The organism is Nocardioides aestuarii, assembly GCF_039527245.1.
GTDB classification, from domain to species: Bacteria; Actinomycetota; Actinomycetes; order Propionibacteriales; family Nocardioidaceae; genus Nocardioides; species Nocardioides aestuarii.
This window is the reverse complement of the sequence record NZ_BAAAJT010000003.1, coordinates 409867-466621: the sequence shown is the minus strand read 5'-3', so window position 1 is coordinate 466621 and position 56755 is coordinate 409867. Positions and strand designations below refer to the sequence as shown.

Genomic DNA, 56755 nt, shown 5'->3' with positions numbered 1-56755 from the left:
CGTGAACTTCCTCGGGTTCGACCTGCTGCCCGGCTCGCTGCCGGCCCTGGTCGTGCCGATCTCCACGGTGATCTCGGCCTTCCTGCTTCCCGTGCTGGGTGCCGTGGCCGACCGCACGGAGCGCAAGAAGGACCTGCTGGCCGGCTTCGGCTGGGCCGGCGCCTTCTTCACCGCGCTGCTGTTCTTCATGTCGGGCAGCAACTGGCAGCTCGGCATCGTCTCGTTCATCCTCGCCAACCTGTGCTTCGGCGCCTCCGCGGTCTTCAACGACGCGATCCTGCCGCTGATCTCCACCGAGGAGGAGCGCGACCGGGTGTCCAGCCGCGGCTGGGCCTACGGCTACGCCGGCGGCGGTCTGCTGCTGGCGATCAACTTCGTCGTGGTCAGCGCCCCGGAGACCTTCGGGCTCGACACCGGCATGGCCGTGCGGCTGAGCCTGTTGTCGGCGGCCATCTGGTGGGCCGGGTTCACCTTCATCCCGTGGCGCGGCATCCGGAACCGTCCGCCCGCCGACGTCGAGCCGGTGCAGGGCGGCGTGCTGCAGCGCAGCTTCGGCCAGCTGTGGGTCACCCTGAAGGACCTGCGCAACTACCCGGTGGCGCTGACCTTCCTCCTGGCCTACCTGTTCTTCAACGACGGGATCCAGACCGTGATCGGCCAGGCGTCGGTCTACGGGACGGAGGAGCTGGGCTTCGACACCGGGTTCGTCCTGGGCACCTACCTCCTCGTGCAGTTCGTGGCCGTCGGCGGCGCGATCGCCTTCGGGCGGCTGGCGGCGCAGATCGGTGCCAAGCGCACGATCCTGGCGGGGCTGGTGGTGTGGATGCTGATCGTCACGACGGCGCTGTTCCTTCCCGAGAAGTCGCCCTACCCGTTCCTCGCGCTCGGCGCGGCGATCGGCGTGGTCCTCGGCGGCACCCAGGCGCTGGCGCGGTCCTACTTCTCGCTGTTCATCCCCCGTGGGAAGGAAGCGGAGTACTTCAGCCTCTACCACGCGATGGACCGCGGGACCTCGTGGTTCGGCAGCATCGTGTTCTTCCTCGTCTACAACGCGACCGAGTCCTACCGGCCCGCGCTCTTCGCGCTGGTCGTCTTCTTCGTCCTCGGCGCCGTCCTGCTCGCCCGGGTCGACACCGCCCGGGGTATCCGCGAGGCCGGCAACGAGGCCCCGTCCGTGGTGTGACCAAGCCCACGTCCCACGGCGGCGTGGGCCGACGGGAGCGATTCGGGGGAATCTTGGGGCCCCCCGTACCGTTGTACTCATCGACGGCGCAGGTCGCCGTCACCGGTGGCCGCGGTCACTCGCCGCTTGCGCTGCCGGTCCGACGGGGGTAACACAGACTTTCAGGAGGTGGGGTCATGGCGGAGCGCACGTTGCGTGGTGCCCGACTCGGTGGCCAGAGCTTCGAGGACGAGCGCGGGATCGAGTTCGCCGCGCGTCAGCAGGTCGGCTACCGCTGCGAGCGGGGTCACGAGTTCGAGATCACGATGTCGGTCGAGGCCGAGGTCCCTGCGACGTGGGAGTGCCCGCGGTGCGGTGCCCCGTCCCTCTCGACCTCCGGGATCAAGCCCGAGGAGAAGGCCGAGAAGCCGGCCCGGACCCACTGGGACATGCTGCTCGAGCGTCGCTCGGAGAAGGAGCTCGAGGACATCCTCAAGGAGCGGCTCGAGCTGCTCCGTGGTGGCGAGATCGGCCCCGCCCACCTCCACCGCGCCTCGGCCCGGAAGAAGAAGGCCGGCTGAGCCGCTACGGATCGTCCACGACCTCGCCCCGGACCACGTCACCCGTGGGGCCGGGGCGTCGTCCATTTCCGGGACCGTACGCCGGGCCGGTGACCAGCAGGCGACGACTGACCACGCCCGTGAGGAGCCGGCGAGCGGCTGGCCGCGTGAACGGCAGGATCAGCAGCACCCCGACGGCGTCGGTGACGAACCCCGGCGTCAGCATCAGCGTCCCGCCGATGAGGATGAGGGCGCCGTCGGCCAGCTCGCGGGCCGGCATCCGGCCGGTGCGCAGCGCCTCGGTCAGCGCCCGCCAGGCACGACCCCCCTCGCGCCTGATGAGCAGCGTGCCGATCACGCTCATCACGACCAGCAACAGGATCGTCCACCAGGCGCCGATCACCTGGCCGACCTGTACGAGCACGTAGATCTCGACGAGCGGCACGACGACGAACGCCACGACCAGCGCCAGCCGGAGGCCGCGGCCCCTCATCGGGACACCCCCACCGGCCGACGGCGCCCGGGCACGGCCCGGCCCACCTGCGCCAGGCGCTCGCGCAGCCCCCAGGCGGTGATCCGCCGCAGCGACTCGATCGCGACCTGCCCGCTCATCTTCGAGTCGCCGCGCACGCGTTCGACGAACTCGATCGGCACCTCGCGCACCGTCAACCCGGCGCGGACGGTCCGGGTGGCGAGGTCGGTCTGGAAGACGTAGCCGGTCGAGCGCACCGAGGCGAGGTCGATCTTGTCGAGGGTGGCGCGGTGGAAGAGCCGGTAGCCCGCCGTGGCGTCGCGCACGCCGATCCCGAGCAGCGCGCGGACGTAGAGGTTGCCGCCCCGGGAGAGGGCCTTGCGGTGCCAGGGCCAGTTCACGACCGAGCCTCCCGGCACCCACCGGGACCCGATCACCAGGTCGGCCGACGGCAGGGCGTCGAGCAGGGACCGGAGCTGCTCGGGCTGGTGGGAGCCGTCGGCGTCCATCTCCCCGACCACGTCGTAGCCGGCCTCCAGCGCCCACGCGAAGCCGGCGAGGTAGGCCGCTCCCAGCCCGCCCTTTGCGGTGCGGTGGAGCACGTGGACCCGGGCGTCGCGGGCGGCCAGGTCGTCGGCCAGCGCCCCGGTGCCGTCGGGCGAGGAGTCGTCGACCACGAGGACCTCGACGTCCGGCTCTGCGGTGAGCAGGCGCCCGAGGATCCAGTCGAGGTTGTCACGCTCGTTGTAGGTCGGGACGACCATCAGCACCCGTCCGAGGCCGGGCACCGTCGTCCTCGTCGGGTCCTCGTCGCGGTCGTTCGTCACGACGACGACGATACGGGAGCAGCACCAGCCCGAGGGCGGTGACCGCCACCGCGGCGTACCCCGGCCACGGCCCCATCCGGACCGCCGGCGTGAGCCCTGTCGTCAGCGCCACCCGGTCCTCGAGCACGGCCTGGGTGCGCGTCCCGGCGCGCTGCTCCACGGTGCCGTCCGGTGCGATGATGCCGGACACGCCGTTGGTCGCGGCCACCAGCACCGTGCGACCGGTCTCGAGCGCACGCAGCCGCGTGATCTCGAACTGCTGCTCGATCTGGTGGGTGTGGATGAACATCGCGTTGCTGGTCTGCACCACGACCATCTCCCCGCCGGCCAGCACCTGCGCGTGGATGCCGTCGTCGTAGGCGACGTCGAAGCAGATCGCGGCGGCGACCCGGGTGTCGGCGACCTCCAGCGGCTGCACGCGGGTGCCGCTCATCATGTCCCGCGGGATCAGGGCGAGCTTGCCGAAGTTGGAGCCGAAGAGGCCCCGCCAGGGGATGTACTCGCCGAACGGAACGGGGTGCCGCTTGGTGTAGCGGTCGCCCGCGCCGGTCTCGGGGTCCCAGACGATCCCCTGGTTGAGGACGTGCTCCTCCCCCGCGTCGACCATCGCGCCCACGAGGATCGGGACGTCGATGGCGTCGCTGGCGTCGAGGATCCCGGCGTTGACCGGCCCGGGGACGAAGGGGTCCGAGGCGGTGGAGTTCTCCGGCCAGACCACGAAGTCCGGTCGTTCGGCCTCGCCCGCCTCGACGCGACGCGCGAGCTCCTCGGTGGCGTCGACGTGGTTGACCGTGACCTGGAGCGGGTCGAGCAGGATGTTGCTGCCGTCGCCGGGGACGTCGCCCTGCACGACAGCCACCGTGCGCTCCCCCACCGGGTCGACGCGGTACGGCGCCAGCGCGGGGACGAGCGAGACGGCCGTGACCGCGACGACCCCGAGCAGGGCCGGGAGCCGGCGGCCACCCCCGGGAACGACCACGCGGGCGAGCAGCACGCCGAGGAGGGCGAGCACGAAGGAGACCCCCGTCATCCCGACCCAGGGAAGCCCCTCGGCCCACGGCGTGCCGCCGATCGCGTAGGAGAGCCGTCCCCACGGCATCCCCGAGAACGGCCAGGACGACCGGATCGTCTCGACCGCGACCCAGGCCGCGGCCACCCAGGCCGGGCCGCCGCGCAGCCGCAGCAGACCGGGGGTGACGGCTCCGAGCGGCGCCAGGAACACCGCTTCCATGGCGGCGAGGGCCAGCCAGGCGTCGGGACCGACCACCCGCATCCAGAACAGCAGGGTGAACTGGAAGCCGATGCCGAAGGCCAGTCCAGGGACCCACGCCCGACGTGCGGGGAGGTCCGCGACGCACAGCACGAAGGCCGCGACGCCGACCGGCAGCAGCACGGCGAGCCCGACGGGCTCGAACGCCTGGGCCAGTACGGCACCGGCGAGCAGCGCGCAGAGGGACCGGAGGAGCACGACGCCACGGTATCCGGCACCGGGGAACCCACGGAGGACGTCCGGGGTTCGTGCAGGAGCGGGAGGGTCCGCAGGTCCTTCGGGCCGACGCGAGTCCGACTGGCTGCCGAGATCGAGAAGTTGTCTAGGGAACGCAGGGACCCTCCCGCGTCCACCCTCACGAGGTGGACCGACCTGCGCGGATCGCCTCCGACGGGTGCTGGGCTGGCACCTCGGACGCGACCACTCGCACGTCGGTCCGCCTGACGCGAACTGCACGGGCGGACAAGCGGCACCCTCGTTCGCCGAACCGTCTCTGTCAACCCGCCGCTGACCTGCGGGGACGCGCAAACTCGCAGGTCAGCGCGGGGTGGTGGAGAAGGCAACGGGACGGCAAAAATCGCGGCTGCCCGGCGTGTCGGGCCACGACACACCGGCCCTGCGACGCGGTCGGTCCAGACGGGTGGGACGCCGTCGCTCAGGGGACGACGACGGTCCCGGTGGCCGTGGTGGCCACCAGCGGCTCGGCCAGGACCCGGGCCGCTCCGGGCTGCTCGGCGGTGGCGGTCCCTCGCGCGACGACCCGGACCTCGAACGTGAGGTCGCGGGACCGGGTGCCGACCCGGGTGACCTCGCAGCTGATCTCGAGGACGTCGCCGGCGCGGACCGGCTCGCGGAACTGGACGTCGGCGTAGGACGCGAAGAGCCCTTCGTCGCCGTCGGTGACGATGCACATCTCCGTGGCCACGTCGCCGAACAGCCCGAGGCTGTAGGCACCGTCCACCAGGTTGCCGGCGTAGTGGGCGTGGCTGTAGGGGACGTAGCGACGGTGGACGACGCGCAGTCCCACCTCGGCACGGCTCTGGCTCATGAGGCCTTCCTGTCCTGGATCCGGTGGACGAGATAGCTCGCGACCTCGCCCGGGGTGGTTCCTCGTGCGAAGACCCGGTCGACCCCGAGGTCGCCGGCCATCGCCTCGTCGAAGCGGGGACCGCCGACGACGAGGAGGGGCCGCTTCTTCTCGGGATAGGCCTCGCGGAACGCCGCGGACATCTCCCGCGTGTTGAGGAGGTGGGCGTCGCGCTGGGTCACGACCTGGGAGACGAGCACGGCGTCGGCCTTCTCGGCCAGCGAGCGCTCGACGAGCTGGGGCACCGAGACCTGGGCGCCGAGGTTCACGACCTTGACCTCCCGGTAGTACTCCAGGCCCTTCTCCCCCGCGAAGCCCTTGATGTTCAAGATGGCGTCGATGCCGACGGTGTGGGCGTCGGTGCCGATGCAGGCGCCGACGACGACCAGGCGGCGACGCAGGGACCGCTTGATCTCGGCGTTGGCCTCCTTCGGGGTCAGCAGCGGGTAGTCGCGCTCGACGACCTCGACGACGCTGGGGTCGACGAGGTGGTTGACGCGGCCGTAGACGACGAAGAACGTGAAGCCCTCCCCCATCGGCTTGCTGTGCACCACCAGGGCGGGGTCCATGCCCATCTTGTTGGCGAGCTGGAGCGCTGCGCCGTCGGCCACCTTGGAGTGGGCGATCGGCAAGGTGAACGACAGCTGCACCATGCCGTCGCCGGTGGTGTCGCCGTACGGCCGGATGGGGCTCGTCACTTCTCCTCCAGGATCTCGGTCGCGGGGTTGTAGTAGTCGCGGGCCTTCTTCGCCACGCCGTCGAGGCCCTTGCCGCCGTCGGCCGGCCGCTTCATCAGGCCGAAGGTGCCGTCGGCGATCGCGTCGAGCAGGCCGTGGTCGTGGCCCTTGATGTCCTCGAGCAGCCCGATGCTGTCGCCGAGGACCTCGCGGGCACGGGTCTCGATGAAGCCGCCCGGGGCGGGCCGGAAGTCCTCGTGGAGGTTGCCGGCGGCGTTCATGACGTAGCGCACGTTCTGGAGCGCGAGGTCGCGGTCGGAGAGCCACGGGGTGACCACGGCCTCCGTCATCATCCCGACCAGCAGGATGCCCTGGTCGGTCAGGGCCCCGACGAGGTTGAAGAACCCGTCGAGCAGGTAGCCACGGAACACGTCGCCGGTCATGTGGCGGGTCGGCGGCATCCACTTCAGCGGCGCCTTCGGGAAGAGGTCGCGCGCCAGCATGGCGTGGGCCAGCTCCATGCGGAAGGAGTCGGGCACGTCGGGGTCGATCTCGAACGCGTGGCCCAGGCCGAGCTGCCAGTCCTCGAGCCCCGCCTCCTTGGCGAAGTACTCGTTGAGCAGCTGGCTGGTCGTGACCGTGTGGGCCGCCTCGACCGCGTCGGCGGTCGTGAGGTAGTTGTCCTCGCCCGTGTTGATGATGATCCCGGCGCGGGCGTGGATCTGGCGGCTGAAGCGCTGGTCGACGAAGGTCCGCACGGGATTGATGTCGCGGAAGAGGATCCCGTACATCGAGTCGTTGAGCATCATGTCGAGCCGCTCGAGTCCGGCCAGCGTCGCGATCTCCGGCATGCAGAGCCCGGAGGCGTAGTTGGTCAGCCGGACGTAGCGGCCGAGCTCGCGGCTCGTCTCGTCGAGCGCGGCCCGCATCAGGCGGAAGTTCTCCTGGGTGGCGTAGGTGCCCGCGAACCCCTCCCGCGTCGCGCCCTCGGGGACGAAGTCGAGGAGCGACTGGCCGGTCGAGCGGATGACCGCGATCACGTCGGCACCCTCACGGGCGGCCGCCTGCGCCTGCGGGATGTCCTCGTAGATGTCGCCGGTCGCGACGATGAGATAGATCCACGGCTTGCGCGGGGCGTCGCCGACCTTGCTGATCAGGCGCTCGCGCTCGGTCCGACGCCGGTCGATCTGCTTGATGCCCGCTCCGACGGCCTTGCGGGCCGCACTGCCGGCCCGGGTTGCCTCGCGCCCCTCGGGGAGGGCGAACCGCACCGAGCCCGCGCCGGACTTCTGGGCCAGCGTGAGCAGGTCGTCGGCCTCGCCCCGACGCAGCGCGTCCCACACGGGCAGCGCGACACCGTGCTCCAGGCCGACGTCGGCGCGGACGGCGTCGACGAGCCGGTTGACCCACGGCGTGCCGTCGGGGTCGGCCCCGGAGAGCCCGGCGAGGCGGAGCATGGCCCGCTCGACCGAGACGGTGGTGTGCTTCCTGGCCATCGAGACGACCGGGCGGCCGACCTGGCGGGCGAGGGCGCGTGCCTGCTTGACGTCGGCGGCGGCCAGCTCGAGGCGGCCGACGGTCCGGGCGCTCACAGACGCCCCTCGAACAGCTCGCGCACGCCGGCGTTGTCGCGCAGCAGCTCGAGGGCGAAGGCCGCGTGGCCCGGCACGTAGCCGTTGCCGACGAGCATCGTGACGTCGGCGGCGAGACCCTCGGCACCGAGCGCGGCAGCGGAGAAGGAGGTGGCCATGGAGAAGAAGATGACCGTGCCGCCCTCGGCTGTCGAGAGGATGGCGCCGCCCTCGCAGCCCGGCACGTCGACGCACACCACGGTGACGTCGGCGGGACCGCCGGCCGCGGTCACCGCGTCCCGCAGGGCGATCGGGTCCCGGGCGTCGGCGAGCACCACCTCGTCGGCCAGCCCGGCGCCCGTCAGGAGGTCCGCCTCGCGCTCGACGGGGATCACGCCGATCGTGCGGCCGGCGCCGGCCGCACGTGCGGCGGCGAGGCTCAACGAGCCCGACTTGCCGGCGCCACCGATCACGGCGACCGTCGGGGCGTCGTACCGACCCACGACGCGGGCGGTGAGGGCGGGGGCGCCGCACACGTCCATGACGGCGAGGCTGAGCTCGGGGGCGAGGTCGTCGGGCAGCACCGCAGCGATCGACCGGCCGAAGAGCACGGCGTAGCCGTCGCACGGGACCTGCTCGCTGCGGCCGTCCCAGCGCGCGAGATCGTCCTCGACGACCAGCGGCGTGAGCGTGAGGCTGACCAGGGTCGCGACCCGGTCGCCGACCCGGAGACCGAGCGGCGACTCCTCGCCGACCTCCTCGACGACCCCCACGAGCATTCCGCCGGAGCCGGTCTCGGGGTTCTGCATCTTCCCGCGCTCGGCGACGATCGAGAGGACCTCGTCGCGGACGGCCGCGCCGTCGCCCCCGTGCTTGCGCTCGAGCTGGCGGAAGGACGCCGCGTCGAGGTTGAGCCGCTCGACCCGCACGCGCACCTCGTCGGGCCACAGCTCGCGGCGGGTGTCGAGGCGTCGCGCCGCCTGCGGCAGGACGGTCGCGTCGTCCAGGACTCGGTGCAGACCCGTCGGGTCGCTGGAAACTTCTACTCGCACCGGGCCACTGTAACGAAAGATATTTCGGCGAGTCATTCGACAGGCCGGATTATTCCCGCCTACCCTGTCGTCATGAGCATCGAGACGGCGATCGGTCTGGAGACCGGGCAGCCCTACCCGTACTCCCGCGTGGAGCTCGTCGAGCCCGACTGGACCCGGTTCCCGGGCTGGAAGGACGTCACGGCCGCCGAGTGGGAGTCGGTCCAGTGGCAGCGCGCCCACTGCATCAAGAGCGTCAAGCAGCTGCGCGAGCTCATGGGCGACCTCCTCGACGAGCGGTTCTACGCCGACCTCGAGCGCGACCAGGCCGAGCGCGCCACCATGTCGATGCTCGTGCCACCGCAGATGATGAACACGATGGCGCCGTCGGTCGAGCCTGCCGGCGCCGGGTCGCTGACCGACGCGTTCTACGCCGACCCGATCCGCCACTACATGATCCCGGTCTTCAGCGACCGGCGGACGGACTGGTCGTCCCACCCCCACGCCACGCGCGACTCGCTCCACGAGCACGACATGTGGGCGACGGAGGGACTCACCCACCGCTACCCCACCAAGGTCCTCGCCGAGCTCCTGCCGACGTGCCCGCAGTACTGCGGCCACTGCACCCGCATGGACCTCGTCGGCAACTCGACGCCGACGATCGAGAAGCTGAAGTTCGGCGGCAAGCCGAACGACCGGATCGGCGACATGCTCGACTACCTGCGGCGTACGCCGTCGGTGCGCGACGTCGTGGTCTCCGGCGGCGACGTGGCGAACATGCCGTGGCCCCGCCTCGAGGACTTCCTGACCAAGGTCATGGAGGTCGACAACATCCGCGACATCCGGCTCGCGACCAAGGCGCTGATCGGTCTTCCCCAGCACTGGCTGCAGTCCGACGTGGTCGACGGCATGGGCCGGGTCGCCACGATCGCCCGCGAGCGCGGGGTCTCGATCGCGATCCACACCCACACCAACCACGCCAACTCGGTCACGCCGATCGTCGCGAAGGCGACGCGGGCGATGCTCGACACCGGCATCCGCGACGTCCGCAACCAGGGCGTGCTGCTCAACGGCGTCAACGCGGACCCGGAGGCGCTGCTCGACCTCTGCTTCCGGCTCCTCGACGGCGCGCAGATCATGCCCTACTACTTCTACATGTGCGACATGATCCCCTACTCCGAGCACTGGCGGGTCTCGGTCGCCGACGCGCAGCGTCTCCAGCACCACATCATGGGCTACCTGCCCGGGTTCGCGACGCCGCGCATCGTCTGTGACGTGCCGTTCGTGGGGAAGCGCTGGGTCCATCAGCTCGCCGACTACGACACCGAGCGCGGCATCTCCTACTGGACCAAGAACTACCGCACCTCGATCGAGGCCGACGACGCCTCGGCGCTGGAGCGCACCTACCAGTACTACGACCCGATCCACACCCTCCCGGCCGCCGGCCAGGCGTGGTGGCAGGAGCACGGCCGCCTCGACGAGTCCGCCCTCAAGGCGGCCGAGGTCGCCGAGGCCTCGCGGCGCCTCGCCGCCCTCCAGGCCTACTGAGCCGATTCAATATGGCTGGTTCCCCGGATCTCCGGGGAACCAGCCATATTGCGTGACTGGATCCCTCCGGAAGTGCACGACTCGCTCAAGATGTTCTGAGCCGGTATCCATCCACAACCGATCCCTCGCACCAGTCTTCACAGCCGTGCGTTCGCCGACCCGGCCGGCTGCCTGAGCGGGCCATGGTTCTGGTCATGCACGTGGAGCCTGAGATTCTGAATGCGGCGGTCACGCTCCGCCGTGAGTACCTGGCAGAAGGGATCACGGACGCGCAGATCAGGCGTCTGGTGCGTCGTCGGCAGATCACGCGGATCCGGCACGGTAGCTACGTGCAGACGGCGCTGTGGGAGTCCCTGAGTCGAGAGGACCGGCACCGATTGCTCATCAGGGCGGTGCTCAAGCGCGGCCACCCGAGCATGGTGATCACCCACGTGTCCGCAGCGGTCGAACGTGGCTGCTCGATCTGGGGAGTCGCGCTGGATGACGTCGACGTCACTCGGGTGGACGGCAGGGCCGGCCGGAGCGAAGCCGGAGTCCGCCACCACGCCGGTTCCTTCACGGATGAGGAGATCGAGGTCGTGAATGGGGTAGCACTCAGCGTCGCTCCCCGCACAGTGGTGGAGGTGACGACGCGGTGCGACGTCGAGTCGTCGCTCGTGCTCGTCAACCAGCTCCTGCACAACGGCCAACTGGACAAGCGCCAGCTGAGGAATGCGGCCGAGTACTTCAAGTACTGGCCGGGGACCTTGACGACGACCCTGGTCGAGCGGCTTGCCAACCCCCGCCTGACGTCCGTGGCGGAGTCGCGGACGTGGTACCTGTGCTGGGCCCAGCACCTCCCATGCCCAGAGCCGCAGGTCGCCGTCCATGACGAGAATGGCGTGGTCGTGGCATACGCCGATTTCGCGTGGAGGCAGCACGGCGTCTTCCTCGAGTTCGACGGGCGCATCAAGTACGAGCGATACCGACGAAAGGGCGAGACGCTCGAGGACTACCTGATGCGCGAGAAGCGGCGGGAAGAGCTGATCTGTCTCCTGACGGGATGGGTCTGCATCCGCATCCAATGGGCCGACCTCGCCCACCCCGAGCGCACCGCCGCGCGGATCCAGCGCATTCTCGACTCCCGCCGAAGCCCGATACCGGCATGACTTCCTGAGCGAGTCGTGCTCTTCCAGAGGGATCCAGCCATGCGAAATGACTGGTTCCCCGGATATCCGGGGAATCCGTTCGCCTTACGTCACCGGGCGGTTCTCGTAGGGCGTTGAGAGCACGATGGTGGTGCGCGTGGAGACGTTGGCGGCGGACCTGATCCGCGCGAGCAGGTCCTCGAGGGCCGCGGGGGTCGGCACGCGCACCTTCAGGATGTAGGACTCGTCGCCGGCCACCGACCAGCACGACTCGATCTCGGGGACCCCACGGACGCGTTCGGGGTAGTCGTCCGGCTGCGCCGGGTCGATCGGCGTGATCGAGATGAACGCGGTCAGCGGGAGGCCGATGCCGTCGTGGTTGACGGTCGCGCCATACCCGGTGATCAGGCCACGCTGCTCCAGGCGCTTGACGCGCTGGTGGACCGCCGACGTCGACAGGCCGGTCTGCTTGCCGAGGTCGGTGTAGGACATCCGGCCGTCGACCGCCAGCAGCTCGAGGATGCGGCGGTCGGTGGTCTCCAGCGGGGTGCTCGTCACGCGCGTCAGCGTAGTGGGTCGCGCGTGGCAGGATGCGCGACGTGACCCATCACGGGACCGCCGCACCGCAGCGGCTGATGCTGCTCGACACCGCCTCGATGTACTTCCGCGCCTTCTACGGCGTCCCCGACATCACCGCCGACAACGGCACCCCCGTCAACGCCGTGCGCGGGCTGCTCGACTTCATCAGCCGGATGGTCGGCGAGTACTCCCCCACCCACCTGGTCTGCTGCTGGGACAACGACTGGCGCCCGCAATGGCGGGTCGACCTGATCCCCTCCTACAAGTCCCACCGGGTCGTCGCGACCCGTGCCGACGCACCCGACGTCGAGGAGGTGCCCGACCCGCTCGAGCAGCAGGTCCCCCTGATCCGGGCGGTCCTCGATGCCTTCGGCATCACCGTCGTCGGCGCCGACCACTACGAGGCCGACGACGTCATCGGCACCCTCGCCACCGACGCCGGCATGCCCGTCGACGTCGTGACCGGTGACCGCGACCTCTTCCAGCTCGTCGACGACGAGCTGGAGGTCCGCGTGCTCTACATCGCCCGTGGGGTCAGCAAGCACGAGCGCATCACCAACGAGGTGGTGCGCGAGAAGTACGGCGTCGACGCCCACCAGTACGCCGACCTCGCGACCCTGAGAGGAGACGCGTCCGACGGGCTCCCCGGCGTGAAGGGTGTCGGCGACAAGACAGCGGCCACCCTGCTCGGTCGGTTCGGCGACATGCCGACGCTGCTCGCCGCGGTCGACGACCCCGACTCCGACCTCGGGCCCAACCCGCGCTCCAAGCTGCGTGACGCCGCCGACTACCTCGCGGTCGCCCCGCGGGTCGTCGCCGTCGCCCGCGACATCGACCTCGGCGACGTCGACGCGACGCTCCCCCACGAGCCACGCGACGCTGACCTGGTGGCCGCCATCGCCGAGGAGTTCAACCTCAGCGGCCCGGTCGAGCGGCTGACGGAGACGCTGCGCTCGCGGTGAGCTGTCGTTGACCGTGCCCGTAGCGTGGGGACCATGACTCGCATCGCCGTCGTCGGAGGACATGGACAGATCGCCCGCCTGCTCCACCCGCAGCTGCTCGCCGCGGGTCACGAGCCGGTCGCGCTCGTACGCCGTGAGGAGCAGGCCGAGGCCCTCCGGGCGGAGGGGGTGACCACGCGCCACCTCGACATCGAGGCGGACGACGAGGCCGGGTTCGCGGCCGCGTTCGAGGGCTGCGGGGCCGTCGTCTTCGCCGCCGGGGGCGGCGCCGACGGCGACATCGAGCGCAAGCGCACGGTGGACCTGCAGGGCTCGACCAAGTCGATCGTGGGCGCCCGCGACGCCGGGGTACGCCGCTTCGTCCAGATCTCGGCCATCGGGGTCGACGACCCCCTGCCCGCCGACACGCAGGACGTGTGGCGCGCCTACGTCGAGGCCAAGCGCGACGCCGACCTGGCGCTGCGCGAGAGTGGCCTCGACTGGACGATCCTGCGGCCGGGCCGGCTCACGGACGACCCGGCGACCGGACGGGTCGCCCTCGGCGTCGACGTGGAGCGTGGCGAGGTGACCAGGGCCGACGTGGCCGCCGTGGTCGCGGCCGCCCTCGACGACGACCGCACCATCGGCAGGCAGTGGAACCTCGTCGGCGGTGAGCTGGACGTGCCCGCGGCGATCGACGAGGCGCTGTCCTCGGAGCGCTGACCGCCCTCGCCGACCGCTGGCAGACCGGTCACTCGGCGAGCGACGAGTAGGCGACGACTCCCCGCTTGAGGAGCTTCACCGCCTCTCGGGCCGTGTCGCGCAGGGGACCCGCACCGGCCGCGTCCGCGACCTGCCCGGTGAGGTCGAGCAGCTGCTTCATCCAGCGCACGAAGTCGCCGGCGGCGAGGTCGGTCACGGTGAGCACGTCGTCGAGATCGGCGCCCCGGGCCCACTGCTGCGCCGCCCAGGCGAAGCCGAGGTCGGGCTGCCGCAGGAAGTCGAGGCGGTGGTCGCGCTCGAGCTGGTCGAGCTCGCCCCAGACCTTGACCATCTGACCGATCACCTCGCGCACCTCCCCGCCCGGCAGGCGCGGCGCCGAGGCGTCGTCGGGACGGCGTGCCTCGAAGACCAGGATCGACAGCACGCTGGCGAGCCCGGCGGCGTCGAGGCCGTCCCAGAGCCCACGGCGCAGCGACTCCGCAGCGACGAGGTCGGCGTCGGAGTAGAGCCGGCGCAGGTGCGCTCCCTCGTCGGTCACGCGGTCACCGTCGAGGTAGCCGAGTGCGCTGAGGACGTCGCAGACGCGGTCGAACTGGCGGGCGACCGTGTTGGTGCGCCGCTCGATGCGGCCGCGGAGGGTGGAGGCGTCGCGGTTGAGCTTGTGCCACCGCTCCGCCCAGCGTGCGTGGTCCTCCCGGTCGGGGCAGTCGTGGCAGGGATGGTCGCGCAGGCGCCGGCGCAGCAGGTCGACCTCGTCGTTGCGGGCCGCGGGCGACCGGTCGCGGCTCCGGCTCGGCGGTGGGGGTGCGAGGTCGTGGGTGCGGCTCCTGAGGGCGTTGGCCAGGTCGCGCCGCGACTGCGCGTTGCGAGGATTGAACGACTTGGGCACCTTCAGCCGGGCCAGCGCCGCCACGGGCGTGGGGAAGTCAGGGGGTGCCAGCCGCTTGGCCTGGCGGTGCGCGGTGACCACGAACGGCCGAGGCTCGGCCTGGGGGCCGGCGCCGGTGCCGGGGTCGAGCACCACGGCGTAGCCCGAGAACTTGCCCGCCGGCACCATGATGACGTCGCCCGGCTTGAGGGCGTGGAGCGACGCGAGCGCCTCGGACCGCTGGTCGGCCTTGCGCCGCCTCGACGCCGACTTCTCGAGGTCCGACACCTCGCGACGCAGGCGGGCGTACTCCATGAAGTCGCCGCGGTCGCAGGTCGCGGCGTCCGCGTAGCCGGCGAGCGCCTCGTCGCTCTTGCGCAGCTGGCGGGCCAGTCCGACGACGGCCTTGTCGGCCTGGAACTGGGCGAAGGACTGCTCGAGGAGCTCGCGTGAACGGTCGCGACCGAACTGGTGGACCAGGTTGACGGCCATGTTGTAGGACGGGCGGAAGCTCGAGCGGAGCGGATAGGTCCGCGTCGAGGCGAGGCCGGCCAGCTCGCGGGGGTTGAGGCCCGGCTGCCAGAGCACGACGCCGTGACCCTCGACGTCGAGGCCCCGCCGGCCCGCGCGACCGGTCAGCTGGGTGTACTCACCCGGCGACAGGTCGGCGTGGGTCTCGCCGTTCCACTTCGTCAGCTTCTCGATGACCACCGTGCGCGCCGGCATGTTGATGCCGAGCGCGAGGGTCTCGGTCGCGAAGACGACCTTGCAGAGGCCGCGGACGTAGAGCTGCTCGACGACCTCCTTGAAGGTCGGCAGCATGCCGGCGTGGTGGGCCGCGACGCCGCGCGTGAGTCCGTCGAGGAAGTCGTGGTAGCCCAGGACGTGCCGGTCCTCGTCGGGGAGGTGACGGCACGCCGTCTCGACGTACTCGTAGACCTCGTCACGCTCCTCCGGCGTGGTGAGCCGGACGTTGGCGTTGAGGCACTGGGTGACGGCGGCGTCGCAGCCCACGCGGCTGAAGACGAAGACGATCGCGGGCAGCAGCCCTTCGCGCTCGAGGCGGTGCACCACGTCGACCCGGCTGGGGATCCAGACCCGCCGGCCGTTGCCGACCTGTTTGGGTCCGCCCTGCCCGCCGCGGGTCTGGGACCGGTTACGGGGCGACCGCCGGTCGCGCATCCGGCCGCTGGCCCAGTCGTCGCGGGCGACGCGCTCGAGCTCGCGGTTGACCGGCGTCCCCTCCTTGACGAACCCGGCAGCCGCGTCGACGTCGGCCTCCTCGAAGAGGTCGAGCAGCCGTTTGCCGACCATGACGTGCTGGTAGAGCGGGACCGGTCGGCGCTCCTCGACGATCGTCGTGACGCCTCCCCCGCGGACGGTCTCGAGCCACTCGCCGAACTCCTCCGCGTTGGACACGGTGGCCGACAGCGAGACCAGCGAGACCGACTCGGGGAGGTGGATGATGATCTCCTCCCACACCGCCCCCCGGTCGCGGTCGGCGAGGTAGTGGACCTCGTCCATGACCACGAAGCCGAGGCCGAGCAGGGTCCGGGACCCGGCGTAGAGCATGTTGCGCAGCACCTCGGTGGTCATCACCACCACCGGCGCCTCGCCGTTGACGGTGTTGTCGCCGGTCAGGAGCCCGACCTGCCGCTCGCCGTAGCGCTCGACGAGGTCGTGGTACTTCTGGTTGGAGAGGGCCTTGATGGGGGTCGTGTAGAAGGCCTTGCGACCGGTCGCGAGCGCGAGGTGGATCGCGAACTCGCCGACGATCGTCTTGCCCGAGCCCGTCGGCGCCGCGACCAGCACGCCGCGTCCGTCCTCGACCTCGCGGCACGCGCGCAGCTGGAAGTCGTCGAGCGGGAACGGGTAGTGACCGGTGAAGTCCGCGAGCACCGGGTGTCGTCGCCGGGCGCGGTCCGCGGCGTACGCCGTGGCGGGGCTCGGCGCGTCGTGGTCGGTCTGGTCGTGGTCAGGCAAGGATGCTCAGCGCTCCAGGGTCGCTCTCGACGGTCAGGGGCAGGGGGCCGAAGCGCTCCCCGTCGGCGTAGGCCACGATCCCGGGGGCGGCGACCGTCACGGACCGCACCCGGTGGTGCTCGTACTGCGGGTGGGTGACGTGGGTGCCCTTGAACAGCTTGGGGTAGGTCCGGACCAGGCCCATCTTGCTCATCGGTTTGATGACCACGACGTCCAGCATGCCGTCGTCGAGCAAGGCGCCCTCGGTGATCCGCAGCCCGCCGCCGAAGGAGGGGCCGTTGCCGACCGCCACCAGCATCGCGTCGAGCTGGCGCGTCTCGCCGTCGAGCTCGAGGGTGTAGGGCAGCGGCTCGAAGGTCCGCAGCTCGGCCAGGGTCGCCAGGTTGTAGCGCATCTGGCCCTTCGGCCAGGTCATGGCGTTGGCGCGCTCGTTGACGATCGCGTCGAAGCCGGCGGCGAGCACGGTGACGAACCACCGGCTGCCGGAGCGGGCGAGGTCGAGGCGGCGTGGTGTGGAGGCCACCACCCGGTCCGCGGCGGCCCCGGGGTCCTTGCGGGGCAGGTCGACGTAGCGGGCGACGTCGTTGCCGGTGCCGGCCGGGATGATGCCGAGATGGGTGCCGGTGCCGGCGACCGCCTGGACGCCGAGGTGGACCATCCCGTCGCCGCCGCAGACCACCAGCGCCCACACTCCGTCCGCGACGGCCGCCCGGGCCAGGTCTAGCGACTCGTCGGCGTCCGCACCGGCCAGGTCGCGGACCACGAACCCGGCGTCGCGCAGCCGCGGCAGCGCCGCCGCGCGGGCCGCCGCTCCCCGGCCCTTGCCCGACGTGGGGTTGGTCAGGAGGGCGATCTCGCGGGGCACGCCGCGAGCCTAGCGGCGGGCCGACCCGATGGTGAGCAGCGCCGCGTAGTCGTCCGGACTGGCTCCCACGGCCTTGGCCAGCCGGGCCAGCGACTCGAGCACCAGCTCGGCGTCGAACCGCTGGCCGGGGACCGCCAGGGTCAGCGTGCCGGCCTCCTCGACGAGCAGCACCTGACGGTGGTGCCACGCCTGGTGGGCACGGGTCCGGACGTCGTCACCGGCGACCGGGGCCGGATAGGCCTCGTCGACGGCGAGCAGGGAGCAGGGCAGCTGCTCACCGCCCTCCCCCGTCACCGTGCCCGTCACGTGGTGGCTCGCGCGCAGGCCACCGTCGGACTCCCACACCACCGGTCCGGCGCTGAGCCAGTCGGGCAGGTCGAACGGGTCGACGTCGTGGAGCTCGGGGCGGGAAGTCACAGGGGCGACACCTCGTCGGGGGACAGACCGGCGTTGATGCCCTTGGCCGCACGGCGCCGGTCGTTGTAGCGGGCGATGATCTCGGAGACGAAGAACAGCAGCACCATCGGGACGGCCATGAAGGTCATGGTGAAGGGGTCGGCCGACGGGGTCGCGACGGCCGCGAACACGAAGATGCCGACGATGATCCAGGGCCGGTGGGCGCCCAGCTGCTTGCCGGACACGACGCCGGCGAGGTTGAGCAGGACCACGAACAACGGGATCTCGAACGCCAGGCCGAACACGAGGATGGTGCGGGAGAAGAACTGGAGGTACTCGGTGAACTCCACGAGGTTGGTGACGCCGTCGGGGTTGAGACCGATGAGGATCTCCAGGCCCTTGGGCAGGGTGACGTAGCCCAGCACGACGCCGACCACGAACAAGGGGCCCGCGATCGCCGCGAACACGCGCGACCACTTCCGCTCCTGGGGGTGGAGCCCCGGGAGGATGAAGGCCCAGATCTGGTAGAGCCAGTAGGGGCTGGTCCCGATGACCGCGGCGAAGCCGCAGAGCTTGAGGTAGAGCATCAGGCCGCCACCGGCACCGTTGGTGGTCGCGATGCTGGCGCCGTCGGGAAGCGTCTTCTGCGCCTCGATGTAGGGGCCGTAGACGAGGTCGAAGAGGGTGTCGAAGAAGAACAAAGACGCGACGAGGACCACCAGCATCAGCGCGACGACCCGCAGGATGCGGGCGCGGAGCTCCCGGAGGTGGTCCGAGAGCGCCATCCGGCCGTCGTCACCGACCGGGTGGTGGGGCTTGCCGCGGAAGAGCCCGAAGAGGCGTGAGATCACCAGCGTGAGGGAGAGCTGAGCCGGTCCGGACCCCCGCGCTCAGGCGCGGTGGTCGTCGGTGGAGCGGTCCTGCACCGTCGGGCTGGTGGCGCCGTCGGTGCTCGAGGACGGCGGGAGCTCGGTCGGCCTCGTCGGGGGCGTCTCCTCGTCCTCGTCGTCGCGCAGCCCCTTCGTCTCGGCCTTGAAGATCCGCAGCGCCTGACCCGTCCCGCGCGCGAGGTCGGGCAGCTTGGCTGCGCCGAAGACGAGCACGACGATCGCCAGGATCACGAGCCACTCGGCGCCCTGGGGCATTCCGATCATTGCTTCCATCAGGATCCTCATTCACTCATCGGTCGAGGTGGGGAACGGCGTGATCCATCGTACGCCGCGGGGCTAGTAGTTGCTGAGGGCGGCCTGTGCGCGCGCCGTGACCCCGTCGGCCCAGGCGCGCGGCGACACCACGCTGGCGTGGGGAGCGAGCCTCATGATCAGGCGCTCCAGCCAGCGGCGGTCGGCGACCAGCAGGTCCGCCTCGACCACGCCGTCGTCGAGCACGCGCGTCTCGGTCACCTGGTAGTACTCGGTCACCCAGAACGCGGCCCGGTCCAACCGGAGCGTGACCCGCTCGGCGCGGTCGTCGAACCCGAACAGGTCCTCGTCCAGGCCCGTCGGCGGCTCTCGGTGGACCGCGGCCTCGTCGAGGACCGTCGCCTCGTGGATCCGGTCGAGCCGGAACATGCGGTCGTCCTCCGCGCTGTGGCACCACGCCGAGAGGTAGGACGCACCCTGCACCGAGACCACCCCGCGGGGGTCGACGACCCGGATGGTCTCCTCGTCGCGCGCGGGGACCCAGTAGACGAGGCGGACCTGCCGGCCCTCCCGGACGGCCCGCTCGAGCTCGGAGCGCAGCGAGAGCAGCCCCGGGGGCTGCGTGTCGGTGCCGGGGTCGATCGGCACGCTGCCCGACGTCGCCGCCTGGAGCTTGGCGAGGACCCGGTCGACGATCTCGCGGGTCTCCTCCCCCGCCCCGTTGCGCAGCGCCAGCAGGGCCACCATGACCGCGGTCGCCTCCGTCGCGGTGAGCCGCAGCGGGCGGGCGAGGTAGTCGGCGTTGGAGACGCGGATGACGCCGTCGGACTCGAGGGAGTCGAGGTCGACGTCGATCAGGTCGTCGGGGTAGCCGCCCGGCAGGCCGCACATGAAGAGCACCTTGAGGTCGCGCACCACCTGGGCAGGAGCGACCCCGAGCAGCGTGGCGGCCTCGTCGACGCCGACCTGGCCCCGCGCGTGGAGATAGGGCACCAGGGTCAGCAGCCGGGCGACCTGCTCCCGCGCCCCGCCGCTCATGCCGCACCCCCGGCGAGGCCGCGCAGGCGGCGTACGACCTCGTCGCGGAGGTCGGCCGGCGACTCCACGACGACGTCGGAACCGTGGCCGAGCACGTCGGAGGCGAGGTCGGGGCCGGCGGCGTCGAAGCCGAGCCGGTCCCAGCCGGTGGTGCCGTCGGGTCCGGCGACGCCGGCCTCCACGCGGTCGGCTGCCCGGCGGAGCCGGTGGCCGGTGCCGGTGCGGGCCAGGAGCGTGGCGCGCAGCGTCGGTGCAGGAGCCGGTGCGAGTCGCCGGGCGACCTCACGGATGTCGACGTCGGGCGGTACGTCGTACGCACCGGCCTCGCCGACCCGCTCGGCGGCCCCCTGCACGCGGGAGAGCCGGAAGACGCGCTCGGCGTCACGGTCGCGGTCGCGGCCCACGGCGTACCAGCGGCCGGAGTAGCGCACGACCCCCCACGGCTCGAGCACCCGTCGGGCCACCGCGGCTCCGGGCCGCCGGTAGTCGAAGGCCACGACCTGGCGGTCGCGCGCCGCCTCCCAGAACACGTCGAACGCCGGCTCCTCCGCGCCGAGGCGGGGCTCGACGAGGTCGAGGGCCTCGACGTCGACCGCGACGCCCGCGGCGCTGAGCTTGCGGGCGGCGTCGCTGGTCGCCTCGGCGAGGCGGGCGTGCTCCCAGACCTTGGTCGCGAGGGCGACGACCTGGGCCTCCTCGGCCGTCAGGTCGACCTCGGGGAGCTGCAGCTCGTCGGGCACCACGCGGTAGCCCGGCTCGTCGTCGAAGTAGGCGTCGAGCTGGCCGACCTCGATCGGGACGCCGAGCGACCTCAGGTCGTCCTTGTCCCGCTCGAACATCCTCTCGAACGCCTCGTCGGAGGAGCCCGGGTAGAGGATCTCGCGGACCCGGTCCTTCGCGATGTAGCGCTGCTGCATCAGCAGCATGATGAGGAGGTTGAGGAGCCGCTCGCTCTTCTCCGCCGCCATGGCCCCGACGCTACCGGGCGTCGGTCAGGCTGCGCCGAGGATGTCCACCACGAAGTAGAGCGTGTCGTCGCCCTTGATGCCGGCCTGCTCGTTGCCGCCCTTGCCGTAGCCGAGGGCCGGCGGGATCGCGAGCACGACGCGGCTGCCGACGGTCTGGCCGACCAGCGCCTGGTCCCAGCCCTTCACGACCTGGCCGACGCCGATCGGGAAGGACGTCGACTGGGAGGAGTAACTCTCGTCGAACGGCTTCTTGCCGCCGTAGACCTGACCGAGGTAGTCGACCGCGATGGTCTGGCCCTTCTCCACGGCGGCGCCGTCGCCCTTGACGAGCACGGCGGTCTGGAGCTTGCCGGTCGGCTTCGGGGTGCCGGCGAAGTCGAGACCGGTCGGCGCCTCGTCGCCGCCGACCAGCGACGGCACCCAGCTCGGCGCCTTCTCGTCCGTGCCCTGGGGACCGTCCTCGACGGTGCCGAGCAGGTCGATGACGGTGAGGACGGTGTCCTTGTTGCCGATGCCGATCTGGGGGTTGCCGGCCTCGCCGAAGGCGGTCTCCGCCGACGCCGCGACCGCGACCCGCGAGCCCACGGTCTGGCCCTGGAGGCCCTCGAGGAACAGCTCGGACAGCGTGTCCTTGCCGACGGTCAGCAGCTGCGGCTGGTCCGCGTCGTAGGTGCTGTAGGCCTGCTCCTGCGTGGTGCCGTTGCCCAGCCAGATCTGCGCGAAGACCTGGTCGCCCTCGCCGATCTCCGCGCCGTCACCCTCGGCGACGACCTTCGACTCGACCTCGTCGGCGCTCATCTCGCCGTCCCAGGTCACCTCGGGGGCCTCGCCGACCTCACCCTCGATCGACACGCTCTCGAGCGAGGCACCACCGCCACCGCTCGATCCCTCCTCCGACGAGTCGTCGCCGCAGGCGACGAGGACCGACCCGAGCAGCAGGGTCAGAAGCAGGGCAGCAGGACGACGGATCACAGGGGAAGCACCTTCGGGGTGGATGACTCGGACAGCGCCGATCACCCTAGCCCGCTCCCCCAAGCACCCCGACCCCACCCGAGTGCCGTGGCACGCAGGCGTGCCGATTGGTCACCAACGACGTCGAACACCCGGATCTGTGGTCGATTGGTCCCCAACGGCAACAGCCGCGGGTCACATCCCGTCGATCAGTCGCTGGACGCGCTCGTCGTACGCCCGGAACGGGTCCTTGCACAGGACGGTCCGCTGGGCCTGGTCGTTGAGCTTGAGGTGGACCCAGTCGACGGTGAAGTCCCGCCGCCGCTCCTGCGCCTTGCGGATGAACTCGCCACGGAGCCGGGCACGGGTGGTCTGCGGAGGCACCGACTTGGCCTCGAAGATCTTCAGGTCGCTGGTCACCCGCGCGACGCGCCCGCGCTTCTCGAGCAGGTAGTAGAGACCCCGGCCGCGGTGGATGTCGTGGTAGGCCAGGTCGAGCTGGGCGATCCGCGGATGGCCGAGTGGCAGACCGTGCTTGGCGCGGTAGCTCTCGATCAGCTTCCACTTGATGACCCAGTCGATCTCACGATCGACGCTCCCGAGGTCGTCGGACTCGACGGCCTTCAGCGTGCGCTCCCACAGGTCCAGCGCCTGGTCGATCACCGGCGTACGGAGGTCGCGACGGTCGACGAAGTCACGGGCCTTCGAGAAGTACTCGTGCTGGATGTCGAGCGCGCTGGCCTCCCGCCCGTTGGCGAGGCGCACCTTCCGGCGTCCGGTCATGTCGTGGGAGATCTCCCGGATCGCCCGGATCGGGTTCTCCATCGTGAGGTCGCGCATGACCACGCCCTCCTCGATCATGCGCAGCACCAGGTCGCAGCTGGCGACCTTGAGCAAGGTCGTGGTCTCGCTCATGTTCGAGTCGCCGACGATGACGTGGAGGCGGCGGTAGCGCTCGGCGTCCGCGTGGGGCTCGTCGCGGGTGTTGATGATCGGACGGCTGCGCGTCGTGGCGCTGCTGACGCCCTCCCAGATGTGCTCGGCCCGTTGGCTCACGCTGAAGCTCGCTCCGCGGGGGGTCTGCGACACCTTCCCGGCACCAACGATCACCTGACGGGTGACGAGGAACGGGATGAGGACATCGGCGAGGCGGTTGAACTCGCCCGCCCTGCTCACGAGGTAGTTCTCGTGGCAGCCGTAGGAGTTGCCGGCGGAGTCGGTGTTGTTCTTGAAGAGGTAGATCTCGCCGGCGATGCCCTCGTCGTGGAGACGTTGCTCGGCGTCGAGGAGCAGACCTTCGAGGACTCGCTCCCCCGCCTTGTCGTGCGCCACCAGCTCGGTGATGTCGTCGCACTCGGGCGTCGCGTACTCGGGGTGGCTGCCCACGTCGAGGTAGAGCCGGGCGCCGTTGCGGAGGAACACGTTGCTGCTGCGCCCCCAGCTGACGACCTTCCGGAACAGGTAGCGGGCCACCTCGTCGGGGCTCAGGCGTCGTTGGCCGCGGAACGTGCACGTGACCCCGTACTCGTTCTCGATCCCGAAGATCCGGCGGTCCATGGCACCAGACTATGTCGGGAGGTGGCCTCAGCGGGGAGATCTCGGCCCCCGGGTCCGCCGCGGGCGTCCACGGCACCGTGTCTCAGGCTCCCGGGCGCGTCGTACCGGCCCACTCGACCACTCCCATCTGTCGACGCCACCGGTTCACGAGGCGCCGCCGACCCGTGTCGCAGTAGAGCGACTGGCCCAACCACAGGCGCCACCGCTCGAGCCGCTGCCGCTCGTGACCACGGTCCAGCTCACGGTCGAGCTCGTGCATCGCGATGGCCGGATGGTTGACCAGGTCGTCGAGCGTGAAGCCGCGCCGGTCGTAGCCCCACTGGGAGAGCCCGCGACTCCGGCGCAGGTCCGTGCGCTGCTGCTTCCTGGCCCGGTGGTGGGCGCCGTCGTACTCGTGGAGGTGCCGCGTGCCCACGACCAGCAGGTCGGCGTGACCCACGACGTGGCCGGCCTCGTCGTGGAGGATCGCCTGGGGCTCGACGTCGACGTCCATCGCGACGTGGAACAGGCGCAGGAGCGTTTCGCCCGCCGAGTGTGCCTGGGAACTGGAGAGGCGCCACGCCTCACGGAGGAGTCGTACGCCGGGACGCCTGCTCAGCAACACGGTCTGCATGTCGGCGTCGCTGACGTCGCGCCTGCGTCGGGCCGAGTCGACGAGAACGACGAGGTCGAGCAACCCGAGGTCACGGGCGGCGCGCAGCAGGATCTCGGTGGCGGGTTCGACAGGTAACCCCCTCGCGGTGCCGAGCGGCTCGTCGCGGGCGAGGCGCGAGCAGATGAGCCCCGACCGACGTGGCCGGCCGTCGGTCCGCCCCACGGCGGCGAACACGGGCGGGCGGTCCGGCAGCGTGGGCAGCTGCCAGCCGCGCAGCCAGGCGCCGGTCAGGTGGGTGAACGCCGCCCCCGGTGGCAGGACCAGGAGCCAGGCGTGGAGGTCGCGCGGGGTCTCCTCGTCCGAGTCGGGATCAGCACTCGGGTCGACCCGGAGGAACAACCCGTGCGAGACACGGCGGTGGTCGGCGCGCCGGATGTGTCCGCGCACCGGCGGCCCGAGTCCGTCTCCGTTCGTCATGGAGGAGAGCATTCCCCGCTGAGGAACCGTTCACCACGGGGTCGCCGCGACCTGTGGATGACCTCGTCGCCGATTGGTCACCAACGACACCAAGACGGTGCCGCGTGCGCCGTTGGGGACCAATCGACGCCATGCCTGGGGTCAGGTCGGCGGGGCGAGTGGCGGGTCGTCCGGCGGGGCCGGGGGCTCCTCACTGGTCGGCTGACGTTCGCCGAGCATCCGCTGAAGGTCGGTGGGACGAAGCCGGCGGAACTTGCGCGGCTGGAGACGCGTCCGGTCGAGGACGGCGACCTCGAGGTCGGCCTCCTGGATGACCCGGTCGCCGGAGTCGCTGTGCCCGAGAGCACCGACGGCGAGCTGCACGGCCTCCTCCAGCGTGAGTCCCTCGTGGAACCGGGTCTCCAGGAAGGACGCCACCGTGTCGACGGCTCCTCCCATCACGCCGTAGCCCTGGGCGTCGGCGACCTGCCCGTCGTAGGTCAGACGGTAGATCTGGTCGTCCTCGGCGGAGTCGCCGATCTCGGCCACGAAGAGCTCGACCTCGTAGGGCTTCTCACCACCACTGGAGAAGATCGTGCCGAGCGTCTGGGCGTACGCCGTGGCGAGGGCGCGGGCGGTGACGTCACGGCGGTCGTAGGCGTAGCCACGCATGTCAGCGAGCCGGACCCCCGCGATGCGGAGGTTCTCGAACTCGTTCGACCGGCCGACGGCCGCGAAGGCGATGCGGTCGTAGATCTCCGAGACCTTGTGGAGGGCGCGGGACGGGTTCTCGCAGGCGAACAGCACGCCGTCGGCGTACTGCACCGCGACCACGGAGCGACCCTTGGCGATGCCCTTGCGCGCGAAGTCGGCGCGGTCCTTCATCAGCTGCTCGGGCGAGACGTAGAACGGCATGCTCATGGCGTCTCACCTCCCGTCACCGACGCCGTGGCCGGCCCGTCCGGTCTGATCATCCGCCCGGCCATCATCCGGTCGGCGACGTCCGCAACCTCCGCCTCGGGGAGCCGGCGGCCGCCGTCAGCGGTGATGACCTGCACGACGGGGAAGATGCGTCGCGTGAGGTCGGGCCCGCCGGTCGCCGAGTCGTCGTCCGCGGCGTCGTAGAGCGCCTGCACGACCACCGTCACGGCATCCCGCTCGGACAGGTCGGGGCGGTAGAGCTTCTTGAGCGCACCGCGGGCGAAGAGCGACCCGGAGCCGACCGAGTGGAACGCGGTCTCCTCGTAGCGACCGCCGGTCGCGTCATAGCTGAAGATCCGCCCCTGCTCACTGACGAGGTCGAACCCCGCGAACAGGGGCACCACGGCGAGGCCCTGCATCGCCAGACCGAGGTTGCCGCGGATCAGCGCCGCGAGCCGGTTGGCCTTGCCGTCCATCGAGAGCGTCGTGCCCTCGATCTTCTCGTAGTGCTCGAGCTCGGTCTGGAAGAGCCTGACCATCTCGACAGCCAGTCCGGCGGTCCCGGCGATGCCCACGCAGGAGTACTCGTCCGCGGGGAAGACCTTCTCGATGTCGCGCTGGGCGATGATGTTGCCCATCGTCGCGCGACGGTCGCCGGCCATCACGACGCCGCCCTGGTAGGTGGCGGCCACGATGGTGGTCGCGTGGGGCGCGAGGTCCGCGGCCTGACCGTGGGGCACGGTGCGTCGCGACGGAAGGAGGTCGGGCGCGGCCTCGGACAGGAAGTCGCTGAAGGAGGAGGTGCCGGGCCGGAGGAACGACGCCGGGAGTCGGGGGTCGGTCACTGGCCGCCCTTCTGGATGAACGACTTCACGAAGTCCTCGGCGTTCGACTCCAGCACCTCGTCGATCTCGTCGAGGATCGCGTCGACGTCGTCGTCGAGCGCTTCCTTGCGCTCGGAGACGTCGGACTCGACGGTCGCCTCGGGTGCCTCCTCGGCCTCCTGCGACTTGCGCGGCTGCTTCTGCTCCTGGGCCATGTGTCGACCCTAGCGCCGCCGGGTGCATCCGGTGGGCGAGTGCGCCACCAGAAGACGGGTGAGTCGGCACGTCGATTGGTCACCAACGACGAGAAACTGGCCCCAGACGTGTTGTTGGTGACCAATCAGCAAGGACCCCACGCCCGGGGGCAGATCAGCGCGTGAGCGCGGTGAAGAGCGCCTCGGCGGTGTCGCAGCGATCGATGAGGGCGCCGACGCTGGCCTTGCTGCCACGGAGCGGATCGACGGTCGGGATCCGCTGCAGCGACTCGCGACCGGGGAGGTCGAAGATCACCGAGTCCCACGAGGCCGCGGCTACGTGATCGGCGTACTTCTCCAGGCAGCGACCCCGGAAGTAGGCGCGCGTGTCCTCGGGCGGGTCGTGCATGGCCGCCTCGACAGCCGCGTCGTCGAGCATCCTCTCGATCCGTCCGAGGCTGACCAGCCGGTGGTAGAGCCCCTTCTCGGGCCGGATGTCGGAGTACTGGACGTCGATCAGCTGGAGCTTGGCGTCGGACCAGTCCAGGCCGTCGCGGGAGCGGTAGTGCTCCAGCAGCGCCAGCTTCGCGACCCAGTCGAGCTCGCGCGAGCACAGCATCGGGTCGCGCTCGAGCCGGTCGAGGACGGACTCCCAGCGGGCCAGCACGTCGAGCGTCTGCGGGTCGGCGTCGCTGCCGAGCCGGTCCTCGACGTACTTCCGAGCCAGGTCGAGGTACTCCAGCTGGAGCTGCACCGCGGTCAGCTGGCGACCGTCGGTGAGCGTGATCAGCTGCTTCAGGGTCGGGTCGTGGGAGACCGCGCGGAGCGCCGCCACGGAGCCGTCGACGGTCAGGTCGCGGTCGATGAAGCCGTCCTCGATCATCGAGAGCACCAAGGCGGTCGTGCCCACCTTGAGGTAGGTCGAGACCTCCGCGAGGTTCGCGTCGCCGAGGATCACGTGGAGGCGGCGGTACTTCTCGGGGTCGGCGTGCGGCTCGTCGCGGGTGTTGATCAGGGGGCGTTTCAGGGTCGTCTCGAGCCCGACCTCGACCTCGAAGTAGTCGGCGCGCTGGCTGATCTGGAAGCCGTCGTGCCGCCCGTCCTGGCCGATCCCCACGCGCCCCGCACCGCACACGACCTGGCGCGAGACGAAGAACGGCGTCAGGTGCTTCACGATGTCGCCGAACGGCGTACGGCGGCGCATCAGGTAGTTCTCATGGGCGCCGTAGGAGGCGCCCTTGTTGTCGGTGTTGTTCTTGTAGAGGTTGATCGGTGTCCCGCCCGGGAGCTGGCTTGCACGGCGCGAGGCGTCGAGCATCACCTGCTCCCCCGCCTTGTCCCACAGGACGATCGCCAGCGGCGAGGTCACCTCGGGGGTGGAGTACTCCGGGTGGGCGTGGTCGACGTAGAGCCGTGCACCGTTGGTGAGGATCACGTTGGCAAGCCCGAGGTCCTCGTCGGTGAGCTGCGAGGGATCGGCGACCTGGCGCGACATGTCGAATCCCCGGGCGTCACGCAGCGGTGACTCCTCCTCGAAGTCCCAGCGGGCCCGTCGCGCCCGCACGGTGGCCGAGGCATAGGCGTTGACGACCTGGGACGACGCGACCATCGGGTTGGCCAGCGGCTGCCCCTGGACGGAGATGCCGTACTCGACCTCCGTCCCCATCACGCGTCGCACGCTCATGGCACGAGCCTACGCGGCCGGCTCGACCGGGGCGCATGGGCCGGCCGCGGGCCGTACGCCGTGCGGGGACCGCTCAGCGCAGGCCTTCGAGCAGGTCGCCCGAGGAGGGGGCAGGCGGGACGTAGCGCTTCGCGGGGAGGTTGGCGAACCGGCCTGTGCGCGTGAATGCGACCGTGATCGGCTTCAGCACCTCGATGTCGACGGTGCTGCTGCACGCCAGCAGGATCCGGCGCGCCTTCTTCAGGTCGACGGTGATGACCTCGTTGAGCCCGTTGTCGAAGAAGGTCTCGGAGTCGGACGTGGAGACCAAGTAGTAGCCGGAGAAGTCGTCGGCCAGGATCTTCTTCAGGTCCACGACGAAGCACTGGACCGACGCCGGGGCGGCGTCGTAGGTGATCAGACCGGTCATCTCCACGCGATAGCTGCCCGAGCGCGGCACGCTCACCGTGTAGTACTCGGGCGTCCCGGAGACCAGCTTCCCCCCGAACGGCCGGGTGCGGTAGGTCGTGCCTCCCGCCTGCGCCTCGAGCCGGGCGGTCGGGGCGTTCGCCAGGTCCGGGGCCGCGACGGACGGCGCGCTCAGGCTGTGGAGCCCGAGGACGAGGGCCCCGGCCGTCAGGAGCGCGACGACGACGCGGGTGGTTGGGGTGCTCATGGGTGGTCCCTCCGGTGTGCTCGGGCTCCGTCACCCGAGCAGGTGGGCCCAATGTGACCCGCCGCAGCGGCCGGGGTCCATAGCCCGTCGGGGGTGAATCCGGGTGGACCAGGCGGGTGGGGTACGGCGCGCCGTACCCCACCCGCCCGCGCAGGGTGGTCGGTCAGTGGAGGAGGCGCGCGCCCTCACGGACGATGTCGAACGGGGTGGTGTTGACGTTCTTGAAGGCGCCGTTCTTCTTGAACGTGTAGGTGATGGGCTGGGGGGTCTGGAGGTCCCCGTCGGTGTAGCAGCCGATGATGAGCGCGCGACGCTTCTTCAGGTTCGCGTCGATCTCCAGGTCGAGGTTGTAGCCGTCGTCCGTGGCGGAGTTGAACGGATTGATCAGGTAGACGCCCGTGAGGTCGTTGGCCAGCGCCTTCTGCTTGTCCGCGACGATGCACTGGTAGGACGCGGGGTCGGTCGTCGGGATGACGACGCCGGTCATCGTGATGTGGTAGCTGCCGTCGGCCGGCACCCGCATCGTGAAGTACTCGTAGGGGGCCGACACGACCTGCCCGTGCGGCTTGGCACGCAGGGTCCCGGTCCCTGCCTGCTGCTGGAGCTTGATCGTGGGGGCATTCTTGAAGTTGGGCGCCGCGACGGACGGCGAGCTGAGGCTGTTGAGGCTCAGCACGAGTGCGCCGGCGGTCAGGAGCGCGGCGGCGACGCGGGTGGTACGACTGCTCATGGGTGATTCCCTCCGAAGTGCTCGGGAGCGAGTCACCCGAGCGACTGGCCTCAATCTCGCGGGACGGACCGGAGCGGTCCATAGCCCAGCCGGGCAGGCCCGGACGGGTGGCGTCGTACTGGGGTCGGATCCAGGGGCGAGGGCCCTACGCTCGCCCCATGGGAGCCTGGACCGAGCACGTGGTGCCCCGCATGGCCGATCGTGCCCTGCGCAGTCACGAGATCGGTGAGCTGCGGCGGCAGGCGTGCGCTCCCCTGCGGGGAGACCTGGTGGAGATCGGGTTCGGGAGCGGCCTCAACGTGCGCTGGTACCCGCCGTCGGTCAGCACGGTGGCCGCGGTCGAGCCCTCGGACGTGGGTTGGGGACTGTCGGCCGCCCGGCGCGAGCGGACCGACGTCCCGGTCCGACGCCGTGGGCTGGACGGCCAGCGGCTCGACGAGCGGGAGGCGTCGTACGACGCCGCCCTGGTGACCTTCTCCCTCTGCACCATCCCGGACCCGGTCCTCGCGCTGACCGAGCTGCGGCGGGTCCTGCGAACGGGCGGCATCCTCTGCGTGCTCGAGCACGGTCTCTCCCCCGACCCGCCGGTCGCCCGGTGGCAGCACCGCCTCGACCCGGTCCAGCGGCGCGCGGCCGGTGGGTGCCACCTGAGCCGCGACGTGACCGCCCTGGTGGAGGGTGCCGGATTCGCCGTCGACCACCTCGAGACCTTCTACCTCGACGGTCCGGCCCTCGCCCGGCCCTGGGGCTACACCTACCTGCTCCACGCGCACGTGCCGTCGGACGGGTGAGACCCGCCGTTTGGTCACCAACGGCACCGATCCGGCCCCGCCGGCGTCGTTGGTGACCAATCGGCACCGACGAGTCGGGTGCCGGGCAACGGCTACCGGCCGCTCCTCGACTGCGCTGCGTGCGCCACGTTGATCCCCACCAGGCCGGCCCAGCTGACGATCATCGCCACCAGTCCTCCACCTTCACCCGCCGAGAGACTGATCGCGGTGATCGGGATCGAGACTCCGGCGGACACGATCCCCAGGACGAGCTGACGGGGCCCGGCCGACGCCTGGGCACGGTCCGCGTGGCGCCGTACCTCGAGCTCTGCGGCCACCCGGGCCTCGACCGTCGCCTCGATGCGGTCGGCGAAGGAGTCGATCAGCGCGGCGTCGTACGTCGGGCCAAGCTCGCGGCGGGTCTCGAGCACCGCCTCGAGCTCACCCTTGTCGAGCTGCTCCTCCTCGGCCACGGCTCAGAGGTACTGGCCCGTGCTGGACACGGTGTCGATCGACCGCCCGGGCTCGGTGCCCTGCTTGCCGGTGATGAGCGTGCGGATGAACACGATCCGCTCGCCCTTCTTGCCGGCGATCTGGGCCCAGTCGTCGGGGTTCGTGGTGTTGGGGAGGTCCTCGTTCTCCTTGAACTCGTCGACGCACGCCTGCATGAGGTGGCGCACGCTGATGCCGCGCTGCTGGTGGTCCAGGAAGTCCTTGATCGCCATCTTCTTCGCCCGGTCGACGATGTTCTGGATCATCGCGCCGGAGTTGAAGTCCTTGAAGTAGAGGACCTCCTTGTCACCGTTCGCGTAGGTGACCTCGAGGAACTGGTTCTCCTCCGACTCGGTGTAGATCCGCTCGACCGTGCGCTGGATGATGCCCGCGGCCGCGGCACCGGTGTCGCCACCGAACTCGCGCAGGTCGTCCTCGTGGAGGGGCAGCGTCGGGGTGAGGTACTTGCTGAAGATGTCGCGCGCGGCCTCGGCGTCGGGGCGCTCGATCTTGATCTTCACGTCCAGGCGGCCGGGCCGGAGGATGGCGGGGTCGATCATGTCGGGCCGGTTGGAGGCACCGATGACCAGGACATTCTCCAGCAGCTCGACGCCGTCGATCTCGCTGAGCAGCTGGGGAACGATCGTGTTCTCGACATCGGAGGAGACGCCGGAGCCGCGCGTGCGGAACAGCGAGTCCATCTCGTCGAAGAACACGATGACCGGCGTGCCGTACGACGCCTTCTCGCGTGCTCGCTGGAACACCAGCCGGATGTGCCGCTCGGTCTCGCCGACGTACTTGTTCAGCAGCTCGGGGCCCTTGATGTTGAGGAAGTAGGACTTCCCCTCCTGGCCGGTCTTCGTGGCGACCTTCTTGGCCAGCGAGTTCGCGACCGCCTTGGCGATCAGCGTCTTGCCGCACCCGGGAGGGCCGTAGAGGAGCACCCCCTTGGGCGGCTTGAGCTCGTGCTCCTTGAAGAGATCGGGGTAGAGGTAGGGCAGCTCGACCGCGTCCTGGATCTGCTCGATCTGGCCCCCGAGCCCGCCGATCGCCTCGTAGGCGATGTCGGGGACCTCCTCGAGGACCAGCTCCTCGACCTCCGACTTCGGGACCCGCTCGTAGACGTAGCCGGCCCTGGACTCCAGCAGCAGCGAGTCGCCCGCGCGCAGCGTCTCGCCGCGGAGGGGCTCGGCGAGGCGTACGACGCGCTCCTCGTCCGCGTTCGCGATGACCAGGGCTCGGTCGCCGTCGGCGAGCAGCTCCTTGAACATCACCACCTCGCCGACCTCCTCGAACGACATCGCCTCGACGACGTTGAGGGCCTCGTTGAGCATGACCTCCTGCCCGCGGACCAGCGACTCGAGGTCGACGGCGGGGCTGACGCTCACCCGCAGCTTGCGGCCGCCGGTGAACACGTCGACCGAGTCGTCGTCGTTGCGAGAGAGGAAGGTGCCGAAGCCGGCCGGCGGCTGCGCGAGCCGGTCGACCTCCTCCTTGAGCTTGGTGATCTGGTCGCGGGCCTCGCGGAGCGTCTGCGCGAGCCGCTCGTTCTGTGCGGTCACCGCGGAGAGAGACCGCTGGGTGTCGGCGAGACGCAGCTCCACGGACCGTGACTGTCCGGGTGCGTCACTGAGACGGCGGCGGAGGTCGGTGACCTCGGCCTCGAGGAAGCGCACCTGGCTCATGAGCTCCTCGGGCGTGCGGCGCTCGCCCTGGGGCTGACCTTCGGTTGACGACATCAGCGTCACCTCCCGATGTCGACCCTACCCGCGACCGGGGGGCGTCGACCCGCAGACACCACGACTCGGGATCGGGCAATCCGTTGCGGTGGTGGCTGCCGTTGGGGACCAATCGACACGAATCCGGCCGTGAATCTGTCGTTGGTGACCAAACGGCGCACCCGCGACGCGCCGACCGGGGGTCGGCGCTGCCGGTCAGTCGTCCTGGGTGTCCTCGAGGACCTGCGGTGGGAGGTCGGCGGGACGGGGGCCGGTGTAGTCGGGACCGTAGGCGCCGGGAGCGGGGCGACGGGTCTTGCGCGGTGGCCGCTCCCCCGGAGCCATGCGGCGGGCGGTGACGAGAAAGGCCGTGTGGCCGATCATCTTGTGCCCGGGACGGACGGCCAGACCCTCCACGTGCCAGTCGCGCACGAGCGACTCCCACACCGACGGCTCGGTGAAGGAGCCGTGGGCGCGCAGGGTCTCCACGAACCGGGAGAGCTGGGTCGTCGTGGCGACGTAGCCGCACACGATGCCGCCCGGCCGCAGCGCGTCGGCGACCGCGTCGACGCAGTCCCACGGCGCGAGCATGTCGAGGATGACGCGGTCGGCGCGCTCGCCCGACCGCGGCAGCTCCTCGGCCAGGTCGCCGAGGCTGAGCTGCCACGCCGGGTGCTCGCCGTCGAAGAACTGGGTCACGTTGCGGCGCGCGACGTCGGCGAACTCCTCGCGGCGCTCGTACGACGACACGCGGCCGTGCGGGCCGACGGCACGCAGCAGCGAGCAGGTCAGGGCCCCCGATCCGACGCCCGCCTCGACCACGTCCGCCCCGGGGAAGATGTCGGCCATCGCGACGATCTGGGCCGCGTCCTTCGGATAGACCACCGCGGCCCCGCGGGGCATCGACACGACGAACTCCGAGAGCAGCGGGCGGAAGACGAGGTACTGCCCGCCTGCCGAGGAGGTGACGCTGAACCCCTCCTCGCGCCCGATCAGCTCGTCGTGCTCGAGGTGGCCCTTGTTCGAGAAGAACCGCTTGCCGGGCTCGAGGCAGAGGTTGTGGCGGCGGCCCTTGTTGTCGGTGAGGCGCACCCACTCCCCCGCCCGCAGCGGGCCCCGGTGGACCCCTGACCAGGCCTCGACGGGGACGTCGGGCGCATGGTTCTGGTCGGTGCCGTCAGCCACGGCGGTCCACCTCCTGGAAGGCTCGTTCGACGTCGGCGGTGGCCAGCACGCCGTAGATGGTGCCGTCGTCCTCCAGCAAGAGGTACTCGGCGGCCGGGGTGCGTCCCAGCGCCTCGACGAGCTGCTCGCCGGCGAGGTGGGCGGGGATCATCAGGCCGTCCTCGAGGCTCCGGCTCACCGTCGAGACGGCCACCCACGGCCGCCGGTCCTCGGGCGTCGCCGTCACGGCTGCCTCGCTGACGAGGCCGACCGGACGACCGGACCCGGTGACCGTCACGATGCTGCCGGCCTGCGCCTCGTGGGCCCGGCGTACGGCCTCGGCGACAGGCAGGTCGTCCGGGACGGTGATGGTGCGGCGCGCGAGGTCGCGGGCCTTGAGCGCGGGCAGCTTGCGGCGGACGCGCGCCGAGTTGATGGAGGCCGTGGCGCCGGTCCACAGGAACATCGCGACGACTCCCGCGAGGACGAAGTCGAGGAGGTCGGGACGTACGCCGAAGGCCGCCTCCATCAGCAGCGGGTAGGCGATCACCGCCAGCGCGGTCACACGACCGCCCCAGCCGGCCACCACGGTCCCGGTGTGCATGTCGCCGCTGATCCGCCACACGACGGCGCGCAGGACCCGACCCCCGTCGAGCGGGAGCCCCGGGACGAGGTTGAGGACGCCGACGAGCAGGTTCGCGCCCGCGAGGCCCTCCACCGCCAGCAGGAGCAGGCCCTCGGGCGTCACGAACCACAGCGCGACGGCGGCGATGCCGACCGCCAGCGACGTGAGCGGTCCGACGACCGCGATCATGAACTCCTCGCGTGGCCGGCGGGCCTCTCCCTCGACGGCCGTCATCCCTCCGAGGAAGTGGAGCGTGATCGCCGAGACGGCGAAGCCGTAGCGCTTCGCCATCAGGGCGTGGGACGCCTCGTGGAGCAGCACGGAGAAGTAGAGGACGACCGCGAACAGGAAGCCGGCGAGATAGCGCCAGGCGCCGAGACCGGGTTCGACCATCTCCACCCGGGGCGCCATGACGACGGCGATGAGCCCCGCGACGAGGAACCACGACGAGGTGATGAGGACGTCGGTGCCGGCGACCGACCCGATCCGGAAGGTCCCCGGCGGTCGCGGCGCGGGACTCCGCGGGCGGGACGGGGCGGGGTCGGGCACGCGGCGAGGGTATCCGAGCGGGCGGTGCCGACCGGCATCCGCACCCGTCGTCCCCGGGCGCTGTCAGCCGCCTCGCCTAGGGTGGCCGCCATGAGCATCGGCCAGTCCCCCACCGCGCCGGCCTCGCCGGTCGACGGGGTCCCGACCGCGACGCCGGTCGACGGGGTCGACGTGGTCGGAGCGCTGTCCCCCAGCCGCGCAGGCGACTTCCTGACCTGCCCGTTGCTCTACCGCTTCCGCAGCATCGACCGGCTCCCTGAACCGCCGAGCCCCGACGCCGTCCGGGGGACCGTGGTCCACAAGGTCCTCGAGGACCTCTTCGACCTCCCGGCCGCCGACCGCACGCCCGACCGGGCCGCCGACCTGCTCGACCCGACCTGGGCCGATCTGCAGGAGGCCGACCCCGCCCTAACCGCGATGTTCGGCGACGAGGGGCCCGAGCTCGGGGCGTGGCTGGCCAGCTGCCGGACGGTCCTCGACCGCTACTTCCAGCTCGAGGACCCCCGGCGGCTCGAGCCCGCCGAGCGGGAGCTCTACGTCGAGGCGGTGCTCGACTCCCGCCTACTGCTGCGTGGCTTCGTCGACCGGCTCGACGTCGCCCCCGACGGTGCCCTCCGCGTCGTGGACTACAAGAGCGGCAAGGCTCCGGCGGCGGGCTGGGAGGCCAAGGCGCTGTTCCAGATGAAGTTCTACGCCCTCGTCCTGTGGCGGACCCGTGGGGTCGTTCCGGCGATGCTCCAGCTGGTCTACCTCGGCAGCGGCGAGCTGGTCCGCTACGTGCCCGACGAGAACGACCTGCTCGCGACGGAGCGCAAGGTCGAGGCGATCTGGCGGGCGATCCGGATCGCGACCGAGAGTGGCGACTGGCGTCCGCGGCCCTCCCGGCTCTGCGACTGGTGCGCCCACCGGAGTCTGTGCCCCGCCTGGGGCGGTACGCCGCCGCCGCTGCCGGACGGTGCCGTGACGGATCCCGGCGAGCTCACCCCTGACGACGTCGACTAGCCCGACCGCGCCTCAGGTCCCCTGCCGGCGCAGCCACTCCACGGCCGCATCGCTGTCGGCGACGCCGATCCGGGCGCAGGCCGAGATCAGGTGCGCCTTCACGGTGCGCTCGCTGAGCCCGAGCCGACGTGCGACCTCGTGGTGGCTGAACCCGTCGCGCAGGAGCTCGAGCACGGCGTGCTCCCGCGGGGTCAGTTCGACGCCTGTCTCCCCGGTGCGGGCCCCCAGCAGCTGCCGGGCAGCCTTCGGGTGGAGCGGTGACTCGCCCCGTCGTACGGCCCGGATCCCCTCCATCACCTCGTCCGGCTCGGCGTCCTTGAGGAGGTAGCCCACGGCGCCGGCGTCGAGGGCGGCCAGGATGCGTCCCCCGTCGGAGTAGGAGGTCAGCACGAGGACGTCGACGCCGGCGGCCCGAGACCGGATCTCCCGCGTAGCGGAGACGCCGTCGACGCCCGGCATCTGGAGGTCCATGAGCACCACGTCGGGCTGGAGGGAGCAGGCAAGGTCGACGGCCTGCTCGCCGTCGGCCGCGGTCCCGACCACGCTGATGTCGCCGGAGCCGGCCAGCAGCTGCTCGAGCCCCGCTCGCACCAGCGCGTGGTCGTCGGCGAGCACGACGCGGATCACGTCGTTCACGTGACCGACACCTCCATCCTCACGGTCGTCCCGTCGCCCTCGGCGGAGCGTACGGCGAGGGTGCCGCCGGAGTCCTTCACGAGGGACTCCAGTCCCCTCAGCCCGAAGCTCTCGGAGTCGCGCGGCGCAGTGGGGTCGAACCCGACACCATCATCGACGACCTCGAGCCGCAGCCGTCGCCCGTCCCCGCGCACGGTGACCGCGAGCGTCGAGGCCTGTGCGTGGCGCAGCGCGTTGCGGACGGCCTCCTGCGCGACCCGCCAGACGAGGGCGACGCGCGCGTCGCTGGCCTCGTCGACGCCGACGACGCTCACCGACGCCTGGACCCCGGCGGACTCGGCGGGGGCGATCAGGTCCTCGAGCGCCGCGGGCAGGCCGCTGACGTTGAGGTCCGGAGGGTGGATCTCCGCCTGCAGCGACCGCAACGAGGTGAGCGACGCACGCAGCGCGCCGGCCACGCTGGTGAGCCGCGAGCGCTGCCGGTGGGTCAGCTGCGACTCCCTGGCGAGGGCCGACACGGAGTACGCCGTGCCGGCGAGGTCCTGGACGACGCCGTCATGGAGGTCGCGGGCGATCCGGCGGCGTTCGGCGTCGCTGGCGTCGAGCGCCGAGCGCAGCAGGCGTGCCCGTTCGTGGGCGGAGACGGTGAGGCGGCGAGTCAGTCCCCAGAGCATGGGGGTGACCAGCAGTAGCAGGAGCAACGGACCGCCGACGGTGATCCAGCGGAAGGACTGGTAGATGTGCTCGCGCCGGGTCTCGATGTCGCTGAAGGTGTAGTAGCCCTCGAACAGCAGTCGCTCACCGTCCGTGTCCGCGGTGATCCGGGTGAAGATCCGGACCTGCTGGACCGGCTCGCCGGTCTCCGTGGCGGCCCGGGCGGCGCGGTTCTCAGGCGCGTCGGGGTCGGAGAGCTGGTGACCCGTCCCACCCTCCGCCAGCACCCGCTGGTGGCCGTCGTCCAGGGGGAACCTGACGCCGATCAGCCGGAACGCGTTGGAGTAGAGGATCCGGCCGTCGGCGTCCCAGATGGTGACCCGGTCGACGTCGCCCACGAGCAGGCGGGCCTTGATCCGGCGGTCGAAGCGGTCGATCGCCCCGGCGTCGCCGTCGACCAGGCCGCGTCCGACGCCCGGACCGGCGACGGACCGGGCCAGCACGGCGTTGAGGCGCTGCGCCTCGGCGAGCGCCTCCTCCTCGGCGGCGCTCGCGGCCAGCCGGCTGGTGAGCAGCAGCACGGCGACGATGGTCAGGAGCCCGACGCCCACGAACTGGGCGACCGGGTTGCGCAGGAGCCGCACGCCTCGAGGATAGGGGTGCAGGAGGCTCAGTTCCCGCGGTTCGCCGGGATCTGCAGGACCCCCAGGTCGGACGCCGCCAGGCCGATCAGCGAGTCGCGGAAGACCCGCCGTTCCCCGTCGAGCACCGGGACGTGGTTGGGCACGACCAGCACCGTCGCGCCGGCACTCTCCGCCGACCGGGCACCGGTGTTCGAGTCCTCGATCGCCAGGCACTCCCCGGGGCCGAGCCGGAGCTCGTCGGCCGCCCTGAGGTAGGGGTCGGGATGGGGCTTTCCGCGGCTCACCGCGTCGCCGGTCACGACGACGTCGAACGTCGCCTCCGGCAGCGCTGCGAGCACCGGTGCGACGAACCTGCGGTAGGACATGGTGACCAGGGCGCAGGGCACGCCGGACGCATTGAGGTCGGCCAGCAGCTCACGTGCCCCGGGCCGCCACGGGACCTCCTCCTCGACCCGCGCCACCACCCCGTCGAGCAGCTGCTCGACGATCTCGGCCGGCTCGAGGTCGATCCCCATGTGCTCGCGGATGTAGCGCCCCGAGTCGAGGAGGTCGAACCCCACGAGGTTGAGGGCATGTTCCTCCGACCAGGTCCCGCCGTGCCGCTCCGCCAGCTCGAACTCCGTGGCGATCCAGTAGGGCTCGGTGTCCACCAGCGTGCCGTCCATGTCCCACAGCACGGCGCGCGGCCAGGTCGCCGGGCTTGCCGTTGGGGACCAATCGACGCGCTTCGGGGGCAGATCACTGCCGTTGGGGACCAATCGGCACTCCTTCTGGATGCGGTGGGGTCACTCGTCGGGGTCGTAGCCGAGGTTGGGCGAGAGCCAGCGCTCGGCCTCGGCCAGGGTCCACCCCTTGCGGTCGGCGTAGTCGGCGACCTGGTCGCGACCGAGGCGGCCGACGACGAAGTACTGCGACTGCGGGTGGGAGAAGTACCACCCCGACACGGACGCGCCCGGCCACATCGCCATCGACTCGGTGAGCTTCATGCCGGTCGCGCTCTCGACGTCGAGGAGCTGCCAGAGCTGCTGCTTCTCGGTGTGGTCGGGGCAGGCGGGGTAGCCGGGCGCTGGCCGGATGCCGCGGTACTGCTCCTTGATCAGTCCGACGCTGTCGAGCTGCTCGTCGCGCGCGTAGCCCCAGAGCTCCTTGCGGACCCGCTGGTGCAACCGCTCCGCGAACGCCTCGGCCAGCCGGTCGGCGAGGGCCTCGAGCATGATCGCGTCGTAGTCGTCGAGCCGCTCCTTCATCTCCGCGATCCGCGCGGCGGTCCCGTGCCCGGCCGTGACGGCGAAGGCCCCGACGTGGTCGCGCAGCCCGGTGGCGCGCGGCGCCACGAAGTCGGAGAGGGCGCGGTTGGGGACGCCGTCACGGTGCTGTCCCTGCTGACGCAGCATCGCGAGCACGGCGTGCGGCTCGTCTCGCTCCTCGGTGAGGTAGACGTGGATGTCGTCGCCGACGCTGTTGGCGGGGAACAGTCCGACGGTCCCGTGGGCGGTGAGCCACTTCTCCTCGGCCACCCGGTCGAGCATCGCCTGGGCGTCGTCGTAGAGCTTGCGCGCCTCGGGGCCGGTGCTCGGGCTGTTGAGGATGTCGGGGAACGAACCCTTCATCTCCCACGCGTTGAAGAACGGCTGCCAGTCGATGTAGCGGCGCAGATCGGTCAGGTCGTAGTCGCGGAACAGCCGCAGGTGCTGGCTCTCGCCGCGGCGACCGACGACGGGTGAGACGTCGTGGTCCTGCTGGAGCAGCAGGCGGGGCCGTGGCGGCCGGTAGCCGCTCCAGTCGATGGGCGTCGCGTTCGCGCGGGCCTGCTCGAGGGTCACCATCGGACGGTCGTGCTTGGCCGCGTGGCGTGCCCGCAGGCTGTCGTAGTCGGCCTTGACGTCGGCCATCAGCTGCTCGCGCCGGGTCTCGTGGAGGAGCGCTGCGACCGTGGGTACCGAGCGCGACGCGTCCTTGACCCAGACCACCGGGCCGTCGTACTTGCCGTCGACCTTCACGGCCGTGTGGGCACGCGAGGTCGTGGCACCCCCGACGAGCAGCGGGATGTCGAACCCCTGGCGCTGCATCTCGCTGGCCATGGTCACCATCTCGTCGAGCGACGGCGTGATCAGGCCGGAGAGGCCGATGACGTCGGCCTCGTGCTCGCGGGCGGCGTCCAGGATCTTCTGCGGCGGCACCATCACCCCGAGGTCGATGACCTCGTAGTTGTTGCACTGCAGGACCACGCCGACGATGTTCTTGCCGATGTCGTGGACGTCGCCCTTGACCGTCGCCATCACGATGGTGCCGTTGGTGTCCTTCTGCGTGGCCAGGGCCGGGTCGTTGGCCTTCTCCTCCTCGATGAAGGGGATCAGGTAGGCCACGGCCTTCTTCATCACGCGCGCGCTCTTCACGACCTGCGGCAGGAACATCTTGCCGGCGCCGAAGAGGTCGCCGACGACGTTCATGCCGTCCATCAGCGGTCCCTCGATGACCTCGATCGGCCGCCCACCCCGCTCGGCGATCTCGGCGCGCAGCTCCTCGGTGTCGGCCTCGACATGGGCGTCGATGCCCTTCACCAGGGCGTGGGTGATCCGCTCGGACACGGGGAGCTCGCGCCACTCCTCGGTGGCCGGGCCCTCGTCCTCGGCGGCGCGGTTGAACTGCTCCGCGATCTCGAGCAGCCGCTCGGCCGCGTCCGCGCGACGGTTGAGCACGACGTCCTCGATCCGCTCGCGCAGCTCGGCGTCGACCTGGTCGTAGACGACGAGGGCGCCGGCGTTGACGATGCCCATGTCGAGCCCGGCCTCGATGGCGTGGAAGAGGAAGACCGCGTGGATCGCCTCACGCACCGGGTTGTTGCCCCGGAAGGAGAAGCTGACGTTGGAGATGCCGCCGGAGACCAGTGCCCCCGGGAGGTGCTCCTTGATCCAGCGCGTCGCCTCGATGAAGTCGCGGCCGTACGTCGCGTGCTCCTCGATGCCGGTCGCCACGGCGAAGACGTTGGGGTCGAAGACGATGTCCTCGGCGGGGAACCCGACCTCCTCGGTGAGGATCCGGTAGGCCCGCTCGCAGACCGCCGTACGCCGCTCGAGGTTGTCGGCCTGGCCGTCCTCGTCGAAGGCCATGACGACCACCGCTGCCCCGTACTTCCGGCACAGCCGTGCGTGCTCGACGAACGCCTCCTCGCCCTCCTTCAGCGAGATCGAGTTGACGATCGGCTTGCCCTGGACGCACTTGAGGCCGGCCTCGATGACCTCCCACTTGGACGAGTCGACCATGACGGGCACTCGGGAGATGTCGGGCTCGCTCGCGACCAGCTTGAGGAACCGGTCCATGGCGGCGACGCCGTCGATCATCCCCTCGTCCATGTTGACGTCGATGACCTGCGCGCCGGAATCGACCTGCTGGCCCGCCACCGACAGGGCGGTGTCGTAGTCGCCGTCCTTGATGAGGCGGCGGAACCGCGCGGAACCGGTGATGTTCGTCCGCTCCCCCACGTTGACGAACAGGCTGGACTCGTCGACCGTGAACGGCTCCAGGCCGGAGAGCCGCATTGCTCCGAGCGGTCGCGCCGGGGTGCGGGGCTCGCTGCCCTTGGCGGCGGTGGCGATCGCGGCGATGTGCTCGGGAGTGGTCCCGCAGCAGCCCCCCACGAGGTTGACCAGCCCCTGGGAGGCGAAGTCGCCGAGCACCGCGGCCATCTGGTCGGGCGTCTCGTCGTACTCGCCGAACTCGTTGGGCAGGCCAGCGTTGGGGTGGGCCGAGACGAAGCAGTCCGCGACCCGGGCCAGCTCGGCGACGTACGGGCGCAGGTCGCTCGCGCCGAGGGCGCAGTTGAGGCCGACCACGAGCGGGCGGACGTGGCGGACGCTGTTCCAGAAGGCCTCGGTCGTCTGGCCCGAGAGCGTGCGGCCGCTGGCGTCGGTGATGGTGCCGGAGATCCAGACCGGCCAGCGGCGGCCCTGCTCCTCGAAGAGCGTCTCGAGCGCGAAGATCGCGGCCTTGGCGTTGAGCGTGTCGAAGATCGTCTCGACCAGCAGCAGGTCGGCCCCGCCGTCCACCAGACCCCGAGCCTCCTCGAGGTAGGAGGCCACGAGCTCGTCGAAGCTGACGTTGCGGGCACCCGGGTCGTTGACGTCGGGCGAGATGGAGGCCGTCTTGTTGGTCGGCCCGAGCGAGCCCGCGACCCAACGGGGACGTTCGGGCGTCGTGAGCTCGTCGGCCGCCGCACGGGCGAGCGAGGCAGCAGCGCGGTTCAGCTCGTAGCACTCGCCCTCGAGGCCGTAGTCGGCCTGGGAGATGCTCGACGCGGTGAAGGTGTTGGTGCAGACGATGTCCGCGCCGGCCTCGAGGTAGGCGCGGTGGATGTCCCGGATGATCTCCGGCTGCGTCAGGGACAGGACGTCGGAGTCGCCGCGCAGGTCGTGGTCGTGATCGGCGTACGGGTCGCCGCGGTAGTCGGCCTCGCCGAGCTGGTGCCCCTGGATGATGGTGCCCATGGCGCCGTCGATGACGAGGATCCGCTCGCGCAGGGCGGCGGTCAGCTCCTCGGTCGCGTCGGGACGCTGCTCGGGTGCGGGCACTGCTCTCCTCTCGGGGTGGGCGTGCTCCAGCCTAGGAATCGCGTCCGCAACGTGGACGTCATTCCCGGATGCTGACACGGCTTCGATGCTGCCACCCGGCGTGGCGGCGTACGAAATCCCGGCGGACCACGCACCCCCGGTGACTAGGGTGGACGGGTGATCGAGATCGAGGACGCCCCGGACCTGGTCGAGCCTGTGGTCATCGCCGCGTTCGAGGGCTGGAACGATGCCGCGGAGTCCGCCTCGGCGGCCGTCGACCACCTGATGAGGGTGTGGGACGCACGGGTCGTCGGGGCCGTCGACCCGGAGGACTTCTACGACTTCCAGGTCAACCGGCCCAGCGTCGGCACCGACGCCAACGGTCACCGGCGCCTGACCTGGCCGACGACGCAGATCGCGGTCGCCTCGCCCCCGGACCTTGACCGTGACGTGATCCTGATCCGCGGCATCGAGCCGTCGATGCGGTGGCGGCAGTTCGCCGCCGAGGTGCTCGCGGCGACCGACGAGCTCGGCGGAGAGCTGGTCGTGACCCTGGGCGCCCTCCTCGCCGACACGCCCCACACCCGGCCGATCCCCGTGACCGGCACAGCGACCGAGCCCGACCTCGTCGACCGGCTCAAGCTCGAGCAGTCGACCTACGAGGGCCCCACCGGGATCGTCGGCGTGCTGCAGGATGCGTGCGTCAAGCTCGACATCCCGGCCGTCTCCTACTGGGCAGCGGTCCCTCACTACGTCGCGTCGCCGCCGTGCCCGAAGGCAACGCTGGCGCTGCTCGGCCAGCTGGAGGACCTGCTCGGCGCCAGCATCCCGCTCGACGACCTGCCGGAGGAGGCGCGCGCGTGGGAACGCGGCGTCGACGAGCTGGCCGAGGAGGACGAGGACGTCGCCGACTACGTTCGCGCGCTCGAGGAGACCCGCGACACCACCGACCTCCCCGAGGCCTCCGGCGAGGCCATCGCCCGGGAGTTCGAGCGCTACCTCAAGCGCAACCGGCCCGACGAGGGCTGACTTCCGGCCGTCGTCCGGGCGGTTCGGGAGCCTGCCGTTTGGTCACCAACGGCACGAATCGGGACTCGATCTCGCCGTTGGTGACCAATCGGCAGTTCCCAGGGCCGCCCGCACGAGCGACGCCCGTCAGAGGGACAGGCCGAGGGCGCCGTCGAGGAGGCGGTGGATGACGCCGGCGGCATCCCGGTCGCTGGCGTCGGCGAGGTGCGACTCCCCCAAGGTCTCGTCGACCCAGGCCTGCACCGCCGCGAGCGCCGAGGGGGCGTCGAGGTCGTGGGCGAGTGCCTCCAGGACCGCCGTGACGACGGGACCCGACGGCGCGCCTGCGCCCAGGGCGAGGGCGCGGCGCCACTCCGCCACGGTGTCGACGGCGGCGAAGAGCTCGGCGTCCGTCCACTCCCAGTCGGCGCGGTAGTGGTGGCGCAGCAGCGCCAGCCGGATCGCCATCGGGTCGACGTCGCTGTTGCGCAGCGCGCTCACGAAGACCAGGTTGCCGCGCGATTTCGACATCTTCTCGCCGTCGTATCCGACCATGCCGGCGTGGGCGTAGGTGCGCGCGAACCGGTGAGCGGGCTCGGCGACGTGCGCCTCGGAGGCACACATCTCGTGGTGCGGGAACACCAGGTCGCTGCCGCCGCCCTGGACGTCGAAGGCATGACCGAGGTGGGCCAGCGCGATCGCCGTGCACTCCACGTGCCAGCCGGGCCGACCGGGGCCGAACGGGCTCTCCCACGACGGCTCGCCGGGTCGCTCCGCGCGCCACAGCACGCAGTCGAGGGGGTCCTTCTTGCCGGACCGCTCCGGGTCGCCGCCACGCTCGCCGAAGACGGCCAGCATCTGGTCGCGGGTCCAGCCTGAGACGGATCCGAACGTGTCGTCGGCACTGACCGAGAAGTAGAGGTCGTCGTCGACCCGGTAGACCGACCCGAGCTCGTCGAGCTTCTGCACGAGGTCGATCACCAGGGGGATCGACTCGACGGCGCCGATGTAGTGGTCGGGCGGGAGCACGCGCAGCGCAGTCATGTCCTGGCGGAACAGCTCGGTCTCGCGCTCGGCCAGCTCGACCCAGTCGGTGCCCACCTTCGTGGCCCGCTCCAGCAGCGGGTCGTCGACGTCGGTCACGTTCTGGGTGTAGGTCACCTCGTGCCCGGCGATCCGCCAGGCGCGGTTGAGCAGGTCGAAGCCCAGGTAGGTGGCCGCATGACCGAGGTGCGTCGCGTCGTACGGCGTGATCCCGCAGACGTAGAGCCGCGCCGGGCCGTCCGCGGGGGTCACCTCGACGAGCTCGCCACTCGCGGTGTCGTGGATCCTCACCGCGGGGCCGGTCTCGGTCAGCCGGGGCAGGTCCGGGGCGGTCCACGCTCGCATGGGAGGAGGGTATCCGTGCGCCCTAGAACGGCGGCCAGGGGATCGCAGGCCAGTCGCCCCGGGGCTGCGGGAGCACGCCGTTGGTGACCAATCGGCGACAGCGACGCTCCAGCGCCAACCGTTCGTGAGCGGCGAGCAGGTGGGACAACTCCTCCCCCAGGTCGCCCTCCAGCGCGTCGAGCACCCGCCGTACGCCGTCGAGCTCCTCGTCGCGGAGCGGTTCGCCTGCCCAGCCCCAGAGGACGGTGCGCAGCTTGTGCTCGTGGTGGAAGGTCACGCCGTGGTCCACTCCGTACCGGTGGCCGCCAGCCATCTCGAGGACGTGGCCGCCCTTGCGGTCGGCGTTGTTGATCACGACGTCGAGGACCGCCATCCGCCGCAGCGGGTCGCTGTCCTCGTGGACGAGCGAGATCGGCGCGTCGCGCTGGTCGACCCCGTCGAAGACGTGGCGGAATCCGGGTGGCAGCGTCCCCTCGGGGACGATCGTCACCGCCTCCTGCTCCGGGTCGGGCTCGCGCCACAGCTGCACCATCCCGGACCCGTGGGGCCCCTCACGGCGCACCGTGGGCGGGACGACGTCCCAGCCGGTCGCCTCGGAGACCAGGTAGGCGGCCACCTCACGGTCGGCGAGGGTGCCGTCGGGGAAGTCCCACAACGGGCGTTCCCCCGCGACCGGCTTGTAGACGACCTGGACGCCGTCGACCTCTCCGACGAAGGTGGCGTTGGAGGCGGGCATGATCCGCCCGTGGAGCACCAGCTCGCCCTCGACGAGCCCCTCCGGAACTCTCACGGGTCGCGGCGCTTGAACCCGTTGGCGCGCACGCAGAGGTGACCCTCGGGGTCCATCGCGTTGCCGCAGAAGGGACAGCTGGGTCGACCGGCGTCGACCACCTTCCCGGCGCGCTCCACGAAGGCGCGGGCGACCGACGCGGGCATCCGGACGACGAGCAGCTCGTCGGGCTCCGGCTCCTCGACGTCCTCGTCGACCTGGTCGGGGCTGACGACCGCAGCCTCGCTGAAGGGGAAGACCTCCACCACGATCCGCTCGTCGTCGGGGTCCCACGAGAGCGTCATGGTGCCGGCCCGGAACTCCTCCTCGATCGGTTGCTCCAGTGGTGCGGAGTCCTCGAGGTCGACCGGGGCGACGGCGGGTACGACGTCGCGCGTGTCGGCCTGCATCAGCTCGTCGAGCAGCTGGTCCATCCGCTCGGCGAGCGCGACCACCTGCTGCTTCTCCAGCGCCACCGAGATGACGCGGACGCCGTCACGAGCCTGCAGGAAGAAGGTGCGCTCACCGGGCGCACCGACGGTCCCGGCGACGAAGCGCTCGGGCGGGTCGAAGGAGTGGACGATCGGCACGTCGACCACCCTAGTGACCCTTTCCAGCAGGTCCCGCGCCCCCGCCGACCACCCCGGTGGCGGGGGCCTTCTTCCCGCCCTTCGGCGCGAGCCACCCCAGGTCGCCCTCGTGGCTGTTGCTGGTCAGCACGTAGGACGCGCCGGCGGCGTACCGGACCACCGACATCGACGCCGGGTCGACGTGGAGCCGCTGGAACTGGTCGAGGTGGAGACCGAGGGCGTCGGCGAGGATGGCCTTGACGAGGTCGCCGTGCGTCACGGCCGCCCACACCGCGTTCGGCCCGTGCGCCGCCTCGACCTCCGCGTCGTGGCGCCGGATGGCGGCCACGGCCCGCGACGACATCGCCGCCATCGACTCACCGTCGGGGAACGTCACGCTCGCCGGGTGCTGCTGGACCACCTTCCAGAGCTTCTCTTTGGCCAGGTCCTTCAGCGCCCGCCCCTGCCACGCGCCGTAGTCGCACTCGACGAGTCCTCGCTCGGAGACGACCTTCGGTGGCGCTGCCTGCTCCCCCACGAGGGCCTTCGCGGTCTCGCGGCACCGCTCGAGGGGACTGCTGACGATCGCTGCGAGCGGCACCGAGGACAGTCGGCGGGCGGCTCGTTCCGCCTGACCGCGGCCGGTGTCGTCGAGGTGGACGCCCTTGAGCCGTCCCGTCAGCAGGCCGCTCGCGTTGGCGGTCGAGCGGGCGTGTCGCACCAGCACCACGGTTGCCATGCCGGGGACTGTACTGGGGCTAGCCTCGGGCCTGTGATCGTCGACAGCGCCGTCTACCGGCAGGGGACACGGGTCCCGGTGGCCTGCGACGTCGCCGACCTCGCGGCGATGCGGGCCAGCAGCACCCCCGGCGACTTCGTCTGGGTCGGCCTCCACGACCCCACCGAGCAGGAGCTCACCGAGGTCGCCGCCGCCTTCGACCTGCACCCCCTCGCCGTCGAGGACGCGGTCAACGCCCACCAGCGGCCGAAGCTCGAGCGCTACGACGACTCGCTGTTCCTCGTGCTCAAGACGCTCTGGTACGTCGACGCCGAGGACGCGGTCGAGACCGGTGAGATCAACCTCTTCGTCGGCCAGGACTTCATCGTGAGCGTCCGCCACGGCGAAGGTGCCGCCCTGCGCCAGGCGCGGCTCGACCTCGAGGCGCGCGAGGCCGTCCTCGCCCACGGCCCCTCGTCCGTGGTCTACGCCGTGTGCGACCAGGTCGTCGACGGCTATGAGGCGGTCTGCGACGCCCTCGTCGAGGACGTCGACGAGGTCGAGCTCTCGGTGTTCTCCGAGGACCGCACCAACGACTCCGCGCGGATCTACGTCCTCAAGCGCGAGCTGGCGGAGGTACGCCGCGCCATCCTCCCCCTGCGCGACCCGATGGGCCGGTTCGCGACCGGCACGGTCCACGGGATCGACCGCGACGCGGCGCCGTACTTCCGCGACGTCGGTGACCACCTCAGTCGCTGCGCGGAGACCGTCGACGAGCTCGACGGGTTGCTGTCGACCGCGTTCGAAGCGCACCTGGCCCGGATCTCGGTCCAGCAGAACGACGACATGCGCAAGATCTCCGCCGGCGCGGCACTCGTCGTGGTCCCCACCCTCATCGCCGGCGTCTACGGGATGAACTTCGACGTCATGCCCGAGCTGCACTGGCAGTTCGGCTACGCATGGGCGATGTGCCTGATGGTCGGGACGTCACTCGGGCTGCTGTGGTTCTTCAAGCGCTCCGGCTGGCTGTGACCGTCCCCGCCGACCTGCAGGAGCTCGACCTCAGGGGAGTCCGCGCCCGTGATGAGACCATCGCGCTCGACTGGCGCCACCTCCTCGTCGTCGGGGCGAGCTTCGACGGGTGCACCTTCAGCCAGCGGCGGAGCGGCCCGGTCCTGACCACGGGCGGCGTGGCCGCGCAGGGCAGCCTCGGAGCCACGGGCGGGCCGTCCGTCTACCGGCGCTGCCGCTTCGTCGGCGTGCGCTTCAAGACCCTGGGCGGTTTCTCGCTCGGCGCCGCCCGGTTCGAGGACTGTGCCTTCGAGCGGTGCCGCTGGAACGGCCACTTCCACCACGACGCCGACCTGGTCGACTGCACCTTCGCCGGGCCGATGGACGGCTGCGTGTGGCAGGGCAGGTCACCTTCGGGCCGCCGCAACGCCGTCACCGGCAACGACTTCACCGGCGCCGTCATCGGCGAGAACGTGGGGTGGCGGTCTGGCCTGGACCTGGACGCCCAGCGCTGGCCCGAGGACTACACGCCGGTCCTGGGCGACCCCTGAGCGGCTCTTCGAGCGGGTTGCCGATTGGTCACCAACGGCGAATCTGGAGCCGAATTCCTGCCGTTGGGGACCAATCGGCGACCTCGGCGGGCGCCCCAGCGGCGTCAGGCGGCGAGGACCCCGGCGCCGAGGAGGACCAGGACGAGGGTGCCGAGGCCGATCCGGTAGAGGACGAACGGCGTGTAGGAGTGGGTCGAGACGTAGCGCAGCAGCCAGGCGATCGCGGCGTACCCGACGACGAACGAGACGACCGTGGCCACGATGGTCGGGCCCCAGCCGTAGGTGTTCTCGCCGTTCGGGATCTCCTTGAGCTCGAAGAGCCCGGCGCCGACCACCGCCGGGATGGCGAGCAGGAAGGCATAGCGGGTCGCGGCCTCCCGCTCGTAGCCGAGGAACCGACCCATCGAGATCGTGGCTCCCGAGCGGGACACCCCGGGGACGAGAGCGCACGCCTGCGCGAGCCCCATGAGGACGGCGTCGCGCAGCGTGAGCTGCTTGATCTTCTTCTCGTTGGCGCCGACCCGGTCGGCGATGCCGAGGACGATGCCGAGCGCGATCAGGGTGACGCCGATGATCCACAGGTTGCGGAAGTCCTGCTCGATGATGTCCTTGAGCAGGACGCCGAGGACGACGATCGGCAGGGAGCCGACGATGATGAACCAGCCCATCCGCGAGTCGAGGTGGCCGCGCAGCTCGGGTCGGTAGAGCGAGCGCACCCACGCCGACGCGATCCGCCAGATGTCCTTGCGGAAGTAGATGAGCACGGCGAGCTCGGTCCCGATCTGGATCACCGCGGTGAAGGCGGCGCCCGGGTCTCCCCAGCCGAAGAGCTCGGGAAAGATCCGCAGGTGAGCGCTGCTGGAGATCGGGAGGAACTCGGTCAGGCCCTGGAGGGTGCCGAGCACGACGGCCTTGAGGAGGTCCCACACGTCGAGCAAGCCTACGGATAGCCTTCACCGCATGCAGCATCGCGCCGTGGGACACACGGGTCTGAAGGTCTCCCGGCTCGGGCTGGGCACGCTCACGTGGGGCCGCGACACCGACGAGCACGAGGCTCGTGACCAGCTGATCGCGTTCGCCGAGGCCGGGGGCACGCTGCTCGACACGGCGGCGGGATACGGCGACGGCGCCTCCGAGGAGCTGATCGGCCGGCTGGTGGGGGACGTCGTGGCCCGCGACGAGGTCGTCATCGCGACCAAGGCCGGGATCTCCCGCAAGACCGGGCAGCGCGTGACCAACGCCTCGCGCGGCCACCTGCTCGCCACCCTCGACGAGTCGCTGAAGCGGCTCGGGGTCGACCACGTCGATCTCTGGCAGGTCCACACCTGGGTCGACGACGCGCCGCTGGAGGAGACACTCTCCGCCCTCGACCTCGCCGTCGCGACCGGGCGCGCGTCGTACGTCGGCATCAGCAACTACACCGGCTGGCAGACGGCCCAGGCCGCCACCTGGCAGCGGGCCGTGCCGGGGCGAGCGACGTTGGCGTCCACCCAGGTCGAGTACTCCTTGCTGAACCGTGACGTCGAGGCGGAGATCATCCCGGCGGCGCAGGCGCTCGGCCTCGGCGTGCTGCCCTGGTCGCCGCTGGGCCGCGGTGTGCTCACCGGCAAGTACCGGCACGGCACCCCGGCCGACTCGCGTGCCGCCTCCCCGCACTTCTCGAACTTCGTCGAGCACTACCTGACCGAGCGCACGGCCGGTGTGGTCGAGGCAGTGACCCGAGCCGCCGACGGTCTGGGGTGGACGCCGCTGCAGGTGGCCCTGGTGTGGGTGCGCGACCGGACCGGCGTCACGGCTCCGATCGTCGGGGCCCGCACCGCCGCCCAGCTCCAGCCGGCGCTCGCGATCGAGGACCTCGAGCTCCCGGCGCAGCTGGTCGCCGCCCTCGACGACGTCTCGGCCTACTGATGGCTCGCCCCAGACCCACCGACCGGCCGCTCGGCCGCGGGGTGGAGTGGCAGTTCGAGAAGCTGACGATCTCGAGGGAGTTCTCGCGCAACGCCGTGACCCGGCTGCTCGTCGACCGGGCCGAGCACGGGGGCTGGGAGCTCGACCGGGTCCAGATCCGCTCCGACGGGACTCGGCGCGTGATCCTGCGCCGGAAGATCATCCGGCAGCGCCAGACCGTGTGGTTCGGCGATCCTCAGCCCGTCTGAACCGTCCCGGGTCCGTGCCGTTTGGTCACCAACGGCAGAAATCCGGCGGGGAATCTGCCGTTGGGGACCAATCGGCGACGATCCGGCGCCCCGCGACGTCAGGCGGTGGGGTCGAGGTCGGCGTCGCCGGCAGCGGTCCTGAGCCGCTCGACGATCATCGTCGCGGCCTCGGTGTAGGCGTCCTCGGAGACGTAGTGGTCGATGTCGTGGGCGGCGGAGACCTTGACGACGTAGGGGCCGACCACCAGGAAGAGCAGCTCGAGGCGGTCCTTCTCCTTCTCGCCCTCGGTGCGGTGGGTGAAGAGGTAGTCGACGTCGGCGCCGGTGTCGACGAGGAGCCCCCGCAGGATCCCGGCGGCCTGCATGCGGCCGGCGGTGACGTCGGACCACACCGACTTGTCGTAGTAGGTGACGGCGAAGACCTTGTCGAGGGTGCGGATGCCGATGGCGGGGTCGGCGGCGGTCCAGATCTCCAGCGTGGCGTTGGCGTCGCGGCCCCGGTCGGGATAGCTCCTCCGGGTGCACTGCTGGTGCACCGTCTTCGACCACGACGAGCGCAGCGCCGTGGCGGGTTCGAGCGGCAGCGAGTCCGAGCCGACCTCCTGGTCCTCGGGCTGGCCGGTGAGGGCCTCGAAGACCTCGGGGTCGAGGATCTCGCAGGGCTCGACGAAGGGAGCGTCGGGACCGGCCCCGGTGGCGTCGGGCGGCACCGTCGCGACGGGCACGGTCGAGGCCTCGCCGACGGCGTCCGCGGCGCTGGCGAGCAGCTCGGTCGCCCACGGCAGCTGCCGCCGATAGTCCTTGGCGCTCAGCGGCTCGGGGTCGAACGTGATCCCTTCCTGGTAGGTGAAGGTCAGCACCAGGTTGTCCTGCAGCCGCTCGAAGCGCGCGAAGCCCGGGACGTAGAGCATGTCGGGCTCCCCCGGCACCGGCTCTCCCCCGAGCTCGTTGGCGTCCTTGGCGAAATCGACCACCCACGCGGTCTCGGGGTCGGCCGCGAGCCGCCGCATCTTCGCGTCGTAGCGGGGGCTGAGCAGGTAGCGGTCGTGCTGGAAGCGCGCGCGGGCGTCGGTGGCGCTGCGATAGGCGTCGACCTCGAGCTCGACCGTCGTGGAGTCGCCGAGGTCGTAGGAGCAGCGCAGGTGGACCGCCCGGCTGAGGTTGTCGGTCTCCTCCTCCACCTCGGCCTGGGTGAGCGAGTGGTCGAGGTAGTCCTGGGTCCACGTCGTCCCCCCGTCGACGCCGCCGATCACCCGCTCCACCTCGTCCGGGGTCAGCAGCGCACAGGGCTGCGCCATCGGGTGGTCGCCGAAGGCGAGGGCCTCCGGGGAGGCCTCCTGCGACGACGCGCCCGCCGGATCGGGCGACGTCCGCTCCTCGCCTCCGTCGGTGCAGCCCGCGACGAGCACCGTGGTCGCGAGCAGGATGGGCAGGACGGCGCGTCGGCCGGGTCGTGCGGTCATGCTGGTGTCTCCCCCGTGGATTCAGGACGTGGGTGGGTCCTACCCCACCCGACGAGCGTTCACACCTGGTCGAGGAAGCGGTCGAAGACGCGGGCGCCGAACTCGAGCGCGTCGACCGGCACCCGCTCGTCGACCCCGTGGAAGAGAGCGGTGAAGTCGAGGTCGGCCGGGAGCCGGAGCGGGGCGAACCCGTAGGACCGCATGCCGAGCGTGCGGAAGTGCTTGGCGTCGGTCCCGCCGCTCATGAGGTACGGCGCCACGACCGCGTCGGGGTCCTCGGCCAGCAGCGAGCGCTCCATCGCGCCCACCAGGTCGCCCTCGTAGGGCGTCTCCCAAGGCCGCTGGTTGGAGAGGTAGTCGATCTCGATCCCGTCACCCACCAGCGTGGCCAGCGTGTCGAAGAACTCGTCCTCGAAGCCGGGCAGGAACCGGCCGTCGACGTGGGCAGTCGCCTCGGTCGGGATGACGTTGGCCTTGTAGCCCGCCCCCAGCATCGTCGGGTTGGTGGTGTTGCGGATGACCGCGCCGAGCATCCGGGAGGCGCTCCCGAACTCCTCGATCAGCTCCTCGGCGTTCTCGGGCGTCGCCTCCGTGCCGGCGAGGTCGGCGACGGTGGCGAGCAGCACCTCCATGGCGGGCGTCAGCCGGACCGGCCACTCGTGGGACCCGAGCCGGGCCACGGCCTGGGAGATCCGCGTGACCGCGTTGTCCGGGTTGATCATCGAGCCGTGACCGGCGCGACCGCGCGCCGTGAGCTTCATCCAGGCCATGCCCTTCTCGGCGGCCTCGATCAGGTAGATCCGCTTGCCGCGGACGGTCGCGGAGAACCCGCCGACCTCGCCCACCGCCTCGGTGACCCCGTCGAAGTGGTCCGCGTGGTCCTCCACCATCACCTGGGCGCCGTGGTGGCCGCCGGCCTCCTCGTCGGCGGTGAAGGCGAGCACGACCGGACGGTCCGGCAGCACGCCCGCCTGCGTGCGGGCCCGCACCACCGAGAGCAGCATGGCGTCGAAGTCCTTCATGTCGACCGCGCCGCGGCCCCAGACGTAGCCGTCCTGGATCTCGCCCGAGAAGGGGTCGACCTTCCAGTCGTCCGCCGCCGCCGGGACCACGTCGAGGTGGCCGTGGAGCAGCAGCGGCGGACGGTCGCTCGACTGGTCGCCCCAGTGGGCGATCAGGCTGGTGCGCCCGGCGGTGCGCTCGACCACCGTCGACTCGATGCCGACCTCGTCGAGCAGCGTCGCGACGTGCTCGGCCGCCTTCCTCTCCCCCGGCCCGGAGTGGTCGCCGTAGTTGGAGGTGTCGATCCGGATCAGGTCGCGGCAGAGGTCCACGACCTCGCTCGCGGGGTCGTACGCCGGGGTCGTCTGGTCGGTTCCGCTGTCGGGCGCCATGGCTCGATCCTGACACGGATCCGGAGGTCCTCCCCGATGCGGGATCCGGCCCGGTGCTTTGCTATGTTTTCTCCCGCACTCGTCCGGGTGGCGGAATTGGCAGACGCGCTAGCTTGAGGTGCTAGTGCCCGTATTAGGGCGTGGGGGTTCAAGTCCCCCCTCGGACACAGGAGAAGACCCGAGCCACTGGCTCGGGTCTTCGTCATTTCTCCCCCAGCGGCCCGATCCGGCGCCCCGCCTCGGGCGGCGGCTCCGTGCACACCGCGTCCGCGCGGTGGCGTACGTCGTCGGGGAACGGCGCGGACGAGCCTCGCTGCACGTGCACCCCGAGGATCTCCTCGGTGGCGCGGAGCCGGTCCTCGGCCCACAGCTCGTGCCAGATCCAGAGCAGCTTCCCGGTGACGCCGATGACCCACGAGCGGACCTCGAGGTCGGTCCCGGCCGCGACCTCGTCGAGGTAGCGCACGTGCGCCTCGACGGTGTAGAGCGAGGCGTCGTGGGCCTCCCGGTAGGCCGGCCCCAGCCCGACCGCGTCCATCACCGCGTCGGTGGCGTGGCCCATGACCATCACGTACCAGGGCTCGGAGAGGTGGCCGTTGTAGTCGATCCACGCGTCCTGGACAGGCTCGCGCCACACCGAGACGGTCATGCCCGCCCCAGCGCCCGCAGCACCGCGATCACGCCCCGGTCGCGCTCGGCGACGAGGTCGTCGATGCTGCGCCCGGCCGCCTCCCGGTCGCACCCGTCGACCACCGCGTCCCGCAGCTCCGGGGTCAGCTCGGCCGCCACCAGGCGGGTCCACGGCGAGAGGAGCGAGGGACCGAAGTGGTCGAGCATGTGGGCCATGCCGCCCTGTCCGCCGGCCAGGTGGAAGGTCAGCATCGGTCCGTGGACCGGCCAACGAAGGCCGGGACCGTCGGTGATCGAGAGGTCGATCTGCTCGACGGTCGCCTCGCCCGCCGCCACCATGTGGAGCGCCTCGCGCCACAACGCTTCCTGGAGCCGGTTGGCGATGAAGCCCGGCACCTCGCGGTCCATCGTGATGACCGACTTGCCGGCCAGCCGGAAGAAGTCGGCGGTCCACGACACCACGTCGGCGTCGGTCTGCTCGCCGCCCACCACCTCGACCAGCGGGATCAGGTAGGGCGGGTTGAAGGGGTGGCCCACCACCGTGCGGCCGGGGTTCGTGCAGAGGGTCTGCATGTCCGTCATGCCGTAGCCCGAGGTGGACGACGAGACGACCACGCCCTCCGGGGTGACGGCATCGATGTCGGCGAGCAGCCGGCGCTTGAGGTCGAGGTCCTCCGGAGCGCTCTCCTGGACGAAGTCCGCCCGACCGCACGCGGCGGCGAGGTCGGGCTCGTAGGCCAGGCGCGCGCGGTCGGCCCCGTCGGCGAGACCGAGCTCTGTCAGCGCCGGCCAGGCCGCGTCGACCAGGTGACGCAGGCGCTCCTCGGCCCCGGCCGCCGGGTCCCAGGCGACGACGTCGTACCCCCGGGCAAGGAAGTAGGCGACCCAGCCGCCGCCGATGACGCCGGTGCCGGCGCAGACGACGGTGCGGACGTCCTCCGGGGCCGGCCGCACGTCAGGACCGGGCCTTGAGCCGGAGGATCTCGCGACCCTCGTCGGGCGTGGCGACGTGTGCCCCCATGGCCTCCACGATCGTGCGCGCCTGCTCGACCAGCTGGGCGTTCGTGGCCTTGACCCCCTTGCGGAGGTAGAGGTTGTCCTCGAGCCCGACCCGAACGTGGCCGCCGAGCAGGATCGACTGCGCCACCCACGGCATCTGCATCGGCCCCAGCGCGAAGGACGCCCACACCGCCCCCTCGGGCAGCTGGTTGACCATCGCGGCGAGCGTGCCGGGGTCGGCGGGCGCGCCGTAGGGGATGCCCATGCAGAGCTGGTACATCGCGGGTTCGTCGATCAGCCCCTCGGCGACCAGCTGCTGGGCGAACCAGAGGTGCCCGGTGTCGAAGATCTCCATCTCGCAGCGCACCCCGAGCTCCTGGATCTTCTTCGCCCCCTCGCGCAGCATGTCGGGCGTCGAGACGTAGACCAGGCTCCCCTCGCCGAAGTTGAGGCTGCCGCAGTCCAGCGTGCAGATGTCGGGGAGCAGCTCCTCGACGTGCGGGAGTCGGTCGACGCCGCTGACCAGGTCGGTGCCCTCGAGGAACGTCGTCGGGTCGTGGGGGTCGAGGACGAGGTCACCGCCCATGCCGGCGGTGGTGTTGATGATGACGTCGACGTCGGAGGCCCGGATCCGTTCCACGACCTCGCGGTAGTAGGCGACCTTGCGCGACCCCTGTCCGGTCTCGGGGTCGCGGACGTGGATGTGGACGATCGTCGCCCCCGCCCGGGCGGCGGCGATGCCCGACTCGGCGATCTGCTCGGGGGTGACCGGGACGTGCTCCGAGCGGCCGACGGTGTCGCCGGCCCCTGTCAGGGCACAGGTGATCATGACGTTGCGGTTCACGGGCGCGGCTCTCCTTCGGGGTCGGGGTCGAGGTGGTCGAGCAGGGCGTGGAGCCCGAGATAGCTGAGGTCGCGGTGCTGACGGTCGGCCCACGCGTCGTCGTAGGGCCACAGCGAGGTCTTCACCACCGTGGCGCCGGTGCGGCGGTCGACCGCGACGAACTGGCCACGACTGCCGTCGGCCGCGACCCGGTCGCCGTGGTCGTCGAGCGGCCACCAGTGCCGTCCGAACCCGACGTGGGCCGTGATGGTGCTCGGGAGCCGGCCCGGCGCCGTGAAGCCGTACGCCGGGCGCGCGGCTGCGTCGGCCCATGCGCCTGCGGCTGCGTGCAGCCCGAGGCGCGACCAGTCGCGGGAGGTGGCGGCCAGCCCGCCACCCGCCAGGGCGACCCCGTCGCCGTCGACCGCGACGTGGGCGTCCTCGGTGCACCCGAGGTCGGCCCAGAGCAGCGCGAGATCGGCGGCGAACGGTCGGTCGGTGGCCCGCTCGCGGACCCAGTCGAGCACCTGGGAGTCACCGGTGCAGTAGGTCCATCGGGTGCCCGGAGCCGCCTCCGACCCGACCTCGAGCAACACGTCGCGGGAGGCGCGACCCTCGGCGAAGGAGCCGACCAGCCGGGAAGCGGGCGTGTCCGGGTCGCGATGGTCCTCGACCCAGTCGACGCCCGAGGTCATGGTGAGCACGTCGAGGACGCGCGCGTCGCGCCACCCGGTCGCGCCCAGCTCGGGCACGTGGTCGGCCACCGGGTCGTCGAGGTCGAGCGCCCCCTCGTCCACGGCCCGGCCGACGAGGTGCGCCAGGGCGGACTTCGTCATCGACGCTCCGAGGAACCGGGTGGTGGCCTCGAGCCCCGCGGCGTACCACTCGTGGACGACGGTGCCGCGGTCGAGGACGAGCAGCGACGTCGTGGAGGTCTCCGTCACCCACTGGTCGAGGCCGCGGACCGTGCCTGCTCCGGCCACCTGGACTTCGAGAGGACGTGGTGACGCCGGTAGCGGCGCCCCGCCCGTGCCCGGCACGACCTCGTGCGCCCACCCCGGGTCGGCCGCCG

At 71.2% G+C, this 56755-nt stretch carries 56 protein-coding genes and 1 tRNA gene (1 of these 57 cut by a window edge); 14 read left to right on the top strand and 43 right to left on the bottom strand.

Translation table 11 applies throughout. From position 1 onward, the window contains the following. Together ABD091_RS19815 and ABD091_RS19810 are read left to right on the top strand one after the other, a co-directional pair. Positions 1–1183 carry the 3' portion of an MFS transporter gene (locus tag ABD091_RS19815; protein ID WP_343921764.1) on the top strand. Its footprint begins 191 nt before the window's first position, so 1183 of the gene's 1374 nt are visible here — the last part of the coding sequence; its start codon lies off the left edge, out of view; it ends in the stop codon at positions 1181–1183. 176 nt (positions 1184–1359) lie between these two features. Then, a complete protein-coding gene (locus tag ABD091_RS19810) occupies positions 1360–1743 on the top strand; it encodes an RNA polymerase-binding protein RbpA (RefSeq protein WP_343921763.1) in 384 nt (127 codons plus the stop codon). A 4-nt stretch (positions 1744–1747) separates the two neighbouring features. Here the strand turns inward: ABD091_RS19810 and ABD091_RS19805 are convergent, their stop codons facing one another. From ABD091_RS19805 to kdd, 7 genes are all read right to left on the bottom strand, one after another. Beyond that, complete coding sequence (locus ABD091_RS19805) at positions 1748–2215, bottom strand: FxsA family protein (RefSeq protein WP_343921762.1); 468 nt, start codon at positions 2213–2215, stop codon at positions 1748–1750. Continuing rightward, positions 2212–3021, bottom strand: a complete 810-nt coding sequence (locus ABD091_RS19800) for a polyprenol monophosphomannose synthase (RefSeq protein ID WP_343921761.1) — start codon at positions 3019–3021, stop codon at positions 2212–2214. The genes ABD091_RS19805 and ABD091_RS19800 overlap by 4 nt, the downstream gene beginning before the upstream one ends. After that, positions 2930–4489, bottom strand: coding sequence for an apolipoprotein N-acyltransferase (gene lnt, locus ABD091_RS19795; RefSeq protein ID WP_343921760.1), 1560 nt, complete (start codon positions 4487–4489; stop codon positions 2930–2932). The genes ABD091_RS19800 and lnt overlap by 92 nt, the downstream gene beginning before the upstream one ends. Positions 4490–4946: 457 nt before the next feature. After that, positions 4947–5339: a 3-aminobutyryl-CoA ammonia lyase gene (gene kal / locus ABD091_RS19790; protein ID WP_343921759.1), complete on the bottom strand. Its 393-nt coding sequence runs from the start codon at positions 5337–5339 to the stop codon at positions 4947–4949. After that, positions 5336–6076 carry a lysine 5,6-aminomutase subunit beta gene (gene kamE, locus ABD091_RS19785; protein WP_343921758.1) on the bottom strand — a complete coding sequence of 247 codons (741 nt, stop codon included), beginning with the start codon at positions 6074–6076 and terminating at the stop codon, positions 5336–5338. Before kamE ends, kal begins: the two co-directional genes overlap by 4 nt. Beyond that, complete coding sequence (gene kamD / locus ABD091_RS19780) at positions 6073–7647, bottom strand: lysine 5,6-aminomutase subunit alpha (protein ID WP_343921757.1); 1575 nt, start codon at positions 7645–7647, stop codon at positions 6073–6075. The genes kamE and kamD overlap by 4 nt, the downstream gene beginning before the upstream one ends. Beyond that, positions 7644–8678 (bottom strand): L-erythro-3,5-diaminohexanoate dehydrogenase, encoded by a 1035-nt coding sequence (gene kdd, locus ABD091_RS19775; protein ID WP_343921756.1) that lies wholly within the window; start codon positions 8676–8678, stop codon positions 7644–7646. The genes kamD and kdd overlap by 4 nt, the downstream gene beginning before the upstream one ends. 72 nt (positions 8679–8750) lie before the next feature. On the opposite strand from kdd, the gene ABD091_RS19770 reads away from it, so the two are divergent. Continuing rightward, entirely contained in the window at positions 8751–10205 is a 1455-nt protein-coding gene (locus ABD091_RS19770; protein ID WP_343921755.1) for a KamA family radical SAM protein, read from the top strand. A 194-nt stretch (positions 10206–10399) separates the two neighbouring features. Continuing rightward, positions 10400–11353, top strand: a complete 954-nt coding sequence (locus tag ABD091_RS19765; protein WP_343921754.1) for a hypothetical protein — start codon at positions 10400–10402, stop codon at positions 11351–11353. A gap of 84 nt (positions 11354–11437) precedes the next feature. Here the strand turns inward: ABD091_RS19765 and ABD091_RS19760 are convergent, their stop codons facing one another. Continuing rightward, entirely contained in the window at positions 11438–11890 is a 453-nt protein-coding gene (locus tag ABD091_RS19760; RefSeq protein WP_425571497.1) for an Lrp/AsnC family transcriptional regulator, read from the bottom strand. Between the two features lie 41 nt (positions 11891–11931). Between ABD091_RS19760 and ABD091_RS19755 the strand changes: the two genes are divergently transcribed. Further along, positions 11932–12873, top strand: coding sequence for a 5'-3' exonuclease (locus ABD091_RS19755; RefSeq protein WP_343921753.1), 942 nt, complete (start codon positions 11932–11934; stop codon positions 12871–12873). Positions 12874–12906: 33 nt separating this feature from the next. Beyond that, positions 12907–13575, top strand: coding sequence for an SDR family oxidoreductase (locus ABD091_RS19750; protein ID WP_343921752.1), 669 nt, complete (start codon positions 12907–12909; stop codon positions 13573–13575). A 28-nt stretch (positions 13576–13603) separates the two neighbouring features. On the opposite strand, the gene ABD091_RS19745 is transcribed toward ABD091_RS19750, so the two are convergent. The 16 genes from ABD091_RS19745 to ABD091_RS19670 all read right to left on the bottom strand — a co-directional run bounded on the left by ABD091_RS19745 (position 13604) and on the right by ABD091_RS19670 (position 29402). Beyond that, complete coding sequence (locus ABD091_RS19745; RefSeq protein ID WP_343921751.1) at positions 13604–16426, bottom strand: DEAD/DEAH box helicase; 2823 nt, start codon at positions 16424–16426, stop codon at positions 13604–13606. Beyond that, positions 16419–17291: a diacylglycerol kinase gene (locus tag ABD091_RS19740; protein WP_343921750.1), complete on the bottom strand. Its 873-nt coding sequence runs from the start codon at positions 17289–17291 to the stop codon at positions 16419–16421. The genes ABD091_RS19745 and ABD091_RS19740 overlap by 8 nt, the downstream gene beginning before the upstream one ends. A gap of 9 nt (positions 17292–17300) precedes the next feature. After that, the gene (locus tag ABD091_RS19735) at positions 17301–17708 is read right to left on the bottom strand and encodes a hypothetical protein (protein WP_343921749.1); all 408 of its coding nucleotides are present in this window, start codon (positions 17706–17708) and stop codon (positions 17301–17303) included. Beyond that, entirely contained in the window at positions 17705–18538 is an 834-nt protein-coding gene (gene tatC, locus ABD091_RS19730) for a twin-arginine translocase subunit TatC (protein WP_343921748.1), read from the bottom strand. Before tatC ends, ABD091_RS19735 begins: the two co-directional genes overlap by 4 nt. Before the next feature lie 39 nt (positions 18539–18577). Further along, the gene (gene tatA, locus ABD091_RS19725; protein ID WP_343921747.1) at positions 18578–18850 is read right to left on the bottom strand and encodes a twin-arginine translocase TatA/TatE family subunit; all 273 of its coding nucleotides are present in this window, start codon (positions 18848–18850) and stop codon (positions 18578–18580) included. Between the two features lie 63 nt (positions 18851–18913). After that, positions 18914–19867 (bottom strand): helix-turn-helix transcriptional regulator, encoded by a 954-nt coding sequence (locus ABD091_RS19720; protein ID WP_343921746.1) that lies wholly within the window; start codon positions 19865–19867, stop codon positions 18914–18916. Next, positions 19864–20835 carry a helix-turn-helix transcriptional regulator gene (locus ABD091_RS19715; protein WP_343921745.1) on the bottom strand — a complete coding sequence of 324 codons (972 nt, stop codon included), beginning with the start codon at positions 20833–20835 and terminating at the stop codon, positions 19864–19866. Before ABD091_RS19715 ends, ABD091_RS19720 begins: the two co-directional genes overlap by 4 nt. A 24-nt stretch (positions 20836–20859) precedes the next feature. After that, entirely contained in the window at positions 20860–21807 is a 948-nt protein-coding gene (locus ABD091_RS19710) for an FKBP-type peptidyl-prolyl cis-trans isomerase (RefSeq protein ID WP_343921744.1), read from the bottom strand. A gap of 174 nt (positions 21808–21981) precedes the next feature. Next, the gene (pafA, locus tag ABD091_RS19705) at positions 21982–23343 is read right to left on the bottom strand and encodes a Pup--protein ligase (RefSeq protein WP_343921743.1); all 1362 of its coding nucleotides are present in this window, start codon (positions 23341–23343) and stop codon (positions 21982–21984) included. A gap of 82 nt (positions 23344–23425) precedes the next feature. Next, positions 23426–24415 (bottom strand): hypothetical protein, encoded by a 990-nt coding sequence (locus ABD091_RS19700; protein ID WP_343921742.1) that lies wholly within the window; start codon positions 24413–24415, stop codon positions 23426–23428. A 141-nt stretch (positions 24416–24556) separates the two neighbouring features. Beyond that, positions 24557–25315: a proteasome subunit alpha gene (gene prcA / locus ABD091_RS19695; RefSeq protein WP_343921741.1), complete on the bottom strand. Its 759-nt coding sequence runs from the start codon at positions 25313–25315 to the stop codon at positions 24557–24559. Continuing rightward, positions 25312–26160 (bottom strand): proteasome subunit beta, encoded by an 849-nt coding sequence (gene prcB, locus ABD091_RS19690; protein ID WP_343921740.1) that lies wholly within the window; start codon positions 26158–26160, stop codon positions 25312–25314. Before prcB ends, prcA begins: the two co-directional genes overlap by 4 nt. Further along, complete coding sequence (locus ABD091_RS19685; protein ID WP_343921739.1) at positions 26157–26354, bottom strand: ubiquitin-like protein Pup; 198 nt, start codon at positions 26352–26354, stop codon at positions 26157–26159. Before ABD091_RS19685 ends, prcB begins: the two co-directional genes overlap by 4 nt. A gap of 154 nt (positions 26355–26508) precedes the next feature. After that, positions 26509–28017 (bottom strand): depupylase/deamidase Dop, encoded by a 1509-nt coding sequence (gene dop / locus ABD091_RS19680; protein ID WP_343921738.1) that lies wholly within the window; start codon positions 28015–28017, stop codon positions 26509–26511. 73 nt (positions 28018–28090) lie between these two features. Continuing rightward, entirely contained in the window at positions 28091–28672 is a 582-nt protein-coding gene (locus ABD091_RS19675) for a hypothetical protein (RefSeq protein WP_343921737.1), read from the bottom strand. Positions 28673–28835: 163 nt separating this feature from the next. After that, positions 28836–29402, bottom strand: a complete 567-nt coding sequence (locus ABD091_RS19670; RefSeq protein ID WP_343921736.1) for a hypothetical protein — start codon at positions 29400–29402, stop codon at positions 28836–28838. A gap of 158 nt (positions 29403–29560) precedes the next feature. Between ABD091_RS19670 and ABD091_RS19665 the strand changes: the two genes are divergently transcribed. Next, complete coding sequence (locus ABD091_RS19665) at positions 29561–30193, top strand: class I SAM-dependent methyltransferase (protein ID WP_343921735.1); 633 nt, start codon at positions 29561–29563, stop codon at positions 30191–30193. A 92-nt stretch (positions 30194–30285) separates the two neighbouring features. On the opposite strand, the gene ABD091_RS19660 is transcribed toward ABD091_RS19665, so the two are convergent. The 4 genes from ABD091_RS19660 to ABD091_RS19645 all read right to left on the bottom strand — a co-directional run bounded on the left by ABD091_RS19660 (position 30286) and on the right by ABD091_RS19645 (position 34720). Then, positions 30286–30645 carry a hypothetical protein gene (locus ABD091_RS19660; RefSeq protein ID WP_343921734.1) on the bottom strand — a complete coding sequence of 120 codons (360 nt, stop codon included), beginning with the start codon at positions 30643–30645 and terminating at the stop codon, positions 30286–30288. 3 nt (positions 30646–30648) lie between these two features. After that, on the bottom strand, positions 30649–32403 hold the full coding sequence (gene arc / locus ABD091_RS19655; protein WP_343921733.1) for a proteasome ATPase: 1755 nt from the start codon (positions 32401–32403) through the stop codon (positions 30649–30651). A 195-nt stretch (positions 32404–32598) separates the two neighbouring features. Then, positions 32599–33567, bottom strand: a complete 969-nt coding sequence (locus ABD091_RS19650) for a tRNA (adenine-N1)-methyltransferase (protein ID WP_425571496.1) — start codon at positions 33565–33567, stop codon at positions 32599–32601. Continuing rightward, entirely contained in the window at positions 33560–34720 is a 1161-nt protein-coding gene (locus tag ABD091_RS19645; RefSeq protein WP_343921732.1) for a site-2 protease family protein, read from the bottom strand. Before ABD091_RS19645 ends, ABD091_RS19650 begins: the two co-directional genes overlap by 8 nt. A gap of 90 nt (positions 34721–34810) precedes the next feature. Here ABD091_RS19645 and ABD091_RS19640 point away from each other — a divergent pair, with 90 nt between their 5' ends. Continuing rightward, positions 34811–35722: a RecB family exonuclease gene (locus tag ABD091_RS19640; RefSeq protein ID WP_343921731.1), complete on the top strand. Its 912-nt coding sequence runs from the start codon at positions 34811–34813 to the stop codon at positions 35720–35722. 12 nt (positions 35723–35734) lie between these two features. Here the strand turns inward: ABD091_RS19640 and ABD091_RS19635 are convergent, their stop codons facing one another. The 4 genes from ABD091_RS19635 to metH form a co-directional block, all read right to left on the bottom strand. Continuing rightward, positions 35735–36358 carry a response regulator gene (locus ABD091_RS19635; RefSeq protein ID WP_343921730.1) on the bottom strand — a complete coding sequence of 208 codons (624 nt, stop codon included), beginning with the start codon at positions 36356–36358 and terminating at the stop codon, positions 35735–35737. After that, a complete protein-coding gene (locus ABD091_RS19630) occupies positions 36355–37656 on the bottom strand; it encodes a sensor histidine kinase (protein ID WP_343921729.1) in 1302 nt (433 codons plus the stop codon). Before ABD091_RS19630 ends, ABD091_RS19635 begins: the two co-directional genes overlap by 4 nt. A 26-nt stretch (positions 37657–37682) precedes the next feature. After that, a complete protein-coding gene (locus ABD091_RS19625) occupies positions 37683–38333 on the bottom strand; it encodes an HAD family hydrolase (RefSeq protein WP_343921728.1) in 651 nt (216 codons plus the stop codon). A gap of 108 nt (positions 38334–38441) precedes the next feature. Then, a complete protein-coding gene (metH, locus tag ABD091_RS19620; protein WP_343921727.1) occupies positions 38442–42224 on the bottom strand; it encodes a methionine synthase in 3783 nt (1260 codons plus the stop codon). 156 nt (positions 42225–42380) lie between these two features. Here metH and ABD091_RS19615 point away from each other — a divergent pair, with 156 nt between their 5' ends. Continuing rightward, the gene (locus ABD091_RS19615) at positions 42381–43232 is read left to right on the top strand and encodes a PAC2 family protein (protein WP_343921726.1); all 852 of its coding nucleotides are present in this window, start codon (positions 42381–42383) and stop codon (positions 43230–43232) included. A 126-nt stretch (positions 43233–43358) separates the two neighbouring features. Here ABD091_RS19615 and mshC read toward each other — a convergent pair whose 3' ends face one another. The 4 genes from mshC to ABD091_RS19595 are packed head-to-tail and all read right to left on the bottom strand — an operon-like array spanning position 43359 to position 46677. Continuing rightward, the gene (mshC, locus tag ABD091_RS19610) at positions 43359–44600 is read right to left on the bottom strand and encodes a cysteine--1-D-myo-inosityl 2-amino-2-deoxy-alpha-D-glucopyranoside ligase (protein WP_343921725.1); all 1242 of its coding nucleotides are present in this window, start codon (positions 44598–44600) and stop codon (positions 43359–43361) included. A 22-nt stretch (positions 44601–44622) separates the two neighbouring features. Continuing rightward, a complete protein-coding gene (locus tag ABD091_RS19605; protein ID WP_343921724.1) occupies positions 44623–45390 on the bottom strand; it encodes an SCO1664 family protein in 768 nt (255 codons plus the stop codon). Then, positions 45387–45959, bottom strand: coding sequence for a DUF3090 family protein (locus ABD091_RS19600; RefSeq protein WP_343921723.1), 573 nt, complete (start codon positions 45957–45959; stop codon positions 45387–45389). The genes ABD091_RS19605 and ABD091_RS19600 overlap by 4 nt, the downstream gene beginning before the upstream one ends. Before the next feature lie 10 nt (positions 45960–45969). Further along, the gene (locus ABD091_RS19595) at positions 45970–46677 is read right to left on the bottom strand and encodes an MSMEG_4193 family putative phosphomutase (protein WP_343921722.1); all 708 of its coding nucleotides are present in this window, start codon (positions 46675–46677) and stop codon (positions 45970–45972) included. A gap of 33 nt (positions 46678–46710) precedes the next feature. Here ABD091_RS19595 and corA point away from each other — a divergent pair, with 33 nt between their 5' ends. Further along, on the top strand, positions 46711–47688 hold the full coding sequence (corA, locus tag ABD091_RS19590; protein WP_343921721.1) for a magnesium/cobalt transporter CorA: 978 nt from the start codon (positions 46711–46713) through the stop codon (positions 47686–47688). Continuing rightward, positions 47685–48218, top strand: a complete 534-nt coding sequence (locus ABD091_RS19585; RefSeq protein ID WP_343921720.1) for a hypothetical protein — start codon at positions 47685–47687, stop codon at positions 48216–48218. Before corA ends, ABD091_RS19585 begins: the two co-directional genes overlap by 4 nt. A gap of 104 nt (positions 48219–48322) precedes the next feature. Here ABD091_RS19585 and ABD091_RS19580 read toward each other — a convergent pair whose 3' ends face one another. Continuing rightward, the gene (locus ABD091_RS19580; protein ID WP_343921719.1) at positions 48323–49147 is read right to left on the bottom strand and encodes an undecaprenyl-diphosphate phosphatase; all 825 of its coding nucleotides are present in this window, start codon (positions 49145–49147) and stop codon (positions 48323–48325) included. Between the two features lie 31 nt (positions 49148–49178). Here ABD091_RS19580 and ABD091_RS19575 point away from each other — a divergent pair, with 31 nt between their 5' ends. Together ABD091_RS19575 and ABD091_RS19570 are read left to right on the top strand one after the other, a co-directional pair. Further along, complete coding sequence (locus ABD091_RS19575) at positions 49179–50126, top strand: aldo/keto reductase (RefSeq protein ID WP_343921718.1); 948 nt, start codon at positions 49179–49181, stop codon at positions 50124–50126. Further along, complete coding sequence (locus ABD091_RS19570; protein WP_343921717.1) at positions 50126–50374, top strand: DUF5703 family protein; 249 nt, start codon at positions 50126–50128, stop codon at positions 50372–50374. Before ABD091_RS19575 ends, ABD091_RS19570 begins: the two co-directional genes overlap by 1 nt. Positions 50375–50472: 98 nt before the next feature. On the opposite strand, the gene ABD091_RS19565 is transcribed toward ABD091_RS19570, so the two are convergent. Both ABD091_RS19565 and ABD091_RS19560 read right to left on the bottom strand, forming a co-directional pair. Further along, positions 50473–51837, bottom strand: coding sequence for a hypothetical protein (locus tag ABD091_RS19565; protein WP_343921716.1), 1365 nt, complete (start codon positions 51835–51837; stop codon positions 50473–50475). A 59-nt stretch (positions 51838–51896) separates the two neighbouring features. After that, a complete protein-coding gene (locus ABD091_RS19560; protein WP_343921715.1) occupies positions 51897–53231 on the bottom strand; it encodes a M20/M25/M40 family metallo-hydrolase in 1335 nt (444 codons plus the stop codon). An 81-nt stretch (positions 53232–53312) separates the two neighbouring features. Between ABD091_RS19560 and ABD091_RS19555 the strand changes: the two genes are divergently transcribed. Beyond that, positions 53313–53398, top strand: a tRNA-Leu gene (locus ABD091_RS19555). 35 nt (positions 53399–53433) lie between these two features. On the opposite strand, the gene ABD091_RS19550 is transcribed toward ABD091_RS19555, so the two are convergent. From ABD091_RS19550 to ABD091_RS19535, 4 genes are read right to left on the bottom strand one after another with little or no spacing between them, the layout of a single operon-like run. Beyond that, a complete protein-coding gene (locus tag ABD091_RS19550) occupies positions 53434–53880 on the bottom strand; it encodes a thioesterase family protein (protein WP_343921714.1) in 447 nt (148 codons plus the stop codon). Beyond that, complete coding sequence (locus ABD091_RS19545) at positions 53877–54815, bottom strand: 3-hydroxyacyl-CoA dehydrogenase NAD-binding domain-containing protein (protein WP_343921713.1); 939 nt, start codon at positions 54813–54815, stop codon at positions 53877–53879. Before ABD091_RS19545 ends, ABD091_RS19550 begins: the two co-directional genes overlap by 4 nt. A gap of 1 nt (position 54816) precedes the next feature. Further along, positions 54817–55704 carry a beta-keto acid cleavage family enzyme gene (locus ABD091_RS19540; RefSeq protein WP_343921712.1) on the bottom strand — a complete coding sequence of 296 codons (888 nt, stop codon included), beginning with the start codon at positions 55702–55704 and terminating at the stop codon, positions 54817–54819. Beyond that, on the bottom strand, positions 55701–56666 hold the full coding sequence (locus ABD091_RS19535; protein ID WP_343921711.1) for a serine hydrolase domain-containing protein: 966 nt from the start codon (positions 56664–56666) through the stop codon (positions 55701–55703). The genes ABD091_RS19540 and ABD091_RS19535 overlap by 4 nt, the downstream gene beginning before the upstream one ends. Positions 56667–56755: the final 89 nt, after the last annotated feature.

What these genes read in the sequence shown, in the direction of transcription:
- ABD091_RS19810 (WP_343921763.1), top strand. Translation starts at nt 1,360, where the DNA reads ATGGCGGAGCGCACGTTGCGTGGTGCCCGACTCGGTGGCCAGAGCTTC.
- dop (WP_343921738.1), bottom strand. Translation starts at nt 28,017, where the DNA reads ATGAGCGTGCGACGCGTGATGGGGACGGAGGTCGAGTACGGCATCTCC.
- ABD091_RS19700 (WP_343921742.1), bottom strand. Translation starts at nt 24,415, where the DNA reads ATGACGAACGGAGACGGACTCGGGCCGCCGGTGCGCGGACACATCCGG.
- arc (WP_343921733.1), bottom strand. Translation starts at nt 32,403, where the DNA reads ATGTCGTCAACCGAAGGTCAGCCCCAGGGCGAGCGCCGCACGCCCGAG.
- kal (WP_343921759.1), bottom strand. Translation starts at nt 5,339, where the DNA reads ATGAGCCAGAGCCGTGCCGAGGTGGGACTGCGCGTCGTCCACCGTCGC.
- prcA (WP_343921741.1), bottom strand. Translation starts at nt 25,315, where the DNA reads ATGAGCATGCCGTTCTACGTCTCGCCCGAGCAGCTGATGAAGGACCGC.
- mshC (WP_343921725.1), bottom strand. Translation starts at nt 44,600, where the DNA reads ATGCGAGCGTGGACCGCCCCGGACCTGCCCCGGCTGACCGAGACCGGC.
- ABD091_RS19560 (WP_343921715.1), bottom strand. Translation starts at nt 53,231, where the DNA reads ATGGCGCCCGACAGCGGAACCGACCAGACGACCCCGGCGTACGACCCC.
- pafA (WP_343921743.1), bottom strand. Translation starts at nt 23,343, where the DNA reads ATGGACCGCCGGATCTTCGGGATCGAGAACGAGTACGGGGTCACGTGC.
- ABD091_RS19685 (WP_343921739.1), bottom strand. Translation starts at nt 26,354, where the DNA reads ATGGCCCAGGAGCAGAAGCAGCCGCGCAAGTCGCAGGAGGCCGAGGAG.
- ABD091_RS19575 (WP_343921718.1), top strand. Translation starts at nt 49,179, where the DNA reads ATGCAGCATCGCGCCGTGGGACACACGGGTCTGAAGGTCTCCCGGCTC.
- ABD091_RS19565 (WP_343921716.1), bottom strand. Translation starts at nt 51,837, where the DNA reads ATGACCGCACGACCCGGCCGACGCGCCGTCCTGCCCATCCTGCTCGCG.
- ABD091_RS19765 (WP_343921754.1), top strand. Translation starts at nt 10,400, where the DNA reads ATGCACGTGGAGCCTGAGATTCTGAATGCGGCGGTCACGCTCCGCCGT.
- ABD091_RS19550 (WP_343921714.1), bottom strand. Translation starts at nt 53,880, where the DNA reads ATGACCGTCTCGGTGTGGCGCGAGCCTGTCCAGGACGCGTGGATCGAC.
- ABD091_RS19720 (WP_343921746.1), bottom strand. Translation starts at nt 19,867, where the DNA reads ATGAGCGGCGGGGCGCGGGAGCAGGTCGCCCGGCTGCTGACCCTGGTG.
- tatA (WP_343921747.1), bottom strand. Translation starts at nt 18,850, where the DNA reads ATGGAAGCAATGATCGGAATGCCCCAGGGCGCCGAGTGGCTCGTGATC.
- ABD091_RS19640 (WP_343921731.1), top strand. Translation starts at nt 34,811, where the DNA reads ATGAGCATCGGCCAGTCCCCCACCGCGCCGGCCTCGCCGGTCGACGGG.
- ABD091_RS19770 (WP_343921755.1), top strand. Translation starts at nt 8,751, where the DNA reads ATGAGCATCGAGACGGCGATCGGTCTGGAGACCGGGCAGCCCTACCCG.
- ABD091_RS19595 (WP_343921722.1), bottom strand. Translation starts at nt 46,677, where the DNA reads ATGGCAACCGTGGTGCTGGTGCGACACGCCCGCTCGACCGCCAACGCG.
- ABD091_RS19670 (WP_343921736.1), bottom strand. Translation starts at nt 29,402, where the DNA reads ATGAGCAGTCGTACCACCCGCGTCGCCGCCGCGCTCCTGACCGCCGGC.
- ABD091_RS19715 (WP_343921745.1), bottom strand. Translation starts at nt 20,835, where the DNA reads ATGGCGGCGGAGAAGAGCGAGCGGCTCCTCAACCTCCTCATCATGCTG.
- ABD091_RS19570 (WP_343921717.1), top strand. Translation starts at nt 50,126, where the DNA reads ATGGCTCGCCCCAGACCCACCGACCGGCCGCTCGGCCGCGGGGTGGAG.
- ABD091_RS19805 (WP_343921762.1), bottom strand. Translation starts at nt 2,215, where the DNA reads ATGAGGGGCCGCGGCCTCCGGCTGGCGCTGGTCGTGGCGTTCGTCGTC.
- ABD091_RS19750 (WP_343921752.1), top strand. Translation starts at nt 12,907, where the DNA reads ATGACTCGCATCGCCGTCGTCGGAGGACATGGACAGATCGCCCGCCTG.
- ABD091_RS19675 (WP_343921737.1), bottom strand. Translation starts at nt 28,672, where the DNA reads ATGAGCACCCCAACCACCCGCGTCGTCGTCGCGCTCCTGACGGCCGGG.
- ABD091_RS19665 (WP_343921735.1), top strand. Translation starts at nt 29,561, where the DNA reads ATGGGAGCCTGGACCGAGCACGTGGTGCCCCGCATGGCCGATCGTGCC.